General features: G+C 73.4%; 50 protein-coding genes (2 of these 50 cut by a window edge). 20 read left to right on the top strand and 30 right to left on the bottom strand.

Annotated elements, in window-relative coordinates; all coding sequences use genetic code 11:
* Positions 1–478, bottom strand: the beginning of a protein-coding gene (locus ACZ7J0_RS09360) for a LacI family DNA-binding transcriptional regulator (RefSeq protein ID WP_470885530.1). Its footprint begins 551 nt before the window's first position; the window shows 478 of its 1,029 coding nt (coding positions 1–478); its start codon is at positions 476–478; its stop codon lies beyond the left edge, outside the window.
* Positions 479–694: 216 nt separating this feature from the next.
* Here ACZ7J0_RS09360 and ACZ7J0_RS09365 point away from each other — a divergent pair, with 216 nt between their 5' ends.
* Positions 695–1,654, top strand: coding sequence for an ROK family protein (locus tag ACZ7J0_RS09365; protein ID WP_470885532.1), 960 nt, complete (start codon positions 695–697; stop codon positions 1,652–1,654).
* A 54-nt stretch (positions 1,655–1,708) separates the two neighbouring features.
* On the opposite strand, the gene ACZ7J0_RS09370 is transcribed toward ACZ7J0_RS09365, so the two are convergent.
* Positions 1,709–1,882, bottom strand: a complete 174-nt coding sequence (locus ACZ7J0_RS09370) for a hypothetical protein (RefSeq protein ID WP_468707647.1) — start codon at positions 1,880–1,882, stop codon at positions 1,709–1,711.
* Positions 1,883–2,113: 231 nt separating this feature from the next.
* On the opposite strand from ACZ7J0_RS09370, the gene ACZ7J0_RS09375 reads away from it, so the two are divergent.
* The gene (locus ACZ7J0_RS09375; RefSeq protein ID WP_470885534.1) at positions 2,114–3,145 is read left to right on the top strand and encodes an NUDIX domain-containing protein; all 1,032 of its coding nucleotides are present in this window, start codon (positions 2,114–2,116) and stop codon (positions 3,143–3,145) included.
* A 116-nt stretch (positions 3,146–3,261) separates the two neighbouring features.
* Here the strand turns inward: ACZ7J0_RS09375 and ACZ7J0_RS09380 are convergent, their stop codons facing one another.
* Together ACZ7J0_RS09380 and ACZ7J0_RS09385 are read right to left on the bottom strand one after the other, a co-directional pair.
* Positions 3,262–3,987 carry an MBL fold metallo-hydrolase gene (locus ACZ7J0_RS09380; protein ID WP_470885536.1) on the bottom strand — a complete coding sequence of 242 codons (726 nt, stop codon included), beginning with the start codon at positions 3,985–3,987 and terminating at the stop codon, positions 3,262–3,264.
* Between the two features lie 68 nt (positions 3,988–4,055).
* The gene (locus ACZ7J0_RS09385; protein ID WP_470885538.1) at positions 4,056–5,420 is read right to left on the bottom strand and encodes a M20/M25/M40 family metallo-hydrolase; all 1,365 of its coding nucleotides are present in this window, start codon (positions 5,418–5,420) and stop codon (positions 4,056–4,058) included.
* A gap of 147 nt (positions 5,421–5,567) precedes the next feature.
* On the opposite strand from ACZ7J0_RS09385, the gene ACZ7J0_RS09390 reads away from it, so the two are divergent.
* The gene (locus tag ACZ7J0_RS09390; protein WP_470886043.1) at positions 5,568–6,953 is read left to right on the top strand and encodes a geranylgeranyl reductase family protein; all 1,386 of its coding nucleotides are present in this window, start codon (positions 5,568–5,570) and stop codon (positions 6,951–6,953) included.
* Positions 6,954–7,019: 66 nt separating this feature from the next.
* On the opposite strand, the gene ACZ7J0_RS09395 is transcribed toward ACZ7J0_RS09390, so the two are convergent.
* Entirely contained in the window at positions 7,020–7,475 is a 456-nt protein-coding gene (locus tag ACZ7J0_RS09395) for a nitroreductase family deazaflavin-dependent oxidoreductase (protein WP_470885540.1), read from the bottom strand.
* 134 nt (positions 7,476–7,609) lie between these two features.
* Between ACZ7J0_RS09395 and ACZ7J0_RS09400 the strand changes: the two genes are divergently transcribed.
* From ACZ7J0_RS09400 to ACZ7J0_RS09410, 3 genes are all read left to right on the top strand, one after another.
* A complete protein-coding gene (locus ACZ7J0_RS09400) occupies positions 7,610–8,332 on the top strand; it encodes a TetR/AcrR family transcriptional regulator (RefSeq protein WP_470885542.1) in 723 nt (240 codons plus the stop codon).
* A 228-nt stretch (positions 8,333–8,560) separates the two neighbouring features.
* Positions 8,561–9,913 carry a sensor histidine kinase gene (locus tag ACZ7J0_RS09405; protein ID WP_470885544.1) on the top strand — a complete coding sequence of 451 codons (1,353 nt, stop codon included), beginning with the start codon at positions 8,561–8,563 and terminating at the stop codon, positions 9,911–9,913.
* Entirely contained in the window at positions 9,910–10,575 is a 666-nt protein-coding gene (locus ACZ7J0_RS09410; protein WP_470885546.1) for a response regulator, read from the top strand. Before ACZ7J0_RS09405 ends, ACZ7J0_RS09410 begins: the two co-directional genes overlap by 4 nt.
* A 1-nt stretch (position 10,576) precedes the next feature.
* Here ACZ7J0_RS09410 and ACZ7J0_RS09415 read toward each other — a convergent pair whose 3' ends face one another.
* Both ACZ7J0_RS09415 and ACZ7J0_RS09420 read right to left on the bottom strand, forming a co-directional pair.
* Positions 10,577–10,819, bottom strand: a complete 243-nt coding sequence (locus ACZ7J0_RS09415) for a DUF6332 family protein (protein WP_470885548.1) — start codon at positions 10,817–10,819, stop codon at positions 10,577–10,579.
* 95 nt (positions 10,820–10,914) lie between these two features.
* Positions 10,915–12,411 (bottom strand): MFS transporter, encoded by a 1,497-nt coding sequence (locus ACZ7J0_RS09420; RefSeq protein WP_470885550.1) that lies wholly within the window; start codon positions 12,409–12,411, stop codon positions 10,915–10,917.
* A gap of 86 nt (positions 12,412–12,497) precedes the next feature.
* On the opposite strand from ACZ7J0_RS09420, the gene ACZ7J0_RS09425 reads away from it, so the two are divergent.
* The gene (locus ACZ7J0_RS09425) at positions 12,498–12,899 is read left to right on the top strand and encodes a MarR family winged helix-turn-helix transcriptional regulator (protein ID WP_470885552.1); all 402 of its coding nucleotides are present in this window, start codon (positions 12,498–12,500) and stop codon (positions 12,897–12,899) included.
* 140 nt (positions 12,900–13,039) lie between these two features.
* On the opposite strand, the gene ACZ7J0_RS09430 is transcribed toward ACZ7J0_RS09425, so the two are convergent.
* Positions 13,040–13,783, bottom strand: a complete 744-nt coding sequence (locus ACZ7J0_RS09430) for a maleylpyruvate isomerase family mycothiol-dependent enzyme (protein ID WP_470885554.1) — start codon at positions 13,781–13,783, stop codon at positions 13,040–13,042.
* A gap of 229 nt (positions 13,784–14,012) precedes the next feature.
* On the bottom strand, positions 14,013–15,254 hold the full coding sequence (locus tag ACZ7J0_RS09435) for an MFS transporter (RefSeq protein ID WP_470885556.1): 1,242 nt from the start codon (positions 15,252–15,254) through the stop codon (positions 14,013–14,015).
* Between the two features lie 732 nt (positions 15,255–15,986).
* Here ACZ7J0_RS09435 and ACZ7J0_RS09440 point away from each other — a divergent pair.
* Both ACZ7J0_RS09440 and ACZ7J0_RS09445 read left to right on the top strand, forming a co-directional pair.
* On the top strand, positions 15,987–17,213 hold the full coding sequence (locus ACZ7J0_RS09440; protein ID WP_470885558.1) for an ROK family protein: 1,227 nt from the start codon (positions 15,987–15,989) through the stop codon (positions 17,211–17,213).
* Positions 17,214–17,368: 155 nt separating this feature from the next.
* Entirely contained in the window at positions 17,369–18,133 is a 765-nt protein-coding gene (locus ACZ7J0_RS09445; protein WP_470885559.1) for an SAM-dependent methyltransferase, read from the top strand.
* On the opposite strand, the gene ACZ7J0_RS09450 is transcribed toward ACZ7J0_RS09445, so the two are convergent.
* From ACZ7J0_RS09450 to ACZ7J0_RS09465, 4 genes are read right to left on the bottom strand one after another with little or no spacing between them, the layout of a single operon-like run.
* Positions 18,111–19,031 (bottom strand): phosphotriesterase family protein, encoded by a 921-nt coding sequence (locus ACZ7J0_RS09450; protein ID WP_470885560.1) that lies wholly within the window; start codon positions 19,029–19,031, stop codon positions 18,111–18,113. The genes ACZ7J0_RS09445 and ACZ7J0_RS09450 overlap by 23 nt on opposite strands.
* On the bottom strand, positions 19,025–19,654 hold the full coding sequence (locus ACZ7J0_RS09455; RefSeq protein ID WP_470885561.1) for a DUF4865 family protein: 630 nt from the start codon (positions 19,652–19,654) through the stop codon (positions 19,025–19,027). The genes ACZ7J0_RS09450 and ACZ7J0_RS09455 overlap by 7 nt, the downstream gene beginning before the upstream one ends.
* 10 nt (positions 19,655–19,664) lie before the next feature.
* Entirely contained in the window at positions 19,665–20,057 is a 393-nt protein-coding gene (locus ACZ7J0_RS09460) for a (R)-mandelonitrile lyase (protein WP_470885562.1), read from the bottom strand.
* Between the two features lie 17 nt (positions 20,058–20,074).
* Positions 20,075–20,650, bottom strand: a complete 576-nt coding sequence (locus tag ACZ7J0_RS09465; RefSeq protein WP_470885563.1) for a TetR/AcrR family transcriptional regulator — start codon at positions 20,648–20,650, stop codon at positions 20,075–20,077.
* A gap of 189 nt (positions 20,651–20,839) precedes the next feature.
* Between ACZ7J0_RS09465 and ACZ7J0_RS09470 the strand changes: the two genes are divergently transcribed.
* Positions 20,840–21,118 carry an SHOCT domain-containing protein gene (locus ACZ7J0_RS09470; protein WP_470885564.1) on the top strand — a complete coding sequence of 93 codons (279 nt, stop codon included), beginning with the start codon at positions 20,840–20,842 and terminating at the stop codon, positions 21,116–21,118.
* A gap of 114 nt (positions 21,119–21,232) precedes the next feature.
* Here the strand turns inward: ACZ7J0_RS09470 and ACZ7J0_RS09475 are convergent, their stop codons facing one another.
* The gene (locus tag ACZ7J0_RS09475) at positions 21,233–21,802 is read right to left on the bottom strand and encodes an ATP-binding protein (RefSeq protein ID WP_470885565.1); all 570 of its coding nucleotides are present in this window, start codon (positions 21,800–21,802) and stop codon (positions 21,233–21,235) included.
* Between the two features lie 223 nt (positions 21,803–22,025).
* On the bottom strand, positions 22,026–22,361 hold the full coding sequence (locus ACZ7J0_RS09480) for a hypothetical protein (RefSeq protein ID WP_470885566.1): 336 nt from the start codon (positions 22,359–22,361) through the stop codon (positions 22,026–22,028).
* Between the two features lie 219 nt (positions 22,362–22,580).
* Here ACZ7J0_RS09480 and cds1 point away from each other — a divergent pair, with 219 nt between their 5' ends.
* Positions 22,581–23,723 (top strand): L-cysteine desulfhydrase Cds1, encoded by a 1,143-nt coding sequence (cds1, locus tag ACZ7J0_RS09485; RefSeq protein ID WP_470885568.1) that lies wholly within the window; start codon positions 22,581–22,583, stop codon positions 23,721–23,723.
* A 126-nt stretch (positions 23,724–23,849) separates the two neighbouring features.
* Here the strand turns inward: cds1 and ACZ7J0_RS09490 are convergent, their stop codons facing one another.
* The 3 genes from ACZ7J0_RS09490 to ACZ7J0_RS09500 form a co-directional block, all read right to left on the bottom strand.
* Positions 23,850–24,350, bottom strand: coding sequence for an SRPBCC family protein (locus ACZ7J0_RS09490; protein WP_470885570.1), 501 nt, complete (start codon positions 24,348–24,350; stop codon positions 23,850–23,852).
* Positions 24,351–24,407: 57 nt separating this feature from the next.
* Positions 24,408–24,860: an SRPBCC family protein gene (locus ACZ7J0_RS09495; protein WP_470885572.1), complete on the bottom strand. Its 453-nt coding sequence runs from the start codon at positions 24,858–24,860 to the stop codon at positions 24,408–24,410.
* A gap of 127 nt (positions 24,861–24,987) precedes the next feature.
* On the bottom strand, positions 24,988–25,812 hold the full coding sequence (locus tag ACZ7J0_RS09500) for a DeoR/GlpR family DNA-binding transcription regulator (protein ID WP_470885574.1): 825 nt from the start codon (positions 25,810–25,812) through the stop codon (positions 24,988–24,990).
* A gap of 138 nt (positions 25,813–25,950) precedes the next feature.
* On the opposite strand from ACZ7J0_RS09500, the gene ACZ7J0_RS09505 reads away from it, so the two are divergent.
* Entirely contained in the window at positions 25,951–28,368 is a 2,418-nt protein-coding gene (locus ACZ7J0_RS09505) for a hypothetical protein (protein WP_470885576.1), read from the top strand.
* On the opposite strand, the gene ACZ7J0_RS09510 is transcribed toward ACZ7J0_RS09505, so the two are convergent.
* The 4 genes from ACZ7J0_RS09510 to ACZ7J0_RS09525 form a co-directional block, all read right to left on the bottom strand.
* Positions 28,338–30,743 (bottom strand): right-handed parallel beta-helix repeat-containing protein, encoded by a 2,406-nt coding sequence (locus ACZ7J0_RS09510; protein WP_470885578.1) that lies wholly within the window; start codon positions 30,741–30,743, stop codon positions 28,338–28,340. The genes ACZ7J0_RS09505 and ACZ7J0_RS09510 overlap by 31 nt on opposite strands.
* Positions 30,744–30,831: 88 nt before the next feature.
* Positions 30,832–31,440: an Rv1733c family protein gene (locus ACZ7J0_RS09515; protein ID WP_470885580.1), complete on the bottom strand. Its 609-nt coding sequence runs from the start codon at positions 31,438–31,440 to the stop codon at positions 30,832–30,834.
* A 122-nt stretch (positions 31,441–31,562) separates the two neighbouring features.
* Positions 31,563–32,387 (bottom strand): MOSC domain-containing protein, encoded by an 825-nt coding sequence (locus ACZ7J0_RS09520; protein ID WP_470885582.1) that lies wholly within the window; start codon positions 32,385–32,387, stop codon positions 31,563–31,565.
* A gap of 37 nt (positions 32,388–32,424) precedes the next feature.
* A complete protein-coding gene (locus ACZ7J0_RS09525) occupies positions 32,425–32,889 on the bottom strand; it encodes a DUF6643 family protein (protein WP_470885584.1) in 465 nt (154 codons plus the stop codon).
* Between the two features lie 237 nt (positions 32,890–33,126).
* Between ACZ7J0_RS09525 and ACZ7J0_RS09530 the strand changes: the two genes are divergently transcribed.
* Positions 33,127–34,416, top strand: a complete 1,290-nt coding sequence (locus ACZ7J0_RS09530; RefSeq protein ID WP_470885586.1) for a TerD family protein — start codon at positions 33,127–33,129, stop codon at positions 34,414–34,416.
* A gap of 53 nt (positions 34,417–34,469) precedes the next feature.
* Here ACZ7J0_RS09530 and ACZ7J0_RS09535 read toward each other — a convergent pair whose 3' ends face one another.
* Positions 34,470–35,645, bottom strand: a complete 1,176-nt coding sequence (locus tag ACZ7J0_RS09535; protein WP_470885588.1) for a glycosyltransferase — start codon at positions 35,643–35,645, stop codon at positions 34,470–34,472.
* Between the two features lie 58 nt (positions 35,646–35,703).
* On the opposite strand from ACZ7J0_RS09535, the gene ACZ7J0_RS09540 reads away from it, so the two are divergent.
* Entirely contained in the window at positions 35,704–36,489 is a 786-nt protein-coding gene (locus tag ACZ7J0_RS09540; RefSeq protein ID WP_470885590.1) for a glutamate racemase, read from the top strand.
* Positions 36,490–36,534: 45 nt separating this feature from the next.
* A complete protein-coding gene (locus ACZ7J0_RS09545; RefSeq protein WP_470885592.1) occupies positions 36,535–37,098 on the top strand; it encodes a hypothetical protein in 564 nt (187 codons plus the stop codon).
* Between the two features lie 46 nt (positions 37,099–37,144).
* Here the strand turns inward: ACZ7J0_RS09545 and ACZ7J0_RS09550 are convergent, their stop codons facing one another.
* Positions 37,145–38,281 carry an O-antigen ligase family protein gene (locus ACZ7J0_RS09550; RefSeq protein WP_470885594.1) on the bottom strand — a complete coding sequence of 379 codons (1,137 nt, stop codon included), beginning with the start codon at positions 38,279–38,281 and terminating at the stop codon, positions 37,145–37,147.
* Positions 38,282–38,496: 215 nt separating this feature from the next.
* On the opposite strand from ACZ7J0_RS09550, the gene lnt reads away from it, so the two are divergent.
* The 4 genes from lnt to ACZ7J0_RS09570 all read left to right on the top strand — a co-directional run bounded on the left by lnt (position 38,497) and on the right by ACZ7J0_RS09570 (position 43,522).
* Positions 38,497–40,107, top strand: coding sequence for an apolipoprotein N-acyltransferase (lnt, locus tag ACZ7J0_RS09555; protein WP_470885596.1), 1,611 nt, complete (start codon positions 38,497–38,499; stop codon positions 40,105–40,107).
* Positions 40,108–40,214: 107 nt separating this feature from the next.
* Positions 40,215–40,697: an NUDIX hydrolase gene (locus tag ACZ7J0_RS09560; protein ID WP_470885598.1), complete on the top strand. Its 483-nt coding sequence runs from the start codon at positions 40,215–40,217 to the stop codon at positions 40,695–40,697.
* A 55-nt stretch (positions 40,698–40,752) separates the two neighbouring features.
* On the top strand, positions 40,753–41,562 hold the full coding sequence (locus ACZ7J0_RS09565; protein ID WP_470885600.1) for a 3-hydroxybutyrate dehydrogenase: 810 nt from the start codon (positions 40,753–40,755) through the stop codon (positions 41,560–41,562).
* A 61-nt stretch (positions 41,563–41,623) separates the two neighbouring features.
* The gene (locus ACZ7J0_RS09570) at positions 41,624–43,522 is read left to right on the top strand and encodes a helix-turn-helix domain-containing protein (RefSeq protein WP_470885602.1); all 1,899 of its coding nucleotides are present in this window, start codon (positions 41,624–41,626) and stop codon (positions 43,520–43,522) included.
* Positions 43,523–43,580: 58 nt separating this feature from the next.
* Here ACZ7J0_RS09570 and ACZ7J0_RS09575 read toward each other — a convergent pair whose 3' ends face one another.
* The 5 genes from ACZ7J0_RS09575 to ACZ7J0_RS09595 all read right to left on the bottom strand — a co-directional run bounded on the left by ACZ7J0_RS09575 (position 43,581) and on the right by ACZ7J0_RS09595 (position 54,670).
* The gene (locus ACZ7J0_RS09575) at positions 43,581–44,966 is read right to left on the bottom strand and encodes an MFS transporter (protein WP_470885604.1); all 1,386 of its coding nucleotides are present in this window, start codon (positions 44,964–44,966) and stop codon (positions 43,581–43,583) included.
* Positions 44,967–45,181: 215 nt separating this feature from the next.
* Entirely contained in the window at positions 45,182–50,299 is a 5,118-nt protein-coding gene (locus ACZ7J0_RS09580; RefSeq protein ID WP_470885606.1) for a tetratricopeptide repeat protein, read from the bottom strand.
* Complete coding sequence (locus tag ACZ7J0_RS09585) at positions 50,296–50,802, bottom strand: hypothetical protein (protein ID WP_470885608.1); 507 nt, start codon at positions 50,800–50,802, stop codon at positions 50,296–50,298. Before ACZ7J0_RS09585 ends, ACZ7J0_RS09580 begins: the two co-directional genes overlap by 4 nt.
* A gap of 200 nt (positions 50,803–51,002) precedes the next feature.
* Complete coding sequence (locus tag ACZ7J0_RS09590) at positions 51,003–52,565, bottom strand: DUF4139 domain-containing protein (protein WP_470885610.1); 1,563 nt, start codon at positions 52,563–52,565, stop codon at positions 51,003–51,005.
* An 8-nt stretch (positions 52,566–52,573) separates the two neighbouring features.
* Positions 52,574–54,670: a DUF4139 domain-containing protein gene (locus ACZ7J0_RS09595; protein WP_470885612.1), complete on the bottom strand. Its 2,097-nt coding sequence runs from the start codon at positions 54,668–54,670 to the stop codon at positions 52,574–52,576.
* Between the two features lie 104 nt (positions 54,671–54,774).
* Here ACZ7J0_RS09595 and ACZ7J0_RS09600 point away from each other — a divergent pair, with 104 nt between their 5' ends.
* A complete protein-coding gene (locus ACZ7J0_RS09600; protein ID WP_470885613.1) occupies positions 54,775–55,128 on the top strand; it encodes an MmcQ/YjbR family DNA-binding protein in 354 nt (117 codons plus the stop codon).
* Positions 55,129–55,237: 109 nt separating this feature from the next.
* Here the strand turns inward: ACZ7J0_RS09600 and ACZ7J0_RS09605 are convergent, their stop codons facing one another.
* On the bottom strand, positions 55,238–56,386 hold the 3' portion of the coding sequence (locus tag ACZ7J0_RS09605; protein WP_470885615.1) for an ATP-binding SpoIIE family protein phosphatase. The gene runs 1,107 nt beyond the window's last position; the window shows 1,149 of its 2,256 coding nt (coding positions 1,108–2,256); its start codon lies beyond the right edge, outside the window; the stop codon is at positions 55,238–55,240.

Here is a 56,386-nt window from a genome sequence, read left to right on the forward strand (position 1 = left end):
GGTCCACGAAGACGGTGGCGATGCCGGCCTTGATCTCGGGCTCCAGATAGCGGTGGTCGGTGCCCGCCGGGATCACGATCAGGCCGTCGACGCGACGGGCGCACAGGGCGAGCACCAGCTCCTGTTCCCGGTCCGGGTCCTCGGCGCTGGAACCGTTGATGAGCAGCGCGCCATGGGCACGGGCGACTTCCTCCACGGCGCGGCTGAGCGGCCCGTAGAACGGATCGGCCAGGTCCTCCAGGACGAGTCCCACGGAGGCGGTACGACCCTTGCGCAGGACACGGGCGCTGTCATTGCGGCGGAAACCGAGCGCCTCGATGGCCTCCGTGACCCGGCGCTCGGTGTCGGGCGTGACGCCGGGTTCGCCGTTGACCACCCGGGAGACCGTCTTGAGGCCGACTCCGGCCCGGGCGGCGACGTCCTTCATCGTCGGCCGGATGCCGTAGCGGTTCTCGGTGCGGCGGGCGGTGTCGGCCACAGTGCGCTGTCCTGTTCGTCTCGTCCGGCGTCAGGTCCGGGGCTGTCGGGTGACTGTTCGGGGTCTGTCCGAAGTCCGTCCGGATGTCGGTCCGGTGCCGGTTCGGCCTGTGGGAGGCTGTGGCGTCGAGCATAGGCCCTGGACAACGTTGTCAGGGGAATGGAGACTGTTCATCGAATCCACTGGTCCGACCGCCCACCTGGAGATACCGCGCCCATGCATACCGACCTCGTCGCAGCGCTCGACATCGGCGGCACCAAGATCGCCGGCGCGTTGGTGGACGCTCGCGGGAGGATTCACGTACGGGCGCAGCGGCCCACCCCGGCGCGTGAGGACGGCGAGACGGTGATGGGCGCGGTCGAGGCGGTCCTCGCCGAGCTCTCCACCTCCCCCCGCTGGGACGCGGCCGGCGCGGTGGGCATCGGCAGCGCGGGCCCGGTCGACGCGTCGGCGGGCACGGTCAGCCCGGTCAATGTGCCCGGCTGGCGGGACTACCCGCTGGTCGAGCGGGTACGGCGGGCCACCGGAGGCCGTCCCGTCACCCTGGTGGGCGACGGCGTCGCCATGACCGCCGCGGAGCACTGGCAGGGCGCCGCCCGCGGCTACGACAACGCCCTGTGCATGGTCGTCTCCACCGGCGTCGGCGGTGGCCTGGTGCTGGGAGGCAAGCTCCACCCCGGCCCCACCGGCAACGCCGGTCACATCGGGCACATCAGCGTGGATCTCGACGGCGATCCGTGCCCGTGCGGGGCGCGCGGATGTGTGGAGCGGCTCGCCAGTGGCCCCAACATCGCCCGCAGGGCGCTGGAGAACGGCTGGCTGCCCGGCCCCGACGGCGACACCACGGCGGCGGCCGTGGCCGCCGCCGCCCGGGCGGGGGACCCGGTGGCGGTGGCGTCGTTCGAGCGCGCTGCCCAGGCCCTCGCGGCCGGTATCGCGGCGACCGCGACCCTGGTCGAGATCGAGATCGCCGTCATCGGCGGGGGAGTGGCGGGCGCGGGCGACGTCCTGTTCGCACCCTTGCGGCGCGCCCTGCGCGACTACGCCACGCTGTCCTTCGTCCAGCGGCTGACGGTCGCTCCGGCGATGACGGGGACGGACGCCGGACTGCTGGGGGCGGCCGCGGCCGCCTCGCCGCGCAGGACGACCGGGACGGCGGCGACGCTCAGCGGCTGAGACGGGCCGTGCGGGAACCCCGCGGACATGGCGGGCGCGAGCCGGCCCGCCCGGTCAGTGGGGCGAGTCCGTTCTCTGTTCCACGATCACCAGGAACGCGTCCGATTCCAGGTCCATGACCACCTCCGCGGCCTGTCCCTCGTCCCGCAGCGTGCGTGCGAGCTCCTCGGCGGGCCAACTCCCGCGAGGACCGCCCGCGGGAAACTTCTCCAGCACTGTACGGCGCATTCCGTACCCCCTCGTCATCGCCGGATCCAACGACGTTCCGTCCTGAAGTGTTACGGCTCCATGGACACGTCAGTTCGTGAAGTGGGACGTCTCACATGTGCCCCGTGGTGGCGCCGGCAGCGCAACAGCCCGGCCACAGTTGTGTACGGGACGCCGCGCCGGTTCCGGACGCGGGTTTCCGTGGCAGGGTGTTGCGGGCAAGCCACAGGGGGCTACGGCAGAGGGGGAACCGTGATTGTCTGGATCAACGGTGCGATCAGTGCGGGCAAGACCAGCGCCGCGCGCGAACTGATCGATCTGATCCCGCACAGCACCTTGTACGACCCCGAACTCACCGGCGCCGCGCTGCGCGACCTGCTGCCGCAGAAGCGTCTCGCCGAGGTGAACGACCTCCAGGACCTGCCGGTCTGGCGCCGGATGGTCGTCGACACGGCCGCGGCGCTGCTCGCCGACGTGGGTGGAGTGCTGGTGGTGCCCATGACGCTGCTGCGCCAGGAGTACCGGGACGAGATCTTCGGTGGCCTCGCCTCCCGGCGCATTCAGGTGCGCCATGTGCTCCTCGCCCCGGACGAAACGATCCTGCGCGAGCGGATGGAGAGGCACGAGGAGTACGTGGCCGACGGAGCGGACGAGCACGTACGCCCCTGGCCCTACGACCCTCTGGAGCCCTACCGCACCGCCCTCGGCTGGCTCTCCGCCGACGCCCACGTCGTCGACAACTCCGCCCTGAGCCCTGCCGAGGCCGCCCGGGCCATCGCCGAAGCCGTGCGCACCGGCGAGGCCCGCTCCTGCGGGATCGTGCAGACCCCGGAGCCCACCGGCGAGACCCTCGCCGCCGGGGTGCTGCTCTTCGACGAACAGGACCGCGTGCTCCTCGTCGACCCCACCTACAAACCCGGGTGGGAGTTTCCCGGCGGCGTGGTCGAGTCCGGTGAGCCGCCCGCCCGCGCCGGAATGCGTGAGGTCGCCGAGGAGATAGGCCTGCGGCTCGACACCGTGCCACGGCTGCTGGTCGTCGACTGGGAAGCGCCCAGGCCCCCCGCGTACGGCGGTCTCCGGCTGCTCTTCGACGGCGGACGTCTCGCCGCCGACGTGGCCGAGCGCCTGCTGCTGCCCGGGGCCGAGCTGCGGGGCTGGCGCTTCGTCACCGAGGAGGAGGCGGCGGACCTGCTGCCTCCGGTCCGCTACCAGCGGCTGCGCTGGGCGCTGCGGGCCCGGGAACGCTCCACCGTGCTCAACCTGGAGGCGGGCGTGCCGGTGTAGGCCATGTCCGTGCCCGGCGGGCGGCGGCCCTGTCCGATGAGCGGCGCTTCGGGGCCGCGTCCCATCCGGGGGGGCGTCCCCGTTCGGTCAGCGGCCCGGCCAGGGAGCGGCGGCGTCTACTCCGTGGCGTCCGAGGACGCGGCGTCGCGGGCCGCCGCCGCGCTCAGGGTCGCCGCCGCGTCGACGGTCAGCGGTTCACCGTGCCCGAAGCAGACCGTCGTCGGCGCGAGCCCGGCCAGCCGGCGCATCGACGCCTTGGCCGCCTCCCGGTCCACATGGAACACACCCAGCGTCACCCCCTGTACGGCGGCCACCGTGTCACCCGTGAACAGCACACCGTGTGCGGGCAGATGGACCGCGAGCGAACCGTCCGTGTGCCCGGGGGTGTGCACCACCCGGGCCCCGTCGCCGAACCCGAGTTCGTCACCGTCCTCCAGCTCCCGGTCCACCCGGGTCGGCGGCGCCTCGGGGACGGTGAGCCCGTGCTCGTACAGCGGGACCTCCCAGTCCAGCAGTACGGGATCGGGGACCGGCGCCTCGCCGCGGATCACCGGCGCGTCCAGGCGGTGGGCCAGCACCTCGGCGCCGTACCGGTCCGCGAGTTCACCGGCCGCGCCCACGTGGTCGCGATGACAGTGCGTCAGCACGACGCGCCGGATGTCCTCGGGCCGCAGGCCCGCCTTCCGTATCGCCTGCTCGACCTCGTCGGCGGCGTCGACCCAGCCGGCGTCGACGAGCGTCAGCTCGTCCGAGTCACCGGCGCGGTCGCGCCACAGATAGGCCTGTCCGATGGAGAAGCGCAGCATGTGCAGTCGGTGAGGGAGTACCTCGATGAAGTCCATGCGGCGAACGTACGTGCCGCGCACGCCCGCCGCCCGGAACTACGCTGACCGCGATCTTCGCCGAAAGCTCAATCGCGCTTGGACCGCGCGTAGTTCAGCAGGAAGTGCGCCTCGGCCACCGAGAGCTGTTCCAGCTCCCTCGGCGAGACCGACTCGTTCACGGCGTGGATCTGCGCCTCCGGGTCGCTCAGCCCGATCAGCAGGATCTCCGCCTCGGGGTAGAGAGCGGCCAGCGTGTTGCACAGCGGGATCGAGCCGCCCATCCCCGACGCCTGCATCTCCTCGCCCGGGTAGGCGATCCGCATGGCCTCGGCCATCGACGTGTACGCCGGGCTGCCGATGTCCGCGCGGAACGCCTGGCCCTGGCCGACCTGTTCGAAGGAGACCCGCGCGTTCCACGGCACCCGCTTGGCGATGTGCGCGTACAGCAGCTCGGTCGCCTCGGCGGCGTCCTGGCCGGGCGGCACACGCAGGCTGATCTGCGCGCGGGCCGTGGAGGGGATCGACGGGGTGGCGCCGGCGACCGGGTGGCAGTCGATGCCGATGACCGTCACCGCCGGACGCGCCCAGATCCGGTCGGCGACCGTACCGCTGCCGGGCAGGTCGACGCCGTCGAGGACCCTCGCGTCCTTGCGGAAGTCCTCCTCCGGGTACTGCAGGCCGTCCCACGAGGCGTCCGACGCGAGCCCGTCGATGACCGTCGAGCCGTCCTCGGCCCGCAGCGTGTCCAGTACGCGGATCAGCGCGGCCAGCGCGTCGGGAGCGGCGCCACCGAACTGGCCGGAATGCAGGTTGCCTTCGAGGGTGTCGATCCGCACCCGGATCATCGTCATCCCGCGCAGGGTCGCCGTGACCGTCGGCAGACCGACCCGGAAGTTCCCGGTGTCGCCGATGACGATCGCGTCGGCGGTGAGCAGGTCGGGGTGCGCCTCGGCGTACCGCTCCAGACCGCCGGTGCCCTGCTCCTCCGACCCCTCGACGATCACCTTCACCGTGACCGGGACGCCGCCGTTCGCCTTGAGGGCGCGCAGCGCGAGGAGATGCATGATGAAGCCGCCCTTGCAGTCGGCCGCGCCGCGGCCGTACCACCGGCCGTCCCGCTCGGTGAGCTCGAACGGCGGAGTCACCCACGCCGACTCGTCGAGCTTCGGCTGGACGTCGTAGTGCGCGTACAAGAGGACGGTCGGCGCGCCCTCCGGCCCGGGCAGGACGCCGTACACCGACTGCGAGCCGTCGGGGGTGTCGAGGAGCGCCACCTCCTGGAAGTCCTCCGCGCGCAGCGCGTCGGCGACCCAGTGGGCGGCCGCCTCGCACTCGCTCTTCGGCGCCACCGCCTCGTCCGCCACCGACTCGAAGGCCACCAGTTCCGCGAGCTCCGCCTTTGCGCGGGGCAGCAGGGATGCGACGGTCTCGGCGATCGGATTCACGGTCATGGGCACGCTCCTCGTGGGTGCGACGTTATGAGTACGTAGGAAGTGACGTAAGGAGTGTCGCCGTACGTGAGGTCTGTACAGCGAACACCCGGGCGATCCTCCCACAGCGGGCCGTCGGGGCCCGCGCCGTAGGATGCCGTGAAGAGCATGGACCACTGGTCGGATCAGGAGCAGAAGCACATCGTGAGCAGCGAGAACGCAGACGCCGGAAGCCAGCAGCCCGAGTCGGTCTGGGACGTCGTGGTGGTCGGGGCGGGGCCCGCGGGTGCCTCGGCCGCGCATGCGGCGGCCACGGCCGGCCGCCGGGTGCTGTTGCTGGAGAAGGCGGAGCTGCCCCGCTACAAGACGTGCGGCGGGGGCATCATCGGGCCCTCGCGTGACGCGCTGCCGCCCGGCTTCGAACTGCCGCTGCGGGACCGGGTGCACGCCGTCACCTTCTCGATGAACGGCAGGTTCGCCCGTACCCGCCGCTCGAAGCGGATGCTCTTCGGGCTCATCAACCGGCCCGAGTTCGACGCCGGTCTGGTCGAGCACGCGCAGAAGGCGGGCGCCGAACTGCGCACCGGCGTGGCCGTGTCGCGGGTCGAGCAGCACGGTGCGGCCGTGCCGGACCGGCGGACGGTGGCGATCGTCCTCGCGGACGGGGACACGATCCTCGCGCGGGCGGTCGTGGGCGCCGACGGCAGCGCCGGGCGCATAGGAGCACATGTCGGGGTGAAGCTCGACCAGGTGGACCTCGGCCTGGAGGCGGAGATTCCCGTGCCGCCGACGGTCGCGGAGGACTGGGCGGGGCGGGTCCTCATCGACTGGGGACCCATGCCGGGCAGTTACGGCTGGGTCTTCCCCAAGGGGGACACGCTCACCGTGGGCGTGATTTCGGCGCGCGGCGAGGGAGCGGCCACCAAGCGGTATCTGGAGGACTTCATCGCCCGGCTGGGGCTGGCGGGATTCGAGCCGGAGATCTCCTCGGGCCATCTGACGCGGTGCCGCAGCGACGATTCGCCGCTGTCCCGGGGCCGGGTGCTGGTCTGCGGTGACGCGGCCGGTCTGCTGGAGCCGTGGACCCGGGAGGGGATCTCCTTCGCCCTGCGGTCGGGGCGGCTGGCGGGTGAGTGGGCGGTGCGGATCGCGGAGGCGAACGACGCCGTGGACGCCCGGCGGCAGGCCCTCAACTACGCGTTCGCCATCAGGGCCGGCCTCGGCGTGGAAATGGCGGTCGGACGCCGGATGCTGGCGCTCTTCGAGCGGCAGCCGGGGCTGCTGCACGCGGCGATCACGGGCCTGCGGCCCGTGTGGAGGGCGTTCGCGGACATCACGCGCGGCGCGACGACCCTGGCGGGTCTGGTGCGCTCCCACTCGTTCATCCGGAAGGCCCTGGACGTACTGGACCGGCGGATGGGGGACACGGCGCTGACCGGCGCCGGGATGGAGCGGAGCACGGCGGGCGCCGAAGGCGCCGCCGACGGCGAAGCTGCCGGAGGCCCCGAGACGGCGGCCCGCTCGGGCGAGCGGGGCGCGAACGACGGGGTGTGAGGGAGGCTCTGGCGAGCGGGGCGTGAACGACGCGGTGTGAGGGAGGCTCGGGCGAGCGGGGCGGCGTCAGGGCGTCGTGCTGATGCGGAACACCGGGTGCTTCGGGGCGATCGCCCGCAGTTCCTCGTCGGACGAGTCGGGGCCGACGCCCCCGAAGAACACACCGACCTCCGCCTTCCACCGCTTCAGGTAGGCGCGCAGCAGGACCGGCTTCTCGTCGTCGGACAGCTCGACGGCCGTGAAGGGCTGCGCCTGCTTGCCCAGATGCAGCTCGCCGCCGCCCGCCGCCCGCATGTTGTGCGTCCACTGGACGTGGCCGCGAGGGGCCACCAGATACCGCTCCCCGTCCACCGTCAACAGGTTGACCGGCGTACGGCGCCACTCGCCGCTCTTGCGGCCGCGGACGGCGAGGATGCGCGAGCCCCAGACACTGATGCCGCGACGCGTCATCCAGGTGACGGCACGGTTGAGGACGTTGATGGTGAACCAGCCGGGCTTCATGACGTGTGCGGCGGCGCTCATGGTGTTCCTCCGGGGAGCGATCCAAACCGAGAGCACTGCTCTCGCTTGAGAACAGTGTGCATGGATCGGCGTTCCGAAGCAAGAGCAGTGCTCTCTATTCAGTGCACTGCTCCAATCAATGGCAGACTGCCCCCATGACACGCGTTCAGGGAGCCAGGGCCCGCGCCCGCGTCGAGATCACCACCGCCATCAAGGACGAGGCCCGCGTCCAGCTCGCGGCCGAAGGCGCCGCCAAGCTCTCGCTGCGAGCCGTCGCCCGGGAGCTCGGCATGGTGTCGTCCGCGCTCTACCGCTACTTCCCGAGCCGCGACGACCTGCTCACCGCCTTGATCGTCGACGCGTACGACGCCGTCGGCGCCGCCGCCGAGCGCGCCCTCGCCGCGGCCGACGCTGCCGACCCCCCGGCACGCTGGACCGCCGTCTGCACCGCGGTCCGGGCCTGGGCTCTCGCCCACCCCCACGAGTACGCCCTCATCTACGGCTCCCCGGTGCCCGGCTACACGGCCCCGAGGGACACCGTCGGGCCCGCCTCCCGCGTAGGCCTCGCCCTCATCTCCCTCGCGCGCGACGCCCACCGGTCCGACGGCGTCGCGCTCCCGCCGCTCGCCGAGGAGCTCCGCCCCGAGGCCCACCGGCTGACCGCCGACATCGCCCCCGACCTCCCCCCGGCGCTGGTCGTCTCCCTGGTCGCGGCCTGGTCCCAGCTGTTCGGGATGGTGTCCTTCGAGGTGTTCGGCCAGTTCAACCGGGTCGTCGAGGACCGCGACGCCTTCTTCGCCGCCGCCGCCGACCGCCTCGCCCGGGAGGTCGGCCTGCTCCGACCCGGGCGCCCCGCCCCGCCCGCGAGGCCGTCCTGAACCACCCGCACCCGGCCCTCGCGCGGACCGTGGGACGGCGGCTCGGCCGGCGCTCGTGCGGCGCACCGGAGCGGCACCGCCCTGGAGGGAGCCCCGGCTCGTGCGTTCCACCGGAGCGGCACACGCCCTGGAGGGCGCCCGGAAGGCCGATGTACTCCCCCGGGAGTAGGGGTGACCACCCCGCCCGGCCGACGCCGCGCGGCACCCGCCACGGTTAGCGTGGCGGACATGGACGAGCAGCGGACATATGGCGGCGGAGGCCCGCCCTGGGCACGCGGCCCGGCAAGGCGCGCCGGGGGAGGGCCTCCGTGGCCGAGGCACTGGCCCGCGGGCGGGCCCGACAGCGGACTGCCATGGCGGTCCACCCTCCTGCTCGCCGTGTTCGTCCTCATCGGCTCCGGCTTCGCGGCGAGGAGCCAGCCCGACCGGGAGTCACTGGACGCCCTCGGCCGGGCGCTGCTGCTCGCCGGATCGGCACTGCTCCTGCTCCGGCACCGGTACCCCGTGGCCGTCGTCCTCTCCGTCGCGTCGGTCACGCTGGTCTACTTCGGCGCCGGATATCCGTACGGTCCCGTCTTCCTCACCGTGGCCGTCGCCTGCTTCGCCGCGGTCGTCCACGGCCACCGCCGGGCGGCCTGGTGGGCGCTGGGCCTGCTCTGGGCGGGTCATCTGCTGATCGCGCACTGGCTCTACGCCCATCTGCCGCCCGGCGACGACGGCCCCGGCCCGTGGGGCGAGGAAATCCCCGTCGCCGCCTTCGTGGTCGCCATCCTCGCCGCCGCCGAGCTGGCACGTGTCCGCCGGGAGCAGTGGGCACAGCAGCGGGCCGAGCGGGCCGCCGCCGAGAAGCGGCGCGCCGACGAGGAGCGGCTGCGCATCGCCCGGGAGCTGCACGACGTACTCGCCCACTCCATCTCGGTCATCAACGTCCAGGCCGGTGTGGGACTCGCGCTGCTCGACACCGACCCCGAGCAGGCGCGGGCCGCCCTCACCACGATCAAGGCGGCCAGCAAGGAGGCGCTGGGAGAGGTGCGTCAGGTCCTCCACGCCCTGCGCGCCCCCGGCGAGGCCCCGCGCGCCCCGGCCCCGGGCCTCGACCGGCTTCCGGAGCTCGTCGAACAGGCCGCGAGCGCCGGTCTGACGGTCGACATGGAGACCGTGGGGGCGCGCGCCGAGCTGCCGCCCGGTACCGATCTCGCCGCCTTCCGGATCGTCCAGGAGGCGCTCACGAACGTGGTGCGCCACTCCGGTTCGCGTACCGCGCGCGTACGGATCGCCTACGCGCCGGACCATATGGAGCTGCGGATCGACGACGACGGGCCCGCCACCGGCACGGACGCCGGAGGCAGCGGCAACGGCCTCGCGGGCATGCGTGAGCGGGCGGCCGCGCTCGGTGGCACGATCGAGGCGGGCACGCGCCCTGACGGCGGGTTCCGGGTCCGCGCGACGCTTCCCCCGCGTCCGCCGAACACCGCGGACGACACCCCGAACACGGCCCCGACCGCTCCGGCCCCGGCCGGGACGAGCGGTCGCGGGGATCCACGGGATCCGATGGACGAGATGGATGAGGAGACGCCGTGATCCGTGTGCTGCTCGCGGACGACCAACTGCTGGTCCGGGCCGGCTTCCGGGCGCTGCTCGACGCCCAGCCGGACATCGAGGTCGTCGGAGAGGCGGCCGACGGCGAGGAGGCGGTCGCCCTGGTCCGTGAACTGCGGCCGGACGTCGTCCTGATGGACATCAGGATGCCCGTGGTCGACGGCCTCGTGGCGACCCGCCGGATCACCGGCGACGAGAGCCTCGCGGGAGTGAAGGTGGTGATGCTGACCACCTTCGAGATGGACGAGTACGTCTTCGATGCGATCCGCTCCGGCGCCTCCGGCTTCCTGGTCAAGGACACCGAACCGGAGGAACTGCTGCGCGCGGTACGGGCCGTGGTGGAGGGGGACGCGCTGCTCTCGCCGGGCGTGACGCGCCGCCTCATCGCCGAGTTCGCGGCCCGCTCCAAGGCCCCCGCCGACGCGCGGGGCCTCGCCGAACTCACTGAGAGGGAACGGGAGGTGATGGCCCTCGTCGGCATCGGTCTGTCCAACGCGGAGATCGCCCGCCGTCTGGTGGTCAGCCCCCTCACGGCGAAGACCCACGTCAGCCGCACCATGGTGAAACTGGGCGCCCGCGACCGGGCCCAACTGGTCGTGTTCGCCTACGAGTCCGGGCTCGTACGGCCCGGCTGGCTGGGCTGACTCAGTCGCCGGAGCGGCGGGGGAAGCGCCACAGCACGCGGACCACCCGCGCCACGAAGGCGACTCCCGCGAGAGCCACCCCCGCGACCGGCATCGCCCGCCGGGCGGCGTCCGGCAGACCGGGCAGCAGCAGGGGGGCGCAGACGAGCGCCAGTACCGCCGCCGCGGCGAAGACCGCCGTCACCACCGCGTATCCGATCTCGACCGTGATCGCGTCCCGCTGCGCCTGACTGCGTGTCCCCATGAACGGCAGTCTCACAAGCGCGCGGCCGGTGGGCAAGCAAGCCACCGGCCGCGCGTCCCCGGGCCCTGGGTCCCCGGGTCCCGTTCTGTTCGCGTTCAGTCCCGTACGGGCACGGGCTCGGAGGTCTCGGCCGCCTGCCTGGGTGCCGAGGTGGCCACCACCAGCGACGGCTGCGGACGGTCGGCGCGGCGCCGGAGTCCCGGCAGCGTGACCAGCAGGCCGGCCAGCGCGATCACGGTGACGACGGCCAGGCCGGGCCGGTAGTGGTCGAGGACCACCTGCGGGGAGCCGCCCGCCTCGCCGCCGCCCGCCGTGATCACAGCGGTCACGACGGCCAGGAAGATCGCGCCCCCGACCTGGATCGAGGTGTTCAGCAGACCCGACACCATGCCCTGCTCGTCGTCGTCCACTCCACTGGTGGCCTGGATGTTCAGGGAGGGGAAGACCAGCGCGCAGGCCGCGCCCAGCAGCAGCATCGACGGCAGGATCACGGCCGCGTACTGGGGAGTGAGGCTGACCCGGAGGAAGAGCGCGTAGCCGATGACCAGCAGGGTGAAGCCGGTCGCGATGACCTTCGGCGTGCCGAACCGGTCCACCACATCACCGATCTTCGTGGAGGAGAGCGCCACCAGGACGCCGGCGGGCAGGAACGCCAGCGCGGTCTGGAGCGCCGACCAGCCGAGCAGCGACTGCATGTACTGGGTCACGATGAACTGGAAGGCGACGTACGAGCCGAAGAAGGCCATGGCCCCCAGCTGCGCCCGTATCTGCGAGCCGGAGCGGAGTACTCCGAGGCGGATCAGAGGATGTGCGCTGCGCCGCTCGATGGTGACGAACGCGGCGAGCAGCGCGGCCGCCACGAGGAACGACAGCAGGGTCCGGGCGGACGCCCAGCCGGCCTCCGGGGCCTGGACCACGGTGAAGACGAGGAGCAGCATCGCGGCCGTGCCGGTGACGGCGCCCGGCAGGTCGTAGCCGCGCCGGGTGGTGTCGCGCTCGCTGTGCGGGATGAGCTTCATGCCGGCGAGCAGCGCGAGCAGGGCGACGGGGGCGGGCAGCAGCATGGTCCAGCGCCAGCTCAGTTCGGTGAGCAGTCCGGAGAGGACCAGGCCCATGGAGAAGCCGGTGGCGGCGCAGGTCGTGTAGATCGACAGGGCCCGGTTGCGCTGCGGCCCCTCCTTGAACGTCGTGGTGATGATCGAGAGACCGGCGGGCGCGGTGAACGCGGCGCTCAGGCCCTTGATGAAGCGGCTCGCGATCAGCAGCGGGCCGGAGTCGACGAGGCCGCCGAGCAGGGACGCGACGGCGAAGACCGCGAGGGCGATCAGGAAGACGCGGCGGCGGCCGAGGAGATCGGCCGCGCGGCCGCCGAGGAGGAGCAGTCCCCCGTAGCCGAGGATGTAGCCGCTGACGATCCACTGCAGGGTCGAGGTGGTGAGATCGAGGTCCGCGGCGATGGACGGCAGGGCGACGCCGACCATGGAGACGTCGAGAGCATCCAGGAACATCGCGGCGCAGAGCACCAGCAGGGTGCCCCAGAGCCGCGCGCTCCAGCGCTCTTGGGGGGCGGGGGCGTTGAGCGGAGAGGTCATGCGGAGCACAGTACATGCACATGCATTGAATGCAAGTGCATTTAATTCCGATGCAACAAAGCCGCTTTCTCTGCTACCGTGCGGACATGGCGACGAAGAAGTCCGAGCGTGCGCTCGTACAGGAGTGGCGGGACGTCCTCGCGCTGCACGCCCGTACGATGTGCGAGCTCGACCGGGAGCTCCATCGCCATGGGCTCGGCGCCAGCGACTTCGAGGTCCTCGACGTGTTGGCCGAGGCGTCGCCGGAGGACGGCGGCTGTTCGTACCGCGTACAGGAGTTGGCGTCCCGGGTGCACCTGAGTCAGAGCGCGCTGTCGCGCCTCGTGGGCCGGCTGGAGAAGAGCGGTCTTGTGGTGCGCGGTATGTGCGGCGAGGACCGGCGCGGAGTGCGCGTCGCGCTCACGGACGCGGGCAAGGAGCGGCACGCCGAGGTCAAGCCGGTCCAGCGGGCCGTACTGACACGGATGCTGGACGAGCGGTCCGCCTGAGCGCGGGGGCTCGACGGGCGTGCGGCCCGCGAGGCCGACACACCGTCAGCAGGCAGTCCCACGCCCGGTGGACCACCCCGCCATTCGGACGCTCGGACGGCCGGCCAGGTGGTCGATGGGGTGGCCGGTCAGGGCATCGGTCAGGTGATCGCCGACGTCTCCTGCCACAGTCGAGCGAGTGACGGGTCACCGGCCACCGTGACCTCGCCCCCGCCGGGCGAGCGGCGGTTCCACAGAGTGAGGTAGAGCGCTCCGGCCGGGCCGCTCAGCTCGCAGTCGGCTGGTCCCTCGTCCGTGCGTGTGGCCCGCGGCGCGTCCGGCGACAGCCGCACCGTCCATACGTCACCGGTGTCCGTCGCCCGTACGCGCAGCGTCCGCGGCCCCGGTGTGCGCACCCGGCTGTTCGAGCGGGAATGGAAGGCGCACAGCAACTCGTCGATCCCGTCCGCCCCCAGGACCGGCTCGACCGGGCCGGGACCCGTGCCGAGGGCCGATTCGGCGTCCACGCGGTGGACCGCCGTCTCGTGCGCCTGCCGCCGCGCCCAGAAGGCAAGCGCCGAGGGCGCGGGCAGGAACGTCCAGCACTCCAGCGTCTCCGGGGCCGCGTGCAGCGCGGCGACCAACAGGGCGTGGCCCTCACGGAACCACTCGACCAGCGCGTCGCCGTCGAGATCGGGCTCATCGGCCCCGGGCTCGTAGGAGTGGATGCCGTCCGTGACGAAACGGGCCGCCCATCGGTGCACCGTTCCCGTGTGGCGCAGGAGGTCCCGCACCTGCCATTCCGGACAGGTCGGTACGGGCGCGAGCGGGCCCCCCTTCGCCGCGGCGTCGGCCAGTGACCTGCCCTCCCTGTCGAGAGAGGCGATGTGCTCAGAGATCTTCACGCAGTGGATTCTGCCAGCGCGGGCCGGGCCGCAGGGGGTCATTCTCGTGACGCCCGCGCGCACCGCGGACGAGTCGCCTCAGGCAGCCGATGACGAACGCCTGGAAGACGTACGGCACCGTGAACAGCGCGGGGACGAACCCGTCGCTCTCCGCCCAGTCGCCGAGCCCCTGCTGCGGGGTGAACAGCGCCGCGCTGGTCGGGGCGGACAGCAGGGGGCCCGGGGACGGCTACTCGGCAGGCCTGGGTGCCGACGCGTTGCGGGCCGCGTACCCGATCAGCGCCGCGCCCGCCGCCAGGACCGCCACGGTCGTCAGCGCGACGGGCAGCGAGAACCAGTCGGCGAGAAACCCGATCGCGGGCGGACCGAGGAGCATGCCGCCGTAGCCCAACGTGGAGGCCGCGGCCACCCCTCCGGGGCCGGCCAGGGCGCCTGCCCGGGCGACTGCCACGGGGAAGATGTTGGCGAGGCCGAGACCGGTCACCGCGAAACCGAGCAGTGCGAGCCACACCGTGGGCGCAAGGGCGCCGAGCAGCATGCCGACCGCCGCGGTCGCGCCGCCCGCGACGAGGGTCCGGGTCTGGCCGAGCCGCTCCAGCAGCGCCGTACCGGACAGCCGGCCGGCGGTCATGGCCAGGGCGAACAGCGAGTAACCGGCGGCCGCGAGACCCGAATGCGCCCGCAGGTCCTGTTCCAGGTGCAGTGCGCCCCAGTCGGCCAGCGCGCCTTCGCCGTACGCCGTGCACAGCGCGATCACCCCGAACACCGCGACGAGACGGCGGGACCGCGCGGTCGGCCGCTGCGCCGCTCCGGGGTTCCGGGCCGTGTCGCGGGGCGCGGCCCGGGTCGGGGCGGGGGGCGGCTCGCGCAGGAGTACGGGACCGGCGACGGCGGTCATCAGCAGCCCCGCCCCGGTGAGTCCGAGCAGATGCGCGGCGGGGGAGAGGCCCCCGGCGACGAGCCCCCCGGCCCCTGCTCCGACCATGCCGCCGAGGCTGAACGCCGCGTGGAAGGTGGGCATCACGGGCCTGCGGAGGGCGGCGACCAGATCGACGGCGGCGCTGTTCATGGCCACGTTGATGCCGCCGTACGCGGCGCCGAAGACCAGCAGGACGATCCCCAGGGCGAGCGCCGAGTGCGTCAGGGCGGGCAGCGCGATGCTCAAGGACATCAGGACGGCGGCGACGACGGTCACGACGTGGCTGCCGAAGCGCCGGCACAGCCGTCCGGTCAGCGTCATGGTGATCACCGCTCCGGCGGAGACGCCGAGCAGCGCCAGCCCGAGATCACTGGCCGAGGAGCCGGTCTGCTGCTTGATGGCCGGGATGCGGACCACCCAGCCGGCGAACAGGAATCCGTCGAGGGCGAAGAAGAGGGTCAGGGCGGTGCGGAGGCGCGACAGAGAGGCGACGGCGGTGTCTCCGCCTTGGCCCCCCGGAACGGCCGTCCGTAGTTTGTTTAGAAGCGGCACAAAGTCAGAGTAGGGGGGTGGGGCGGGTGAACACAAGGCGAGGGGGCGGCCTGGCGGGGGCCGGGCGCGGACGGTGAGACCCCCGGGGGCGGCCGGTTGCCGTGGTCCGTGGCCGAGGCGACTGCGGGCCGGCGGCTTGGCGCGCAGTCCCGCGCGGCCGGTCACGGGACGTGGTGGCGAGCCCGCGCCGGCCTGGTCGACCCACGCTCGGGCGGATGGCCGGGACTTCCCCGCACCGGCTTGTTGGGAGCCGGGGGAGCCGGGGGAGCCGGGCGCTTGGCGCTGGCTTCGGCCGTGGCCCGGCGGCCGGCGGCCCGGCGGTGCACCGCGTACTGCGTACCGCGTACGGCGCCTGGGCGAGGGCGGGGAGCGGCGTGCGTGGCCCGGCGGCCCGGCCCGGTGCACCGCCTACCGCCTACGGCGTACGGCTGACCGCGTACGGCGCCCGGGCGAGGGCGGGGAGCGGCGCCAGTGTGCGGCGGTGCCTGACGGCGGTGCTGGTGCGCGGCGCCTGACGGCGGCGCCTGGGCGAGGGGGGAGCGGCGCCAGTGTGCGGCGGTGCCTGACGGCGGTGCCTGACGGCGGCGCTACTGCGCGGCGGCGGTGCGGGCAGGGCGCGCGGGCTTGGGACGCCCCGGGCCGAGGCCGTGGCGGCGTGGGCTGCGGGCCCGGGCGGCGTCCTCGTCGGGGCGGGCGGGGTCCGGGGACGGGGATCATGGGAGACTCGCACCCATGAACGGCAAGGCGACGACTACCCGGACACGTCTGGACAGAGGGCGCGGCGCACTCGGCCCCGCGCTCGAACTGGTTCACACGGGCCGGGCGCCCACCCGTGCCGTACTCACCGCCGAACTCGGCGTCACCCGCGCCACCGCCGGCGCCGTCGCCGCCGAGCTCGAAGCCCTCGGTCTGATCCGGGTCGACTCCAGGCCCGGCGCCGCCGCCGGCTCCCAGGGGCGCCCCTCGCACCGCCTCGCCGTCGACGACAAGGGCCCGGTCGTGCTGGCCGCCCAGGTCCACGCCGACGGCTTCCGCGCCGCGCTCGTCGGCCTCGGCGGCCGGATCGTGGCGACCGCTCCGGGCTGCGTGACGGTCTCCGCGGACCCGGCGCAGGTACTCGGCGCGGTCGTGGACGCGGGTGCCGCGCTCCTGCGCGAAAGCGGGCGCCGGTGCGTCGGGGCCGGTCTCGCCGCGCCCTCCGCCGTCGCCGAGCCCGAAGGCACGGCCCTCAATCCGCTCCACCTCGCCTGGCCCGCGGGCGCGCCGGTGCGCCAGATCTTCGCCGACTGCGTGCGGGCCGCCGGCATCGAGGGCCCGGCGTTCACCGGCAACGACGTGAACCTCGCCGCCCTCGCCGAGCACCGCCACGGCGCCGGCCGGGGCGCCCAGCACCTGCTTTGCGTCGCCACCGGACACCGCGGTGTCGGCGGGGCCCTCGTGCTCGACGGCCGCCTGCACACCGGCAGTTCGGGCCTCGCTCTCGAAGTCGGCCATCTCACGGTCAACCCGGAGGGGCGGCCCTGCTACTGCGGCAGCCGCGGCTGCCTCGACGTCGAGGCCGACCCGCTCGCCTTCCTCACCGCGGCGGGCCGCGACCCCGGCCCCGAGGTCTCCCTGCTCCAGCAGTCCCGCGTCCTGCTCCGGACCCGGCTGGACGATCCGGCGGTACGGGCAGCGGCCGAGGAACTCATCGACCGGCTCGGCCTCGGTCTCGCCGGGCTCGTGAACATCCTCAACCCGGACCGGATCATCCTGGGTGGCCTCCACCGCGAACTCCTCGACGCCGATCCGGGACGGCTGCGCGCGGTCGTCGCCGACCGCAGCCTGTGGGGCCGCAGCGGCGGGGTGCCGATCCTGCCGTGCACCCTCGATCACAACAGCCTGGTGGGAGCGGCGGAGTTGGCCTGGCAGCCGGTCCTCGACGACCCGCTCGCCGCGCTCGGCCCCGCGGTCGTCTGAACGTACGGTCCGGGCAGCGGGCGACGGCCCGAGGGCCAACCGGGCCGGGCGCCCGGTGTCTCGGCCGCCACCGCCCACCGCCCCGCCCAGGAGCCCTCCACCAGGCGGCGAAAATCCCTGTTCACCCACCTCACCCCGGGCTACCGTTCCGCCCCATGACCGCCAATGATCTTCCTCCGCGCCTCACCCACCTCACCTTCCACGGACCGCTGTCCGAAGCCCGTGTCGAGCGGATGATCGGGCGGCTCGCGGACACGGACCCCGAAAGGGTCCTCGACATCGGCAGCGGCTGGGGCGAGTTGCTCCTGCGCGTTCTGGAGGCCGCGCCCGGCGCGCGCGGGATCGGGATCGACATCAACGCCAACGACCTGGCCAGGGGCAAGGACCTGGCCAAGGAGCGGGGGCTCGCCGAACGGGTCGAGTTCGTCGAGGAGTCCGCTCTCGGCACGGACCGCGGCCCGGCCGACGTCGTGCTGTGCCTCGGGTCGAGCCAGGCCCTCTGCGACCCCGACGGACCCCACGACCCCGCCGCCGCGCTCAAGGAGCTGCGCCGGCTCGTCCGCCCCGGCGGGCGGGTCGTACTCGGCGAGGGCTTCTGGCAGCGCGTCCCCACCGACGAGGAACTCGCGGGGATGTGGCCGGGCGCCCACACCGGCGATCATCTGCTCCTCGGCCCGCTCGTCGACCTGGCGATCGAGGCCGGCTTCAGGCCCGCGCGGATCGAGACCGCGAGCGTCGACGAGTGGGAGGAGTTCGAGTCGGCCTATCGCGAGGGCGTCGAGGTCTGGCTCGCGGAGCACCCGGACCACCCGCTGGCCGCCGAGACGCGCGAACGGGTCGACCGCCAGCGCTCGAACTGGCTGAACGGCTACCGCCAGGTCCTCGGCATGGTCTACCTCACGCTGATTCCGGTGGGATGACCCCCTCCGAGCCGCCGAAGGCGAACGCCCGCGCCGGATTCTCCCCGAGGATCAGCTCCACCACCTCGTGGTCCAGGGTGAGTTCGAGGCGCGGGCGCAGACCGCCGAGCAGAAACGGCATCCCCGGTGTCCCCGGCATCGTGGTGTCCCCGCCGAGGAGCAGCCGGTCCACGAAACCCGCCTCCACCAGCGCCGCCAACTCGTGGGGCAACTGCCAGTCGGTGGCGTGATGGGCACGCGAGGGGCCGTCGAACGCCAGATACGCCCCCGCCCGCGCCGCCTCCCGCTGCACGACCCGGTCGGGGGAACGGCCCAGGTGCCCCAGGATCACCTTCTCCGGCGGGACCTCCTCCTCTCCGCACAGCAGATCCAGTACGGCACGCGCGCCGGTCCCCAGTTCCAGGTGGACGGCGACGGGCGCGCCCGTACGGTGGTGGGCGCGGGCAGCCGCCGACAGGGTGCGGCGCGCATGGGCGCCGACGCCGTGGAAGTCGCCCGCCACCTTGACCAGTCCGGCCCGTACGCCCGTGCCCGCGATGCCCTCGGTCAGTTCGGCCGTGAAGAGATCGGCCAGATCCTCCGGGAGCGAGTCCAGGAGCTCCGGGGCATAGTGCTGAGCCTGGTGCAGCCCCGTCGCGGCGACCACATGCACGCCGTGCGCCCGGGAGAGCGCGGCCAGGTCCGCCACCCGGCGGCCCATGCCGTACGGAGTCCACTGCACCACCGTCCGCCCCCCGAGAGCCGCGAAGTCACGAAGCCGGAGCCCCGCCTCGGCGACGTCGTCGAGTTCCTCGCCGGGCAGCCGCGGCGTCCGCAGGAAGAGGTGGTCGTGGGCGTCGCAGAGACCCAGCTCCGAAGCGGGTACGTCACCGAGGACCGTACGGACCCGGCTCACCACTGCCGGCCCCGGGGAAGTTTCGATCTGTCCGGTGTGCAGAGGCGCAGCACCCGGAAGCGCTCGCCGCCGCCCCCGGGCGTCGGCTCGAGCGTGTGCCCTGGCGCGTCCTCGATCGCCTCCGCGGGTGCCTCCCCGGCCCAGAGCGTGAAGTGCAGCAGCTCCCAGCGCCGGGGATCGACGGCCACGGCCGCCGCGACCACGCCCGGTGCCGCCGCGGCCGGCCGGTGCTCCGCCAGGGCCCGCCGAACCGCGTCCGCCGGCGTCTCGTGCTCCAGGAGGCGCTCCCGGCGGCGGGTCGCGAGCGTTGCCACGGACCCGGCCGCCGGGCCGTCCTCGTAGCCGAGTCCCGTCCAGTGCTGCACCTGAGGGCGTCCGAAGTCGTTGACGATTCCCTGGAAACCGGGACCCCACAGGAAGGAGCTCATGCCCTCCTGCGTGGCCCAGAGATAGAACGGCGCGTACTGGTTCACCGGCGATCCGTCCGCGCGTTCACGGATGAGATATGCCTTGATGCCGAGGCCGGGGAAGTCGTCGAGCAGGTGCCCCTTCGTCGCCACCCGGTCGTGGATGATCCTCATGTCGTAGTCGGCGGGCAGGGTGATCTCGTACTGCATGGCGTGCACGAGGGGCTCCTCAGGCGGGGTACGCGTCGGTGACGTGGGCGTCCCAGTCGGTCGTGGTGCCGTCGGCGGCGGCCTCGACCACCGCGAGGTGGGTCATGAAGGTGCGCGGTGCGGCGCCGTGCCAGTGCCACTCGCCCGGCTCGATCCAGACCGTGTCGCCCGCCCGGACGGGCTCGACCGGGCCGCCCCTGCGCTGTACCAGCCCCTCGCCCTCGGTGACATGGAGGACCTGGCCGTGCGGGTGGCGGTGCCAGGCCGTGTGGGCGCCGGGCGTGAAGTGGACGCTGAACATCCGCAGTCTGGAGGGAGATCGCGGCGACGCTATCTCGTCGAGCCACACCGAGCCGGTGAAGTGCTCGGCCGGTCCCGGCAGGCTCTCGGGGCGGGTGCGGGTGATGTGCATGCGGGCGGACTCCCTTGTCAGGTACGGGGTGCGAGCAGGGCGAGCAGTCCCCTGACGGCGGTGTCGAAAGGGACCGTCGAGCCGGAGGCGCGGGCGAGGACGTACCCGCCCTGCACGGTCGCCACGATCGCGGCCGCCGTCTCCGCGGGGACGAGTGGCGTGGTGAACTCGCCCGCGTCCAGGCCCTCCTGGACGATTCCGGCGAGCCGTCCCCGCAGCCAGTCGAGCGTCTCGTCCACCGGTGCGCGCAGTTCGTCGCTCGCGATGATGTCCGGGTCCATGGTCAGACGGCCGACCGGGCAGCCGCGCAGCACGTCGCGCTCGCGCAGCAGATAGGCGCGGATGCGGTCGTGGGCCGACCCCTCGCCGCCGAGGACCGCTTCGGCCGCCGCGCGCATCTCCTCGGCCGTGCGCCGGATCGCCGCCAGCGCCAGGTCGGGCTTGCCGGCGAAGTGGTGGTACATGCTGCCCTGCCCCGCGCCGGCCTGCTGCTGGATCGCCTTGGGGCTGGTGCCCACGTAGCCGCGCTCCCACAGAAGCTCGCGGGTCGCCTCGATCAGTCGCTCCGGAGTGCTCATGAGCGCACTGTACATACTAGTAGGTACAGAAGTCGAGTGGCGCCGAGGGTTGCCGGGGGAGGAGCCCCGCGGGATCCGTGTACTTCTCCCGTGGTAGGCGAACAGCCGCCGGCCGTACGACGACTCCGACCCCCTGCGCGCGCGAGTCTCGGAGGAGCGAAACGCCACCAGGGCCACCATCACCACCGGAGGAGCTGAACCGAGATGAACACCCTCGCCCACGAAGGACCCGGACCGTGGGTCCTGTTCTTCCCGCTGATCTGGGCGGCCGTCATCTTCACCGTCGTCACCGTGCTGCGCCGCGCCGGCCTGCGCGGGCGCAGGGGGCCCCGGCCCGTCGTCGACGACCAGTCGCCCATCGCCCTGCTCGGCCACCGCTTCGCGGCGGGCGAGATCGACGAGGACGAGTACTGGCGCCGGCTGTCGGTGCTGGACGAGCAGTTCGGCCGGCACGCCACGGGCAAGGGAGGTGCTTCGGCATGACGGGACCGGCCGGTTCCACGGGCGGCCCGCCCGGCTGAATGCCGGCCTCCCGGCCGGTGCGACCGGGCGGGAGGAGGGCGCCGGACCGTCCCGGGCGATCAAGCCGCCCGGGGGTCAGCCCGCGACGGCGGACCGGGCGGCAGTCGGGGTCGGGGCCGCGTCGTCCACCGCGCCGAACGGCACACCGCCGATCTCCAGGAAGTGTCCCTGCCCCGCGAACGGCCCGTCGGTCGTCGCACCGGGGACAGCGTGCGGGCGCGGGGCCACGGCCACGAGGTGCGGAGGGGCGGGGAGGGTGAACCAGACGACCTTTCCGCCGTCGCCCTCCGGCCGTACGCCCCAGCTCTCGCTGACCGCCTCGATGAGCGCGAGTCCTCGCCCCGAGGTCGAGGAGGTCGACAGGGTCCTGGCGTCGTTGAGCGACGGGAGGCGGGGGTCGTGGTCGTGGACGGAGACGGTCAGGCGGTCGAGCAGCAGCTCGAGCTCCACGATGCACGTCTTGTCGGGCTGGGCATGCCGGTGGACGTTGGTCAGCAGTTCGGTGACGCCGAGCGCCGCCTGGTCTATCAAGGCATCGAGATGCCAGTAGCGCAGGTGCGCAGAAACGATTCTGCGGACCTGACCGATCCGCGACGGCAGGGCTTGCAGCTCCACCGTGCAGTGTCTGCTTGGTTCGCTGATCACGGCTGCGACTCCCCGAATAGGTCCGGAAGAAGACGAAGGATCGGATCCTGCAGTTGGCTGACTGCTGTCGTGCGCCGACGGGCGTTGAAGCGCTGGGGCGCAGCGTAACCGCCGGCAAACCCTGAGTGACGTGTGTGTACAGCGTGAACCAGTCGTTACGGTCACGCAACTCGCGGGGACCGGACGACCGTCACATCGGGGCGCTGTCCAGGGTGCTGTCGACTCACTTCTCGGCGCTCGTCGCGCGCCGCACCGCCTCGAGGAAACGGCCCGCCCGGACCGCCGCCTCCGGCTCGTCGCCGCTGTCGGCGCTCTCCTCGTGCCGGCCCATGGTCAGCCGATAACGCTTGCCGTTCACCGTCGCGACGGTCGCGTCCTTGCCCGCGAACCAGGGGCGGCCCGCCTTCACCGCCTGTACCGGCGCGCTGTCGATCTCGCTGCCGTAGCTGGTCAACAGCTCCAGCCTGCCGTCCTTGATCACGACCTCGCCCGCCCTGGTCAGTGAACGCGGCCACCGCTCGATCTGCACGCCCGTGGCGCTGAACTCGGGCTCCGACATGCCTTTCCGCCCCCTTCGCACCGGTCTCTTCTCGCCAGTCTGCCCATCAACGCCCCGGTGCACCAGGGTGCGTACCCGACCTGTCCGGTATCCGACCCATCCCCGGCCGACCGGGCCCCCAAGACCCTCCTATGGACCCCCAAAGGGAACGTTTGTGCAGGTGAGGGGGCTATTGTCGGCAGTGGGGGCCGTAGTGGGAACAGACGAGGAGGCGGGCGGATGAGCACCGCTGAAAAGGCCGGAAGCATCACGCCGGGCGAGGCCATGGCGACCATCGACGTGGACCGGAGCGACGCCGCCTACCGGGCATGGCTGAAGGAGGCCGTGCGCAAGGTCCAGGCCGACGCGAACCGCTCCGCCGACACTCATCTGCTGCGCTTCCCGCTCCCCGAGCAGTGGGGGATCGATCTCTATCTGAAGGACGAGTCCACCCACCCCACCGGCAGCCTCAAGCACCGCCTGGCCCGCTCGCTCTTCCTCTACGGGCTGTGCAACGGCTGGATCCGGCCGGGCAAGCCCGTCATCGAGGCGTCCAGCGGCTCGACCGCCGTCTCCGAGGCGTACTTCGCCAAGCTGATCGGCGTGCCGTTCATCGCCGTCATGCCGCGCACCACCAGCGCGGAGAAGTGCCGCCTCATCGAATTCCATGGCGGCCAGTGCCATTTCGTCGACGACTCGCGCAAGATCTACGAGGAGTCCGCCGCCCTGGCCGAGCGGACCGGCGGCCACTACATGGACCAGTTCACCTACGCCGAGCGGGCGACCGACTGGCGCGGCAACAACAACATCGCCGAATCGATGTACCAGCAGCTCAGGTTGGAGCGCTACCCGGAGCCGGCCTGGATCGTCGCCACGGCCGGGACCGGCGGCACCTCGGCGACCATCGCCCGCTATGTGCACTACATGCAGCACGACACCCGCATCTGTGTGGCCGACCCGGAGAACTCGTGCTTCTTCGACGGCTGGACCCGCAACGACCCGCTCGCCAGTAGCGATTGCGGCTCGCGTATCGAGGGGATCGGCCGCCCCCGCATGGAGCCGAGCTTCGTCCCGGGCGCCATCGACCGGATGATGAAGGTGCCGGACGCGGCGAGCGTGGCCGCCGTCCGCGCGCTCGAGGCCGCCATCGGCCGCAAGGCCGGCGGCTCGACGGGGACCGGACTGTGGAGCGCGCTGAAGATCGTCGCCGAGATGGTCGCGGAGGGCCGCACGGGCAGTGTGGTCACCCTGCTCTGCGACCCGGGCGACCGCTACCTGGACAAGTACTACTCCGACGCCTGGCTCGCGGAACAGGGCCTGGACATCGCTCCGTACGCCGCCGCCATCGAGCGATTCCTGGCCACCGGCGCCTGGCCGCGGTGACCCGCGCGGCCGCCGGTGCGTGGCGCATGCGCCCGGCAGCGGGTGACCTGCGACGCCCCGACGGCGAGCCGGGCGCCCGCCGGTGGGATCCATGTGCCCGACCGTGAACGGCGCCCCCGGGCGGAACTACGCGGCGGACGGAGGCTTCTGCGCGGCCTCGGCCGTGAGGCGCCGTTCGAGGCCCCGCACCGCGCCCCGGAAGGAGCGCCCGACCCCCGGGCGCGCCAGTCGCATCGTGAGCCGGAACAGTGCGCCGCCGTCCGCCGCCATCGTCCAGCGCACCCGGGTGCCCCCGGCTGTCGGCGTCAGCCTCCAGTCCTCCACCATGGCCCGCACGCCGGGGGCGTTGGTCTCGTCCACGCGATAGGCGTAACGCCCACCGGACTCCCGGGCCATGATCGTCTCCTGGAAGCGGGTGCCGCCCTTGAGGAGGACCTCGCGGCCCGCACCCCCGTCCGTGGGCCGGGCCCTCGTGACGGCCGCGAACCAGGCGGGCCAGCTCTCGACGTCATCGGCCAGCGCGCGGTAGACGGCCTCGTGCGGAGCGGCCACCTCCGCGGTGAACGCCAGTCGCAACGGTGCCGTCTCGACGAAGTCGAGCTCCACGGGCCTCAGTCGGCGTGCCATGGGACAGTTCCTCCGGGGCAGGGGGTCACGGGCCCGCACACCATAACTGTCGATCCGTCAGATGTCTGTGCCGGGCGGCGACTTCAGCAAGCCGTCCAGGGCCCGGCCGAACATCACCCGCCCGGCACGCGCCAGTACGGGATCGAACCACCGGGGCAGCCCGCGTACGCGCAGCTCCTCCACCCACACCACCCGGGCACCCCGCCCCGTCCCGTGCACCTCGATCTCGGCCCACCCGAGCACCCACCGGCCGTACTTCTCCAGACGGCAGCGCCCGGGAGCGCTACCGGACGGAGGCTCCCAGCGGACGACCTCCATCGGATCGTCGACGGTCAGCCGCCCCACACCGGTCCGCGCGACGAAGCTGGTTCCGGGGCCCGTCGTCCCCGAGGTCAGCACACGGGACCTGGTCAGCGGGACCTGCGCGCCATGAGCGGGCCAGTCCGTGACCCGGCGCCAGGCCTCGCCGACGGGCAGAGCCGTGTCACGTTCGATTCGCAGGACGCTCATCGCGCGATCGTAGGGCCGACGCCCGGCGCGGCGACGCACCGAGCGGCGCGACACCCTCGTGGACACCGCTCGACGCGCTCCGCCGCCTGCCCGGCCCCGAGGGCTCCCGCGACCAGCCACCGTCCGCTCAGGCGTCCTCGCCCGCGATCAGCAGCCCCGGCAGATGCTCCGCCATCTCCGCCCGGGTCTCGTCCGACAACCCCGCATCCGTCACCAGGGTGTCCACGTCCTCCAGCCGGGCGAAGGAACTCAGGCCCACGGTCCCCCACTTGGTGTGGTCGGCGACCACCACGACCCGTCGCGCCGAGTGCACCAGACGCCGGTTCGTCTCCGCCTCCGCCAGGTTCGGCGTCGAGAGACCCGCCTCGACGGAGACCCCGTGCACGCCGAGGAAGAGCACGTCGAAGTGGAGCGAGCCGATCGCCTGATCGGCCACCGGGCCGACCAGCGCGTCCGACGGGGTGCGCACGCCGCCGGTGAGGACCACCGTCGCCGCCCCCGGCCGCTGACCGCCCGAAGGCCCGTGTCCCTGAGCGGCGTGGAAGACGTCCGCGACCCGCACGGAGTTGGTCACCACCGTCAGGTCGGGCACCTCCAGCAGATGGTGGGCCAGCGCGTAGGTGGTGGTTCCCCCGGACAGGGCGATGGCGCTGCCCGGCACCGCCATCGCCGCGGCAGCTCGCGCGATGTCCTCCTTCGCGGTCGGCTCCAGCGACGACTTCGCCTCGAATCCGGGCTCGTGCGTCCGCGGTTCGACCACCGGCACGGCGCCACCGTGCACCTTCTCGACGACGCCCTGACGGGCCAGCGCGTCCAGGTCCCGGCGCACCGTCATGTCCGAGACGCTGAGCCGGCGGGTCAGCTCATTGACCCGCACGCCGCCGCGCCGCCGCACCTCGTCGAGGATCAGGGCACGCCGCTGCTCCGCGAGGAGGTTCTGATTGTCACTCACCGCCGTGGCCGGTCCTTCCAGATCGTCGTCGCCGCCGTCACCGCAGGCCGCGGGGGCTCATCCTCGCACGGCGCGTCGGTGGTGAACGGGCGGGGCAGATTCCGTGAGAGACCCTGCGGACACGCACGGTGATCCGCGATGGTTGTTCCTGCCTTGACCCTCCCCGCACGAGAGCGAGTCACCGACGTGTCCCCTGCCCCACCGGCCCCGAGAAGTGGTGGCGCCGCGCTGGAACTGCTGGTCCACGGCGTCGGCGGAGCCACCCCTCAGGCCATGCTCGACGACCCCCGCACCGTGAGGGTCACCGGTGACGCCACCGCCGCCATGCACCGCCGCGCCGACGACCTGGACGCCGAGGGCCACCCCGAGCGGTACGAGGAACGCCCGGTGCCGGAGGCGTACTGCTGGTCCAACCTCACCTCGGGCAACGGCGCGCGGGCCCTGTGGCTCCTCCTGCTGCCGTTCATGGTCGCCAATCTCGCGCACTGGATGCGCCCGCCGACCCGGGGCCGCAAGGGCCTGATCCGGCTGTACGGAGTGCTGGTGCGGCTGGTCGCCCTCACCCTCACCGTGCTGCTCACCGCCGCCGCCTGCGAGGTGGCCCTCGACCTGACCGCCTGGCAGTGCGCCGGCGTCACCGCCTGCGCGGACGAGCGGTCCTGGCTCGGGTTCCTCTCCGCGGGCCGGGGCGGCTGGTGGTCCCAGCCCGGCCGCCGCCTCGGGCTGGCCGCCGTCGTCCCGGCCGCCCTGGTGGGACTGCTCTGGTACCTCTCCAACCGGACCTGGAGCGCGTACGAGGCCCAGCGCCCGCCCACCGGCTACGACGAGGTGACGCCCGCCCCGGGCGCACCGCAGGACACCCCTGCCGAGGTCCGCCCGCCTCTCGGCCGCCCCGGTTTCTGGTACGGCCGCCGGCTCGTCGCCCGGCTGCGCGCCGCGCACACCGCCGCCGGTTTCCTCACCGTCGCCGCCGCCGTCTGCGGTGCGGCCGCCCGCCACGACCGCGCCGGCACCGGGACGAGCCTTCCCGAAGTCCTCGGCTGGCTCCTGGAGGCGACCATCGCCGCCCTCGTGGCCGTCGTCGTATGGGTCGTCTGCCGGCGCGGCCGCAGCGAACGCCGCCTCGACCGGTACGTCGAACGCGCCACCGTCTCCTGGCTGCCCTGCGCCGCCCTGACCGTGCTCATCCTCGCCGTCCTCTACGCGGGCTGGTCGCGCCCGGTCTGGCGCTCCGCCGGCACCCTGCCCGGTGACGTCACCTTCCGCGTACTGGCCCTCGCCCAGGGCGCCCTCGTGGTCGCCCTCGCCGTCGTCGCCCTGCTGCTGCACCGGCCTCACCGGGACCCGCGCACGGCGGTGTACGGACTCGGCGGTCCCGCCGTCGCCACGCTCGCCTGCGCCCTCGGCGGTGTGATGACCGGCGGCGTCGCCCAGCGCGTCGCCGACTGGCTCGACGGCCCCGCCACCCCCGGCATGGGCCAAGGCCCCATCATCGGCCCGCCCGTCCTGCTGAGCTGGCAGGCCTCCGTCATTCCTGTGCTGCTCCTGGTCCTGCTGCTGCCCGGGGCGTTCCTCGCCCTCCGGACCACCCGCGCCGCCCGCCGCCTCGCGGCCGCCGTCGAGACCGACTACGGCACCGAGGACCCGGACCCCGTCCGTACCCGCAAGATCGCCTCCACCCGGGCGCGCGCCGGGCTCACCGACTCGGCCCCGGCCATCATCGGCATCGTCTCCGGCGCCACGCTCCTGCTCGGCGCCGGAGCCGTCGCCGGGGCGTGGGTCAGCGAAAAGGTCCCCGGGCGGGCCTTCGAGGGGGCCCCGCCGGTCATCGCCTCGACGGCCGACACCGCCCAGGCCATCGGCTCCTGGATGGTCGGCTTCGGATTCCTGCTCTTCGTCACCTGGGGCCGGCGCGCCTACAAGGACGCCTCCGCGCGACGCACCATCGGCATCCTGTGGGACGTCGGCACCTTCTGGCCGCGCGCCGCGCACCCCTTCGCCCCGCCCTGCTACGCAGAGCGGGCCGTCCCCGACCTCACCTGGCGCATGCGCTCCTGGACCCGTCGCACCGGCGGCCGGTTGGTCATCTCCGGGCACTCCCAAGGCAGTGTGCTCGCGGCGGCCGCGGTCTGGCAGCTGCCCCCCGCCACGCGCAAGCGGGTCGCGCTGCTCACCTACGGCTCCCCGCTGGAGCGGCTCTACGGCCGCTGGTTCCCCGCCTACTTCGGACCCGAGGCCCTGCGCGGGCTGCACCGCACCGTGCACTGCTGGACCAACCTGTGGCGCGCCACCGACCCGATAGGCGGCCCCGTGCGAGTGCCCGCCGAGGGCGACAGGCCGGCCGTGGACTGCGACGTCCTGCTCGACCCCGTGGTCTACGGCCGCACCCATGAACACCCGCTGCCGGAACCGATCCTCGGCCACTCCGACTACCAGGCCGACCCGGTGTTCGCCACCGAACGCACCGGACTCCTGGACCGGCTGCCCCCGGCGCTGCCCCGTCAGCGCGCCGACGAGCAGACCGCTCAGGGCAGTTCGGGCACGTCCTCCGGATAGAGCAGGGTCAGGTCGTCCGTGCTCGCGTCCGCGAGCGCGGCGACCCGGCCGGCGTGCCGCTCCACCATCGACTCGAACGTCTGCCGCGCGGTACGGCCGTTGCCGAACGCCGGCCCCTTGGGCAGCTCGGTGAAGTACTTCAGGAGTGCTTCGGCCGCGCCCGTACCCAGCCGGTACTCGTGCTCCTCGGCCTGCTGCTCCACGATCCGCAGCAGCTCCTCGGGCACGTAGTCGCTGAAGGTGATGGTCCGTGAGAAGCGCGACGCCACCCCGGGGTTGACGGTCAGGAAGCGCTCCATCTCGGCCGTGTAGCCGGCGACGATCACCACCACCGCGTCCCGGTGGTCCTCCATCAGCTTCACCAGCGTGTCGATCGCCTCGCGGCCGAAGTCCCGACCCGAGTCCTCGGGCGACAGCGCGTACGCCTCGTCGACGAAGAGCACCCCGCCGCGCGCCCGGTCGAAGGCCTCCTGGGTGCGGATCGCCGTCGAGCCGATGTGTTCGCCGACCAGGTCGACCCGGGACACCTCGACCAGATGACCCCGCTCCAGCACGCCCAGCGACGCGAGGATCTCCCCGTAGAGCCGGGCGACGGTCGTCTTGCCGGTGCCGGGGGAGCCGGTGAAGACCAGATGGCGGCGGACCGACGCGGCCTTGAGCCCCGCCTCCTGCCGCTTCCTGCCGACCTCGATCATGTTGGTGAGGGTGCGGACCTCGTGCTTGACGCTGTCCAGGCCCACCAGGGCGTCGAGTTCGCCGAGCACGTCCTGGGAGGTGCGGGCCGGTTCCGTCACCACCTCGGCCACCGGCGCGGCCGGCTGCTGCACCGGCAGAGTGGAGAGCAGCCCCGCGGTCTGGGTCGCCGTCAGCACCGCGGGCCCCGGTCCCCGCGCCGGCGCGGCCCGCACCCCGCTCTCGTCGCTGGTGCAGTCCTCGGCCTGCGGACCGTCCTCCGGGAACTCGTACCCGCCGCGCGCACACCGCTCCGTACGGCAGGCGCGCAGCGTCGAACGGCACCCGTCCATCACATGGAAGCCGTAGCCGCCGCTGCCGGTCACCCGGCAGCCCTGGAACGATCCGCGGCCCTCCGCCGAGACATAGAAGCCGGCTTCGGCGGACGCGGTGACGGTGACCCGTTCGATGGACGGGTCGGCGCCCTTGGTGACGATCACACCGGTCTGGACGGAGTCGATCAGACAGTTCGCCAGCGTGCCCCCGCTGCCGTGGTCGCGGAACCACGCCCCCGTCGACGCCTCCCGGATCCGGCAGTCGTCGAGCTGCGCGGTCGCGCCGTCGCTCACCGACACGGCCGTGTTGCGCACCTGCGTCAGATCGCTGTCGACCACATCGACCCGGGAACCGCGGTCGAGGACGAACAGGGCGTCCGGCACGTCGTGCACCCGGCAGGCGTCGAGGACGGCGGTCGCGCCGTCGCTGACCCACACCGCCGGATAATCGCCCGTACTGTCATGGATCTCGCACTGGTTGGCGTCGACCCGGGTGCCCGGGTCCCAGACCGACAGACCGTTGCGGCCGAACCGTCGGACCGTCGAGCGGGTCAGCGTCAGCACCGAACGGGACCGCAGATCGACCGCGTTCTCCGGGATGTCGTGGATGTCGCAGTCGGAGAGCGTCAGTACGGCGTCGGTGTCCAGGGTGATCCCGTCCGCCGACGTGCGGTGCACGGACGAGTCGGTGAGATGCGCCGTGGCCCGCGAGGCGATCTGCACGCCCGTGCCCTTGATCTCGTACACCTCGCAGCCCACCGCCTCCAGGCCGCTGCCCTCGCCGGTCACCGACAGCCCGGCGCCGGAGGCGTGGTGCACCCGGCAGCGTTCCAGCCGGGGATGCGCGCCGCCCCGGACGGAGACGCCCGACTGGCCCGCCGCGACGACCTCGCAGTCCTCGAACACCCCACCGGCGCCGTCGAGTACGCCGATCCCCACCCCGGCCGGATTGTCGACGGTGCAGCGCCGGACGACCGGTCGCGCGGAGCCGCGTACTTCGAGACCGGCCGCCGAGCGGGTGACGATCCGCAGATCCAGCAGCTCGGGGGTGCCGTCCTCGACGAGCAGCGCGGGCGCCGACGAGTCCTGGCCCTCGACGTGCAGATCCTGGACGACGGCGGAGGCCCGTACGGTGAGCGGCACCCCGTCGGCAGGCGCGATCCGGACCGAACCGACCGTGCCCTCCGGTCCGCGCAGGGTGACGGCCCGCCGCAGGACGAGGTTCTCCCGATAGGTTCCGGGCGCGACGGTGAGGATGTCGCCGTCCGCGGCGGCCTCCAGGGCCGCGGCCAGGGAGGCGTACTCGCCCGTGCGGCGCCGCCACCTCGATGTGCCGGTGTGCGTCACCTGGACCGTGCCCTGTGCCATCGTGCTGCTCGTCCCCCACCTCGTGCGATCGACCGCCGGTGATCCGATCGCACCACCGTAGCGCGCGCGGGGCGCGCGAGTTGACCGGTCAGCTGCCCGTGCCGGCGCGGCCCCAGTCGGGACCGGCCTGGGCCCACGCACGGTCGAGACGCGCATACCGACGGCGTACCAGCCGCCATACGACCAGCCTCCGCGCCCCCTCGACGACTCCGCCCGCGGCGAGGGCGGCGGCGACCCCGCCGAGGACGGCGTGCGCACGGGCGGCCTCCGCGTCCATCGGAGCACCCACCACCCGCCCCCGGTCGTCCGTCCAGACCCGGAAGGTGTCCCCGGCATCGGCCAGTTCGGGCGTCGTCGCGACGGTACCCGTGCGAGCCGTGCCGTCGGGCGCGGTCCAGGTGGCCACCACGGACCGTCGCGCGTGCTGCGTGCGGGCCGACTCGGGATCCCGTACGGAATGGGCCGCGCGTTCGGCGGGACGCAGCACCCGGGCCGTGCCCGGATGCCGCTGCTCGTGCTGGGCCCGTACCGCGCGCCGCAGCGAGTCGTCGATCACCCCGCCGCAGACCCAGCCGACGGCGGGCGCGGCGCAGCACATCAGGAGGAGGGCGACGAGGGCCACCCACGCCTCGGCCAGATCCGTGGACCGGCGCAGCGGGTTGCGCCGCCAGCGCCAGAGTCCGGTGACAGCTCGCACGGTCCCGCACCCCCTTCCGTGACCGTGATAACCCGGTACGGCGCGCGGTACGCGCGGGACGCGTGAAGAGAGAGCAAGCTCACCCCGGCGGGGGGCCGTTCGCGCGGATGGCCGTCGAACCCCTACTCGATGATCTTGACGGCGTCGCCGACGCGCAGGGTGCCGCTGGTCTCGGGGACCAGGTTCTGTCCGAAGACCAGACGGCTGCCGAAACGCCGATGGCGCGAAAGGGTGCGCAGCGGCTCCTTGCCGCGTTCCGCGGTGCGCTGGTCGGTGGTGGTGACGACACAGCGGCCGCAGGGCTTGGCGACCCGGAAGGTGACCTCTCCGATCGCGAGCCGTGTCCAGCCGTCCTCCGCCCAGGGGGCGGTGCCCTCGATGACCGCGTTCGGCCGGAACCGGTTCATGGGAAGGGGCCCCTCGTCGGGGTGGTCGCCCTGGGCGATGAGCGAGTTGAGGGCGTCGAGCGAGGCGCTGGTGGTGACCAGCAGCGGATATCCGTCCGCGAAGGAGACGGTCTCACCGGGCAGGGCGTACTCGGGGTCGATGGGCCGGCGGCGCGCCGGGTCGTCCATGTGCACCAGCCGCACCTCCGCGCCGAGGTACTCGCTGAACCAGGCGTCCACCGGTCCGCCCACCGGCACCGCGTCGACCGCGGTCTCGAAGACCTCCACCGAGACCGTGGCCGCGGGATCGGGGACGGCGACCGTCATGGTCTCGCGCCCGGGCGCGGACAGCCGGATCCCGCCGTCCGCCAGCAACTCCGCCGAGGCCAACGCCATGAGCGGGTGCCGCCGTTGGGTCACCACCTTCGACGAGGCGTCGACCAGCGTCCAACGACGGTCTCCGGCGAGCCCCCACGGCTCCACATCCACCTCGGCAGGGGCGAATCCCCCGATCGCCTTCACCGGATGGACATGGACGGAGCGCAGTACAGGATTCGGCATACAACCATCCTGCCAGCCGCGAACGCGTCCTGACGGGTCAGTACCCTCCGCCCTGGTACGGGCGGTTGTACGGGTCCTCGTACGGCGAGGGAGCGGGGACGGGACGCGGCGCGGCGGGGCGCATCGCCTCGTACCCGGTGGCGACCGGACGCGGCTGCTGCATCGGCTGGGCGACGCCCGGGTACCCACGGGGACCGGCCGGCTGCTGCGGAATGTACGGCGCGGGCGCGTGCTGCAGCGGCATGGGCTGCTGCGCCTGCTGCGGATATCCGTACGAGCCGCCGTAGGAAGGGGTGGGATAGCTGGGACCCGCCGGCAGGGCGGGAAGAGCCGCGGGGAGCGCCGGCAGATAGCTGCCGGGGGTGTCGTACGCGGCCGGGACTCGGATCGGCGCGATCTGAGGCGTGCCCCGCTCCGCTACGAGCGAGTCGTAGATCGGGGTGTCGGGGAACGACGGCGCGGTGTAGTAACCGCCGCCGTAGGTGGCGCGGGGGGAGGTCATGGCACATAAGTTAAGCCCACGATGTGCTGGTTGGGGAGCCCGATAAGAGGGTTGTTTTACGGGGTCCCAGAGGCCGTGGATCCCCAATAGGAGCGAACATGGGAAAAACGGTCGCCAACCAGGGCTTCGATCTTGTAAAGGGCAAGCTCGGGAGGGGTTACCGGCGGGTCTCCCGAGGCAAGCCGGAACGCGCCGGGATTAGGTTGGCACTACACAAATCTCCGTGACGGAGTCGCGATGGGGGCGAGCATGTCCATGCTTAAAGGAGCCAATGTTCCGGTGGCCGCGCGGAGTGTCCGCGTGGAATTCGGATGGCGTTCAGGAGCCGGGATCCCGGACGTCGACGCCTCCGCGCTACTCCTCGTGTCGGGCAAAGTGCGCTCCGACGCGGACTTCGTGTTCTACAACCAGCCCGCGCACGCGTCGGGCGCGGTCCGGCACGAGGGAAAGCGCACGGCGGCCGACGCGGTGACCGACAGCCTCGCCGTGGACCTCACGGGAGTGGAGCCGTCCATCGAGCGGATCGTGCTGGCGGCTTCGGCGGACGGAGGCAGCTTCGGACGCGTGCCGGGACTGTACGTACGTGTGCTGGACGCGACGGAAGGCACAGAACTCGCGCGGTACGACAGCCAGGACGCCACCGTCGAGACGGCCTTCATCCTCGGCGAGCTCTATCGCCGCCAGGGCGCCTGGAAGTTCCGCGCCGTGGGCCAGGGATACAGCAGCGGGCTCGAAGGCCTGGCCACCGACTTCGGGATCACGGTCGACAAGCCGCAGCGGGCCACCCCGCCGCCCCCGCCCGCGCCGCCGGCCCCCGTCCCCGCCCCGACCGCCCCCGCACGGCCCGCGTCCTCGCCCGCTCCCGCGCGGGAACCCGCCGCCGCGCCCGTACGGCTCTCCAAGGTGACGCTCACCAAGGAAGCCCCGACCGTCTCCCTCGCCAAACAGGGCGGCACATCGGGCGCCCTGCGCGTCAACCTCAACTGGGAGGTGCGCAAGCAGTTCCAGGGCTGGGGCGCCAAACTCGGCCGGGCCGTCGCCCAGCACGCCGACCTCGACCTCGACCTGTGCGCCCTGTACGAACTCGCCGACGGCCGCAAGGGAGTCGTCCAGTCCCTCGGCAACGCCTTCGGTGCCCTGCACCAGCCGCCGTACATCCACCTCGACGGCGACGACCGCACCGGAGCCCTGGCCACCGGCGAGAACCTGACCGTCAACCTCGACCACAAGGACCGGCTCCGCCGCGTCCTCATCTTCGTCACCATCTACGAGGGCGCCCGCAGCTTCGCCGATCTGCACGCCACCGTCACCCTGCGCCCGCAGCACGGAGCGCCCGTCGACTTCTCCCTCGACGAGTGCACCGTCCCCTCGACGGTCTGCGCCCTCGCGCTGCTCACCGTGGAGGGCGGCGACCTCGTCGTGCGGCGCGAGGCCCGCTACCTGGTCCCCGCGCGCGGCGTCAGCCCGCAGCGCACCATCGACCAGGCCTACGGGTGGGGCATGAACTGGACGCCCGGCAGGAAGTAGCCTCCGCCCCGCACCCGTGCCGACCGCGCGGGTGCGGATGCGCGCCGGATCGCTCAGGGCGCCGCTTCGGGGCGGGCGTACGTACGCCCCTTCCACGCGGCGCCCCGGCCCCGGTAGTGCTGCACCGCCGAGTCCACCGTCATCAGCAGATAGAGCAGGGCCGTGAACGGCAGCAGCGGAGCGAGCCAGAGCGACTGCCGGTAGTAGCGCAGCATCGGGACGTACGTGCCGGCCATCACCGCCCACGCCGCCCCGCCCGCCCAGCCCGCGGCCGTGTCCCCCCGGAAAATCCCCGCGGCCACCGCCAGCGGCGGTGCCAGATACACCACCGCGAGTCCGGCCACGGTCCCCGTCAGCACCAGAGCGTTGTGCCGCAGCTGCGCGTACGCGCTCCGCGACACCATCCGCCACAGGTCGCCGAGGTGCGGATACGGCCGCACGCTGTCCACCCGCTCCGCGAGGCCCAGCCAGATCCGCCCGCCGCTGCGCCGCACCGCCCGTGCCAGCGACACGTCGTCGATCACGGCCTGCCGGATCGCCTCCGGCACACCGGCCCGGTCCGCCGCCGCGGTACGCAGCAGCACACAGCCGCCCGCGGCCGCCGCCGTCCGGGCGCCGTGCTTGTTGATCCAGCGAAAGGGATACAGCTGGGAGAAGAAGTAGACGAAGGCCGGCACGACGAGCCGCTCCCAGCCGCTCGCCACCCGCAGCCGCGCCATCTGCGACACGAGATCCAGATCGTTCGACACGGCCGCCGCCACGAGCTCCCGCAGACTGTCCGGCTCGTGCGCGATGTCGGCGTCCGTGAGCAGCAGGAACTCGGGCGCGTCCGGCCCGTCCTCCCGCGCCAGCCGGATCCCGTGCCGGAGCGCCCACAACTTCCCGGTCCAGCCCGGCTCCGGCTCACCGGGATGCGCCACCGTCAGCGCGAGGCCGCCGCACTCGTCGGACAGCGCCCGCGCGAGCGCGCCCGTACCGTCCGTACTGCCGTCGTCGACGAGCACGATCTCGGCCTCGCCCGGATAGTCCTGCGCCAGCAGCGACGGAAGACTCACCGGGAGCACCCGTGCCTCGTCCCGCGCCGGCACGACCACGGCGACCCTGGGCCACACCGCCGGGCGGGCACGCCGGGGCAGCCGCTGATCGGTGAGCCAGAAGAACCCCTGACCCAGCAACAGCCACCCCCAGGCGGCCAGCGAACCCACAGCGATCCAGGCAATGGCGCTCATTCGCCGCAGTCTGCCCCAGATCGGCGGGAGCGCAAGGCCCGTCGGCTAGGGTGACCGGGTGAAGATCGCGCTCATGGACTCCGGAATCGGCCTGCTCGCGGCCGCCGTCGCGGTACGCCGGCTGCGGCCTGACGCGGATCTCGTCCTGTCCTCGGACCCCGACGGCATGCCGTGGGGCCCCCGGACGGTGGAAGACCTCGCCACGCGCGCCCTCGCGGTGGCGCGAGCCGCGGCCGCCCACCGCCCCGACGCGCTGATCGTCGCCTGCAACACGGCGTCGGTGCACGCCCTGCCCGCGCTCCGGGCGGAGCTCGAGCCCGCCATCCCCGTCATCGGGACGGTCCCCGCGATCAAGCCGGCCGCGGCGAGCGGAGGCCCCGTCGCCATCTGGGCGACCCCGGCCACCACCGGCAGCCCGTACCAGCGCGGCCTGATCCGCGACTTCGCCGGCTCCGTCGAGGTCACCGAGGTGCCCTGCCCCGGCCTCGCCGACGCCGTCGAGCACGCCGACCAGGGCGCCATCGACGCCGCCATCGCGGCCGCGGCCGCCCTCACCCCGGACGATGTGCGGGCCGTGGTCCTCGGATGCACGCACTACGAACTGGTCGAGGACCGTATCCGCGCGGCCGTACAGCCGCCCGGCCTCCCGCCGGTGGTTTTCCACGGCTCGGCGGGGGCAGTCGCCGCACAGGCCCTGCGCCGTATCGGTGCCGAGCCCGCGCCCACCGCGGAACCGAGCACCGGCCTGACCGTGCTGCTCAGCGGGCGGGCGTCGGAAGTCCCGGCTGCCGCGCTGAGCTACGCGGAAGGCCGACTGCTCGGAGCGGTCGTCCCTGCCCGCTGACGCCGACCGGGTGCCCGTGAGCGGAACGTGAGTACGCTGTTACACATGAGGGACCATTCCCGTCACGCGCTCCACCCCGACGAGCCGCTGCCCGAGGTGTGGACCGGCCGTGCGACCAATCGCATGCAGTGGGTGCTCGCGGCGGGTGGCGCCGCCTGCATCGCCCTGGGCGTCGAGCTCGCGGTGGACTCCACGTGGAACTCTGGCATCGCGCCCCTCCTCATGTCCGTGATCGGCTGCGTGGCGGCGGGGCTGCTGATGCTCTTCGGCACCCTCGCCTTCGTCCATGTGGCGGTCACCGTCGACCACCACGCGATGGAGGTCCGCTGCGGCCACATAGGCGTGCCGCGCCGCCGGATCCTCCTCGACCATGTCGTGGGCGCCGAATTCGACCCCAAGGTCACCCCACGGCAGTGGGGCGGCTGGGGCTACCGCTGGCGGCCGGAGCGGGGCACGGCGGTGATCGTGCGCCGGGGCGAGGGCGTGGTCCTGACACTGTGGGACGGCCGCAGCTTCACGGTGACCGTCGACGACGCCGAGGCGGCGGTACGGATCATCCGCGAGCGCCTGGCCACACCGCGGCCCCCGAGCGCGCCCGCGCAGGCCTGAGCCACCTCTTCCTCCCGCTTCCCGCTATCGCGGGATCGTCCGCGAGTCATCTCCGGGAATCGCGGGGGCCTCCGGCCGTATCGGGCGTCCGCGGCGCCTCTGTCCGTTCGGGCACGCGGTCCGGGGCCGGTCGGCGGGCCGTCGCGAGACCCGCCAGCAGGCCCGCGCCCGCGGTCACCGGGGTGAAACTCAGGGCGTTTCCGACAGCCGCCAGGAGCGCCAGCGCCGTGAGGGTGACGGCCGCCGCCAGAACCACCGCCGTGGAGCGGGCCGACCGCCGCAGGCCATGGAGCAGCCAGCAGAAGGCCGCCCCGAGCAGTACGACCCCCACCACACCCTGCTCGGCGGCCTGCTGCAGCGGCGCCGAGTGCGGCGTCCCGTCGGAGACCGGCGCCGCCTGCGCGGTGGGGCTCACCGCGCCGAACCGGTCGGGGCCGACGCCGACCAGGGGGTTCTCCTCGGCGAGCGCGATCGCGTCGTGCCAGAGCAGGACGCGATCATGGGTCAGGCGGGCCTCCAGGGCGGTGGACATGCGGCTCGGCAGAGCCTCGGCGGCGACCGCCCAGCAGGCACCCACGACGAGAGCGGTGATCAGGGCGAGCCCCACCACAGCCGGCAGCCGGCGTCGCGTCCGGGCGGCCGCGAGCGAGCAGACCAGGACTCCGAGGGCGCCCACGCTCCCCGTCACCGAGCCGAGCGCCGTCGCCGTGCCCGCCACGGCGAGAGCCAGCAACCACAGGGCCCGCCGGCCGGCGGGCGGGGCCGCCGCCGCGGCGGCACAGCAGGCGGCCCCCGCCGCCAGCACCAACAGCGCCGCGCAGGCGCCGCTGTGTCCGGACGGCATCGACGACGTGGCGCCCGGCACGCCCTGCCGGGAGGCCAGGGCCAGCGCGACAGCCGCGAGGGACATGACCGTGGCGGCGGCCACCGGCAGCAGGCTCCCGGAGATACGGCCACAGGCGTACCCGGCGGCAAGGGCGAGCACCGCGAGCAGTACGCCTTCCGGGCGCGCGTCCCGGCCGGCGGCGCTGACCAGCGACCACATCGCACAGGCGCCGAGGACGACGACCCCGGTGACATCGGTGCCGCGACCGGGCTCGTGCGAGGTCCCGTCGGCGTCCACCGGCCCCGCGTCCTGCCCGGCCTCTCGTCCGGTGGAACGGTCCACCGCGGCAGCAGCCATCCCGCCGACCCCCCGACCCGTGACGGACCCCGACCGCCGCGGCCCGGCGGACCCGGCGGCGAGGCCGGCGGACACCGTAACGGCAAGGGTGAGACTTTGTGGAGAGATTGCGCAGAAACGATGCGGCAGGAGGTTGCGGAGCGATGTCTTCCGACGGCGAGCGGGGGACGGGCCGACCTGCCCCCGGCGCAGCGGCTCACCGTAGACTCCGCCACGTGAGCACCACCATCACCCCCGTCGACGCGTCCGACGCCTCCGAGCCCGCCGCCGCCCCGGGACGCACCCGGCTCCTCCGGCGCCTCGCACGCCCGGGCGGAGCCGCGCTGAGCGGGGTGCTCCTCTATCTGAGCTTCCCGCCCCGGCCCCTGTGGTGGCTCGCGCTGCCGGCCTTCGCGCTCCTCGGCTGGACCCTCAGGGGCCGTCGGCCCAGGGGCGCCTTCGGGCTCGGCTATCTCGCCGGGCTCGCGTTCCTGATGCCGCTCCTCGTCTGGACCGGCTCCGCCGTCGGCCCGGTGCCGTGGCTGGCCCTGGTCGCCGCCGAGGCGCTCTTCGTCGGCGCGACGGGGCTCGGCGTCGCCGCCGTCTCCCGACTGCCCGCCTGGCCGCTCTGGGCCGCGGCCGTGTGGATCGCGGGCGAGGCCGCCCGCGCGCGGGTTCCCTTCGGCGGCTTCCCTTGGGGCAAGATCGCCTTCGGCCAGGCGGACGGCGTCTTCCTGCCACTTGCCGCGGTCGGCGGGACGCCCGTACTCGGCTTCGCGGTGGCCCTGTGCGGCTTCGGGCTCTACGAAGCCGTGCGCCGCGTGCGCGCGTACCGGGCGACCGGCGAGCTGCCGCGCGGACCCCTCGCGGCAGCCGCGCTCGCGGTCCTCGCCCCGGTCGCGGGGGCGTTCGCCGCGCTGCCCCTCGTCGACGACTCGGCGCAGGACGGCACCGCGACCGTCGCCGCGATCCAGGGCAACGTGCCACGTCTCGGCCTCGACTTCAACGCCCAGCGTCGCGCGGTCCTCGACAACCACGCCCGGCGCACCGAACAGCTCGCGGCCGACGTCGCGGCGGGCAAGGAACCCAGGCCCGACTTCGTTCTGTGGCCGGAGAACTCCTCCGACATCGATCCCTACGCCAACGACGACGCGCGGCTCGTCATCGACCGGGCGGTCAAGGCGATCGGGGCGCCGACGGTGATCGGCGCCGTCGTCGCGCCCGCGACCGGGAACCTGCGCAACACGCTCATCGACTGGGAGCCCGGGCGAGGTCCCGTCGCCACCTACGACAAGCGGCATGTGCAGCCGTTCGGTGAGTACATCCCCATGCGCGCGGTGGTACGGCTCTTCAACAAGGACGTCGACCGTGTCAGCCGGGACTTCGGGCCGGGCAACGAGGTGGGTGTGTTCGACCTCGCCGGTACCAGGGTCGGCCTCGCCACCTGCTACGAGGCGGCGTTCGACTGGGCGGTCCGGGACACCGTGACCCATGGGGCCCAGCTCATCACCGTCCCCAGTAACAACGCCACCTTCGGGCGCAGCGAGATGACCTACCAGCAGCTCGCGATGTCGCGGGTCCGGGCGGTCGAGCACAGCCGGTCCGTCGTCGTCCCGGTGACCAGCGGCGTCAGCGCGATCATCGAACCGGACGGCCGGATCGTCGACCAGAGCGCCATGTTCACTCCGGACGCACTGGTCGCCGAGGTGCCCCTGCGCTCCTCGCGGACGCCCGCGACCCGGTGGGGGACGCTGCCCGAGGCCGCGCTGGTGGCCCTCGCCCTGTTCGGCATCGGCTGGTCGGCCACCCGCGGCGTACGGGTCCGCCGGAGCGCGGGCGACGCCTGAGGCACGGGCACAGTTCTTCGCGCACGGCGCCTGAGCCTCCACCCGGGCCACTTCGCGCACGGCGCCCGGACCCGGAGGGGCCCGTCGCCCGCGGCTATCGTCGGGGGATGGGCACTCCTGACTTCATCCGCGCCATCCGGGCCACCGCCGGCCACCAGTTGCTGTTCCTGCCGGGCGTCAGCGCCGTCGTCTTCGACGACGAGGGTCGGGTCCTGCTCGGGCGGCGCAGTGACACCGGCAACTGGTCGATCATCGGCGGGATCGTGGAGCCGGGGGAGCAGCCCGCCGCGGCGGCCCTGCGTGAGGTGTATGAGGAGACCGCCGTGCGCTGCGAGATCGAGCGGGTCGTCCTCGTCCAGACCCTGGGCGCACCCATCACCTATCCCAACGGCGACCAGTGCCAGTTCATGGACATCACGTTCCGGTGCCGGGCCGTCGGAGGGGTGGCGCGGGTGAACGACGACGAGTCCACAGAGGTGGGCTGGTTTCCGGTCGACGCGCTCCCCGAGCTCCTGGAGTTCTCCCGCTTCCGGATCAAGCAGGCGCTCACCGATGAACCCACATGGTTCGACACCACCCCCCTGGGCTGAAGTATGGGTTCGGAGCACATCGGTTGCCGCCGATGTGCTCCATAGGGTGCGGAGCATGACCGCCCTCACCCCTTCTGGTCCTGCCTCCGAGCCCCACTCCGTCACCGTCGACCTGGGCGGGCGCGTCGCGCTCGTCACCGGCGCCGCCGGAGGGATCGGCCGCGCCTGTGCGCTGCGGCTCGCCGCCGCCGGAGCCACGGTGCGCGCCGTGGACCGGGCGGCCGACGGCCTGGAGGCGCTGGTCGAGCAGGCCGCCGGGCTCGCGGGCACCATCGAGGCGCAGCCGCTCGACCTCACCGATCTCGACGCCGCGGAGGCGGCCGCCGCGGGCACGGACATCCTCGTGAACAACGCCGGCCTCCAGATGGTCCGGCCCATCGAGGACTTCCCCCCGGAGGTCTTCCACACGGTCCTGACCGTGATGCTGGAGGCCCCGTTCCGGCTGATCAGGGGCGCGCTGCCGCACATGTACGGCCAGCGCTGGGGTCGTATCGTCAACCTCTCCTCCGTACACGGGCTGCGCGCCTCCGCGTACAAGTCCGCCTATGTGGCGGCCAAACACGGTCTGGAGGGGCTCTCCAAGACCGCGGCCCTCGAAGGCGCCCCGCACGGGGTCACGTCCAACTGCGTCAACCCCGGTTATGTGCGCACCCCCCTGGTCGAGCGGCAGATCGAGGACCAGGCGGCGGCGCACTCCATCCCCCGTGAGCGCGTCCTGACCGATGTCCTGCTCAAGGACTCCGCCGTCAAGCGGCTCATCGAACCGGGGGAGGTCGCCGAGGCCGTCCTCTACCTCTGCACCCCACAGGCATCGTTCATCACCGGCACGTCACTGGCCCTCGACGGCGGCTGGACCGCGCACTGACGGTCCGCGAGTTGTCCACAGGGCTGGTGCGCACACCCGTACGGCAGGTATCCCTGTGACCATGTCCCACGAACAGGCCTCCTACCTGGAACTCCTCGCACGCCGAGCGCCGGCGGAGGCATACGACAGGCCCGTACTGCTCGCCAGGGCGAGCGGCGCGGGCCCGGACGAGCTCGCCGAACTGGAGCGCGCCAAGCAGCTCGCGCTGCGCGTGCGCGCCGATCTCGAAGGCCGCCGCCGTCGCGAGGCGGAGCTGTCCGCCCTGTTCGCCACCGCCCACGACCTCGCGGGCCTGCGCGACCTGGACGCCGTCCTGAGGGCGATCGTCCAGCGGGCCCGCTCGCTGCTCGATACCGAGGTCGCCTACCTCAGCCTCAACGACCCCGCCGCCGGTGACACCTATATGCGGGTCACCGAAGGGTCCGTCTCGGCGCGCTTCCAGCAGTTGCGGCTCGGCATGGGCGAGGGACTCGGCGGGCTCGTCGCCCAGACCGCCCGCCCCTACGTCACCGACAGCTACTTCGACGACGCCCGCTTCCAGCACACCCACGCCATCGACTCGGGAGTCCGCGACGAGGGCCTCGTCGCGATCCTCGGCGTCCCCCTGATGCTGGGCAGCCAGGTCATCGGCGTGCTCTTCGCCGCCGACCGCCGTGCCAGGGTCTTCGCCCGCGAACAGGTCGCGCTGCTCGGCTCGTTCGCCGCCCATGCGGCCGTCGCCATCGACACCGCCAATCTCCTGGCCGAGACGCGCTCGGCGCTCGCCGAACTGGAGCGCGCGAACGAGATCATCCGCGACCACAGCGGAGTCATCGAGCGGGCCTCCGAGGTCCACGACCGTCTCAGCGAACTCGTCCTGCGCGGCGGCGGCGTCCACGACGTGGCCGGCGCCCTGTCCGAAGTGCTGGACGGCACGGTCGAGTTCACCGACGCCGAGCCGCCGCACCCGCACCCGCAGCCGCACGCGGACGGCCGTGCCGTGCGGCGGGGCGAGGACTGGGTCGCGGCCGTCTCGGCGGGCGGTGAGGTCTTCGGCGCGCTCGTCCTGCGCGGCCACCCGGACCTGGACCCCGTCGACCAGCGCACCCTGGAGCGCGCCGCCCTGGTGACCTCGCTGCTCCTGCTCGCCCGCCGATCCGCCGGCGAGGCCGAGCAGCGCGTACGGGGAGAGCTCCTCGACGACCTCCTCGACGCCCCGGACCGCGACCCACGGCTGCTGCGGGAGCGCGCGGCCCGGCTGCGGACCGACGTCGACGCGCCGCATGTGGTGCTCGCCGCCCGGATCGACCGGCCGGCCTCCGGCACGGAGACCGCCGTCGACGGGCGCGAGAGCGCGGACCGGCAGCGCCTGTGGTCCGCGGCCTCGCACCTGGCGGCCACCCGGCACGGCTTGGCCTCGGCGCGGGACGGGGGCACCGTCCTGCTGCTGCCGCTCGGTCCCGGAGACTCCGCCGCCGACCTCGCCCGCCAGACCGCCAAACACCTGGGCGGCGCCCTGCGCGAACCCGTGACCGTCGGAGCGTCCGCGCCCGTCGAGGCGCCCGCCGCCCGGCCCGGAGCCATCGCCACGGCCTACGACGAAGCCCGCCGCTGCCTCGCCGCGCTGCGGCTGCTGAACCGCTCCGGTGAGGGCGCTGCCGCGCAGGACCTGGGCTTCCTCGGGCTGTTGCTGGCCGACACGCGGGACATCGAGGGGTTCGTCGGGCGGACGATCGGCGTGGTCGTCGCCTACGACGAGCGGCGCGGCACGGACCTGGTGCGCACGATGGACGCCTACTTCGCGAGCGGCATGAGCCCGGCCCGTACGAAGGACGCGCTGCACGTCCATGTGAACACGGTCGCCCAGCGCGTCGAACGCGTCGGCCGGCTGCTCGGCCCGGACTGGCAGGAGCCGGCGCGGGCACTGGAGATCCAGCTGGCGCTGCGGCTGCACGCGATGTCGGCGGCGGTGGCGCGCTGACAAGCCGGAACGCCGAGGGGGCGGGCCGCATGGCCCGCCCCCTCGGCGTACGCGTGCCTCAGACGGTACGGGCGTCCGCCGTCCCCGCCGCCGGCTCACGCGGCCCGGAGACCGGCTCGGCGTCGACGGCCTCCAGGTCCTGGTCGCGGGTCTCCCGGGCACAGGCGATGGCGACGACCGTGAGCGCCGCGGCCGCGATCACGTACAGCGCGATGGGCGTCGACGAGCCGTAGTCGGCGAGCAGCGCGGTCGCGATGAGCGGCGCCGGAGCCCCGGCCGCAACCGAGGAGAACTGCGCGCCGATCGACGCCCCCGAGTAGCGCATCCGGGTCGCGAACATCTCCGAGAAGAAGGCCGCCTGCGGCGCGTACATCGCCCCGTGCAGGACGAGCCCCACGGTCACCGCGAGCAGCAGACTCCCGAAGCTCTTGGAGTCGATCAGCGCGAAGAAGGGGAACATCCAGGCGCCGACGCCGACGGCCCCGATCAGATACACCGGCCGGCGGCCGATACGGTCCGAGAGGGCGCCCCAGGCGGGGATGACCGCGAAGTGCACCGCGGACGCGATCAGTACGGCGTTCAGAGCGGTCTGCTTGCTCAGGCCGGTCGACGTCGTGGCGTAGACGAGGATGAACGCGGTGATCACGTAGTAGCTGATGTTCTCGGCCATCCGCGCGCCCATGGCCACCAGGACATCGCGCCAGTGATGGCGCAACACGGCCACGAGCGGCGTCTTCTCGGCCTGCCCGGCGGCCCTGCGTGCCTCGGACTGCGCCAACGCCGCCTTGAACACGGGCGATTCATCGACAGAGAGACGAATCCACAGTCCGACGATCACGAGCACTCCGGAGAGCAGGAACGGAATCCGCCACCCCCACGACGTGAACGCCGCGTCCGACAGCAGCGCGGTGAGCGCCGAGAGGACCCCGGTGGCCAGCAACTGCCCGGCCGGCGCTCCCGTCTGCGGCCATGACGCCCAGAATCCGCGACGTCCGGCGTCCCCGTGCTCCGACACCAGCAGGACGGCCCCGCCCCACTCACCGCCGAGCGCGAAGCCCTGGATCAGCCGCAGCGCGGTCAGCAGCACGGGGGCGGCGGTCCCGACGGTGGCATGGGTGGGAAGCAGCCCGATGGCGAACGTGGCCCCGCCCATCAGCAGCAGGCTGAGGACCAGCAGCTTCTTGCGCCCGAGCCGGTCCCCGTAGTGCCCGAACACCAGCGCCCCGAGCGGACGCGCGGCGAACCCGACGGCGTAGGTCAGGAACGACAGCAGCGTGCCGACGAGCGGATCGGAGCCGGGGAAGAACAGCTTGTTGAAGACCAGCGCGGCGGCCGACCCGTAGAGGAAGAAGTCGTACCACTCGATGGTGGTGCCGATGAGGCTCGCGGCGACGATGCGCCTGAGGTTGGAGGCGGGCGGGGGAGCGGTAGCGGGGGCGGCCATGAACACCACTTCCGGGCAGTTGGCGGGGACGTTTGCGTGTCGCCACACCGTAGGAAGGGGCAGGTCAGCGGCGTATGTGGTGGGACACCATAGTTCTGGGGGCCGGAGTGCGCGTGCCCACCATGCCGGGCCGGAACGACGTGGCGCGAGAGGTCCCTCACGGACCGGCGTCCGACGTCCTCCTCGGGGCCCCGGCGGGACGGGGAGCCGCCGGTCTACCCGTCGCGCCCCAGAGCGCGGAGTGCCTTTCGCCGGTGGCTCAGGGCGAGGTTCACCGCGTCGGGGCTGCCGGAGGCGCGCAAGTGGTCGGCTGCCTGCTGGTTGACGGCGACGGCCTCCTCGTACCGCCCCACGTCCACCAGGAGGCCGCCGAGGAGGAGCAGGGCCATGCCTTCTCCTTTACGGTCCGAGATCTCCCGGCAGATCACCAGATACCGTTCGAACGCGGGGACGGAGTCCTCGTACTGGCGGAGTTCCACGGTCACGACGCCGAGCCGGAACAGCGCCTGACCTTCGTTGACGCGGTCATGCCTGGCGTTGAAGAGATCCGCAGCGCGTCTGTAGGCGGCGACGGCGTCCGCGGCCCGGCCCGTCTTCTCCAGCAACTGGGCGAGGTGGAAGTGGACCTGCGACTCCCTCTCGCGGTCGTCCGTTCGGGAGTAGACGGTGGCAGCCCGCGGGTAGACGGTGACGGCTTCCTCGTTCCGGCCCAGTGCCCGCAGGGCGCGGCACAGGTTGAGGAGCGCGGACCCCTCCAGGTCGGGGAGGTCGAGCTCCTCGAAGAGCGCGGCAGTCCGCTGGTAGGTGGCGACGGCCTTCTCGAACCGGCCCTCCTCCATGTAGCCCTCGCCCAGGCGATAGAGGGCCAGGCCCTCGCCGCGCTGGTCGCCCGACTCCCGCGAACGGACGGCGGCCTGTTCCACGACGGCGACGGACTCCGCCTCCCGGCCCGCAGCGGAGAGGGCGCTGCCGAGATGGCGCAGCGCTTCGGCCTCGCCGCGGCCGTCGCCGGTCCCGCGGAAGAGCTCGACGGCCTCCGTGCAGAGGGCGATGGCCTTCTTCGGCTTTCCCCGCCCCTTCAGGCCGCGGCCGATGACGGTGAGCGCGTGCGCCTCCCGGTTGCGGTCGCCGGACCGCCGGTGGACCTCGGCGGCGCGTCGGCCGGCGGCGATGGCTTCCGCGTGCCGCCCCAACCGGACCAAACATTCACCCAGTTCGCCGTACGCCGTTCCTTCGCCCTGTACGTCACCCGCGGCACGGAATGCCGTGACGGCCCGCTCGCGGGCCGCGACGGATTCCTCGAGGCGCCCCAACTCCATCAGCACGGACCCGAGCCGGTCGAGCGATTCGCCCTCGCGGCCCCGGTCGCCGGCCTCGCGGTAGCCGGAAGCCGCCTGCTCGCAGACAGGTATGGCCTCGGCGTACCGGCCCTCGTACACGAGAACGAGGGAGAGACTGTGCAACGCCGCCCGCTCACCGCCGCGGTCACCGATCTCCTGACAGACCCGGAGCTCCTGCTGGTACGCGGTGATCGCCTCGGCGGACCGGTGCGCCTGGAAGAGATGGGTGCCGAGGCTGTGCAGCATCACGCGCTCACGTTCGCGGTTGCCCGCCGTGCGGTAACCGGCGGCGGCCTGTTCGCAGGCGGTGACGGCCTCCTCGTACCGCCCCGCTCTGGCGAGGGCCTCGCTGCGGTTGGCCAGAGCGTGGGCCTCGCGCTCGTGGTCGCCGGTCTCCCGCAGCAGGGCGGCGGCCTTTCCGCAGGCGGTGGCGGCCTCCGCGTAGCGGTTCGTCTCCGTACAGGCGTTGCCGAGGTTGATCAGCGCCGAGGCCTCACCGGTGCGGTCGCCGAGCTCGCGGAAGAGTGCGGCCGCCTGTTGTGTGGCGGTGACCGCCTCGTCGTAGCGCCGCGTACGCAGCAGGGTGGTGCCGAGCCGGCTGCGGACCCGGGCTTCCTTGCCAGGGTCATCGGTCTGGTGGAAGAGCGCGGCCGAACGCTGGTAGGCGGTGATCGCCTCGTCGAGCCGGGCCGTCTCGTACAGGGCGTCGGCGAGGTTGCTGAGGGAATCCGCTTCGCGGTGGTGGCTGCCCTTCGCGCGGTAGATGGCCGCGGCCTGCCGCGTGGGCTCGATGGACTCCTCGTACCGCCCCTGGCTGAGGAGGGCGTTGCCGAGGTTGTGCAGCGGTGGGCCCTCGCCGCCGCCGTCGCCGATCTCGTCGGAGAGAGCGGCGGCGCGGCGGCTGACCTCGGCGGCTTCGGCGAACCGCTGCGCGGACGTGAGCGCATTGCTCAGATTGCTGAGCGTCGCGACCTCGAGCAGCCTCTCGCCGGCACCCCGGAAGGCGGCCGCGGCCCGCTCGCAGGCGGCGATGGCCTCGCCGGAGCGGCCCTCGTCGGCCAGGGCGGTGCCGAGGTTGGTCAGCGCGGCGCCTTCCAGGCTGAGGTCACCGGTCCGGCGGAAATGGCCGGCCGCCCGCTCGAAGAGGGTGGCCGCGTCCTTGGTGCGCCGCATGCCCATCAGGGCGTGACCTGATTCGAGGAGCAGCTCGGCCGCGCGCCGGCGGTCACCGGTCTCGACGTGGACGTCCGCGGCCCGCTCCGCGGCGGTGACGGCTTCCTCGAAACGCCCGAGCCGGGCCAGGGTCTGGCCGGCCTTCCCCAACGACGCCGCCAGATTGGCGAGTTCGACACCGGAGGACGTCTCGTCCAGCTGCCGGTACAGCTCGGTCGCCTCACGCGTGGCGGCCAGGGCCTCTTCCCGGACGCGGCTCGGGGCCTGTGCCAGCCGGTGGCGTACGTACGCGTGTTCGGGGAGGTCGACCGTGGGGTGGGCGAGCGCCAGCCGCCGGTACAGGTCGTCGGCCTCCCGCGTGACCGCGAGGGCCCGCTCCTCATGGCCCAGAGCGAGGAGCCGGGTGCCGAGGTTGTTCAGGACCTTGGCCAGGTCGAGGCAGTGGGCGGCGAAGTCGGTGTCGGCCAACCGCCGTTGGATGACCACGGCCTCCTCGACCGGGCCAAGGGCCTCCTCCCCGCGACCCAGGTCCGCGAGGAAGGCCCCGAGGTTGGTCAGCGCGGTCGTCAGGTCGGGCTGGTGGGCGGCCGGGTTGGCGTCCGCCAGTTGGCGGTACAGGTCGGTGGCCACCTCCGTGATCTCAAGACCCTCCTCGGAGCGGCCCGAAGCACGCAGCGCGACCCCGAGGTTGGCGAGCGCCATGGCGAAGTGGTGCCGCTCGGCCTCGGGGTCGGCGTCGGACAGGCGCCGGTACAGCTCGACCGCCTCTTCAGCGGTGGCCAGACCCTCCTCGGTGCGGCCCGCGTCGACCAGGCGCAGACCCAGGTTGTTGAGCAGCCCGGCCAGATCGGGCCGGTACACGGGGTCGGCGTCGGCGAGGCGCCGGTACAGCTCGGCCGCCTCCTGGGTGACGGCCAGGGCCTCCTCGGCCCGGCCGTGCCGGGCGAGCCGGTTGCCGAGCCCCGTCAGCGAGTCCGCCAGACGGTCCTGATGGGCGGCGCGGTCGGAGTCGGCCAGACGGCGGCTGATCGCCACGGATTCCTCGGCGAAGAACAGCGCCTCCTCCCAGCGGCCCGCGGCGGACAGCCGGTCGCCGAGTGCGCTGAGGGAGTTCGCCAGATGAGGAAGGTGGGCGGGGTCGCTCGCCGCGAGCCGACGATGCAGGCGCACGGCCTCCTCGGCGGGGGCAACCGCCTGCTCCCGGCGGCCGGCGTTGGCCCGGCGCCACGCCAATGTGCCGTACAGCCACGCGCGTTGGCCCAGATCCGTGGTCGTGGCCAGACGGTGTGCGATCAGCGTCTCGACGACCGCGAGGATTCCGCTGTCCAGGTCCGCGTGGCGGCCCGAGGGCAGCTGCGCTTCGACGGCCTCCAGGACCGCGAGGAGGGAGGGGCCGACGTGCTTCCCGGCCGCGCCGTCCGTGTCGGCGAGGGCGGCGAGCGCGGTCAGGGCGGGACTGCCGGCGGCGATCGCGAGGCCGGGTTCGGCGCGCAGCAGGGGGTAGAGCACCCGCTCACCGATGTGTGCCCAGCGGTCGGCGGCGGACGCCAGGAACGTCACGGCCCGCGGGGCCACGGTCTGCCCCAGTTCGCCGTCCAGCAGCGTGGCCGGGACACCACTCGCCCATGGATCCGGGTCGTACGCGCTGATGTCGTGCCCGGGGGTGAGCAGGCCGAGGAAGTCCTCGGCGAGCCGGTCGGGGTAGAGCGGCTCCAGGACCAGCTCGCGGTCGGAGGGCGGGTAGCAGAACCGGTGGTCGAGGAGGAGGTCCTGCGGGTGGCCGGGAAGGTCGAGGGCGCGCAGCGCCCGCGTCCCGGCGTCGTGGCTCACCGCACCGGTGAGGGCGGCGGTGAACACCGTCTTGGCCATGACCGCGGGGCGGGTGCGGTAGTCCTGCCCGTGACCACCGGCGTCGAACAGCCGCTGCCACGCGCGGAATTCGCGGTCCAGGAGGTACGCCGACAGCTCGTGCGGCTCCGCGAGGGACAGTCGTTCACCGCGCGCGTGGGCGTCGACGGAGACCAGGGCGGCCATGTGCAGGTTCAGCGTCAGGCCGAAGTCACGGCGGTCCAGGGAAGCGGGCGGTTCGACGTCTTCCGTGTCCGGCAGGTCGTACAAGTCGCTTGCGCCGTAGCGGTCCCTGGCGGCGGTGAACATCCGCGGACGGTCCGCGTCCAGGGAGGGAAGCAGCAGGTCGCCGACGGCGGCGCGGCGGTCGGCGAGCTCGCCGCGAAGGGCGGCGAACCAGCGGACGGTGCGGCCGATCAGGAGGACACGCGTGGGCCGCTGCTGGTGCAGGACGGGTTCGGACAGCAGGCGTTCCAGCTCGCTGTACGCCCAGCGGTCGGCGTAGTCGACGACGAGCAGCACGCCGGCCCCCTCCTCGGGCGAGGCAGCCGCGTGGTCCCGGGGCGAGGCCCCGCCCCGGAAACCCGCTTGCAGGACCTGCCAGCGCTGGGCCGCCGGCAGGTCCGGGGTCCGGGACCGTTCGGCGAACTCCGTGGCGAGCCGTGTCTTGCCCTGCCCGCCGGGGCCGTGGAGCAGCAGCACCGAAAGCCGCGCGTCCCGCGCGTCCCGCCACTGCCGCAGCAACTCCAGCTCGGTCGTCCGGCCGATGAAGGGGACGACGTGGCTGCGCGCGTCGAGGAGGCGGCTGGGCTGGGCCATCAGCCACGCGGTGTCCGGGGCGGCCGGGCCGGGTAACGCGTCGATCGTGGGCTGCCGCGTGCCGTAGTAGTGGTTGACGGTCGCGGTCGCGTTGGGGCCCTGTGCCGCCACCGCGCCTGCGGCGAGGTGTTGTTCGTAGCGCGGCTCGGTCAAGACTCACCGCTGGGCGCCTGGGCCGGCGAACCACCGGGCCCGTAATGGTGGTTGTTGATGGTCACGCTGGCTCCCTGGCCCTGCGCGCCCGCGCCACCACTGTGGATCACCTGGCTGTAGACGCCGCCGGTTCCTGGCCCGCGCAGCGCCTCCCGGAGGGCTCGGATCTCGCCGTCGGCGCCGGGCTGCCCGGCGATCAGTTCGCGCAGCAGCCGCTCGTACTCGGCCGAGCGGTCGGCGTTCGCCTCCAGGGCCGCCCCGAGCCTGACCGCCCACTCGTCGTGCGCCGCGCCCAGGGCCGACTCGTCGCCCCGCTCGTAGGCGGCGAGAACGGTCTCCCGGGCCTGTTCCAACTCCGCCTCGGCCCCGGCGCCTTCGTCGGCCCGGCCAAGCCCGAGCAGGCGGGTGAAGCCCCGCTTGGTGTGCCCCCACGCGTCCGTCGTCATCGCGGTGACGAGCGTGGTCGCGGCGGTGGCGGCGACAGCCGCGACAGCAGGATCCAAGACGATCTCCCCCTCCAGAGGCATTCAGCCGCTCCGAGAGCACAAGTGTGCCATCGGGCGCACCGCTCATGGCTTCGTTCACCGCAAGCGGTGGGGCTCAAGTGCCGTGGCGCGGAAGCAACCCGCGACGACTGCACACGGCAACTGTCACCTTGCGAGTCATCCGCTAGTTGTTCAAGGCAGCCCGCGGCCCGGGGAGCTCACAGCCCGGCGACCTTGGAGCTTGCCGACAGTTCGTAGACCAGGGTGACCGTACGGCGGCTGCCGGGTGGGAGGCTGATGTCCCAGCGGGCGATGCCTTCGGCGTCGAGCCTGTCGGGCGCCGGGGAGCAGGCTTCCTCGCGCAGCCGTACCTCCACCGCGGAGACCTCGGAGACCGGAATCCGCTCCCGGAGGGCGACCACCCGTTCGCCGTGCTCGCCGGGAGCGGAGAACCGGGACAGGTGCAGCCGGACCGTGCGAGTGACCACGGTCCGCTGGGTGATTCCGGTGGTCTCGCGGGACTCCTCGGCATGCCGGACCACCCGATGGTCGTCGCAGCTGCCGAAGGCGAGCTCGACGGGCGCGCCGGGGGCGGCGAAGTCCAGCGTGCCGCTGCCGCTGAAACCACCGCCGCGCACCAGGTCCACGGGCCCGGCGAGCAGCGCGTGCCCGGACAGGTTGTCGAACCGCGTCACCTGGGTGACCAGCGGGGACAGCTCGGGTGAGCAGGCGTACTCGCTGCTCGCGGCCGTGGTGAAGGCGGAGAGCGGCACCCGGTGGGCTCGGCCGTCCCCGGGCACCGAGACCGGCCCGGGGGAGTGCAGCACCCGCGCCTCGCCGCCGTCGTCCACTCCCGGCAGGCCGAGCACCGGGACCGGGCCGAGGTCCCCGATCTCCTCCTCGCGCAGCTCGACGTCGACCGTGCGGCGCTCCGCGGCGGAGCGGTCCTTGAGCGTCAGCCGGTCCTCAACCAACCGCGGAGGATCGCCGGCCAGCGCCGACCGGGCCGTCGACAACGTCAGCCGTACGTCCGACCAGTCCTCGCCGGTGCGCTGCCAGACCATCGCGTCGGTCTCCAGCGTCAGGGAGTCCCCGTCGAGCTCGGCCCGGTAGGCGGGCCGCCACAGCGCACACGGGGTGAGGTGGCTGAGGCGCAGCCCGACCGGGCCGGCGATCGCGGACTCCACGGTCAGCTCGATGTGGCCGATCAGCTCGGTGGGCTCCCCCTCGGAGAGGTCCATGGCCCGCTGGGTCTCCCCGAGTTCGGCGGCGAGGCCGGTCAGCCGGGCCTCCACGACGCGGAGTCGCTCGCCGTACGCGTCGCGCTCGCCGTCCACGCGGTCCAGTTCGCGGGCCCAGCGCGGGCCTTCGGCCTCCCCGGAGCCGGCGCCTTCGCCGATCTCCCGCAGCAGATCGGCGGCGAGGCGGCCGAGCAGGTCGAGGCGGGCACGCAGCCGGTCGCGCTGCCGCCCAAGGGCGAGCCGCTCCTCCTCGAGGGTGTGCACGCGGTGGCGCAGGGCGGAGTCGTCGTCGGCGCGCGGGAGCGGCCCGCGCGGCGTCCAGCTGCGCACGATCCGCACGTCGAGCACGGTCGCGGGGTGATCGGCGGTCAGCTCGGCATGGAGGGTACGGTCGACGGCCAGCGCACTGACCGGCCCGAGGCGCAGCCGCTGGATCCCGGCTTCCAGGTCGAGCACGATGGCGCGCTCGACGTGGGCGCGATCCTCCAGGCAGGTGACGGCGGTGACGGGGAGAGCGATCGGATGCGAGGCCGTGGACATGGCGTGTGTCAGCTCCTGCGGTTGCCGTCGACCAGGGCCTTGCCGGCCGGGATGCGGATCTCGTAGCCGCCGTCGAGGGCGGCGGTGCCGCCGGCGGGCAGGTCCACCCGCCAGACGCGCGTGCCCGGGGCATGGTGCTCGGGCCCCGCGCCGTCCTCGGGTGTCGTCCAGTCGGCCCGTTCCTCGATCCGGACGTCCGGTTCGGAGGTGACCGGGACCCGCTCGCGGACCTCGACGGTGACGGGCTTCGCGAGACGGTTGGCCAGCTCCACGTGGACGCGGTGGTCGAGCACGGTGGTGCTGTTGCGCAGGCCCGAGGTCGACTCCCGCAGGTTCGTACGGCGGGTGACCCGGATGCCCTCGGCCGGCCCGAGCCCCACCCGGCGGACGCCGCCGGGGGCGAGCGTGGGCAGTGCGGCGGTCAGCAGGAAGTCGTCGTCGACGGTGACTTCCACCGCGCCGGCCAGCAGCGCCTGGTCGGTGGCGTTGGAGAGGACCAGCGTCGCGTACACCGTCTGCTCCACGGACGGCACGCAGAGGTACTCGGTGCGCAGACCGACCGGGATCTCGCCGACGGTGACGGTGTGCCAGGTGCCGTCCGACGGGATGTCGGCGCGGGCGGTGGCGTCGAAGCGGTGGTCGAAGGAACCCGCCGACTCGCGGGGGCGCACGGCGTGCCCGGGCAGCGGCAGCGCGGCCACCGCTTCGGCGCGGCGGCGGTACTCGTCCGCCACCGGGTCGAAGGGAGAGTCCGGAAACAGTCGGCCTCTGCGACCGCCCTGCTCGTCGGGGCCGCACAGGACGAGGGCGGCGTAGTCGAGCTCGGCGCCGCTCGGCCGCGGCGGACCGGACACCGGTGCCGGGGGCGGTTGGGGTGGCGGCGCAGCCCGGCCGGGAGCCGCGGGTGCCATGGCCGCGGGGGCCGCGACGGGCCTGCCGCCGGTACGCGGCCTGCCGCTGCCGGGGGGCGACGGGGCCGGCTGCCGGAGGTCGGTCGTCCCGCCGCCGAAGGCCGGGAAGGCGCCGTCCGTCCCGCCGGGCACGGGGAGCGGGGCTGGCGGCCCGCCGTAGCCCTGTGTTGCCGGCGGAAGTGGCGGCGGCGGCAGTGGAACGGGACCGGAGGGTGCGGCCCCGGGCGCGGAACCGAACCCGACGGCCGCGGGTGCGGCGCCTGTGGCAGGGCGGGGCCCCGCGGCGTCGTACCCGGCGAACAGGTCGGCGAGCCCCGCAGGGGGCTCGCGCCAGCCGGAAGGCGCGGGGGCGGGCTGACGGCGTCCGATCCGGATCGAGCGGAGCTTCGGCAGGTCGGTGCGGCGCCGCAGGTCGGCCGTGGCCAGGGCGATGCGCACGCCCGTCCAGTCCTCGCCGGTGCGCTGGGCGACCGAGGCGCGCAGCATCAGACGGCCGCTGTCGTCGCCCTGACGGTGGGTGAGACGGTAGGCCGGCACCCAGACGGCGCCCGGCACCCCGTACTCCAGCTCCAGCTCGACCTCCGCGCCGCCGGGGCCGTCGAGGGTCAGCATCGCGGACACCGTGATCTCCACGTGCGCTGACGGTGCGTCGCTGGAGGCGCGGGCGAGCCTGTCCTCGGCGACGGTGTACTCGTGCTCGGCGCGGCGCAGCGCCTCCTCCAGTTCGACGAGGCGGGTGTGCAGTCCCGTCAGCCGCTCGTCGACGAAGTCGGCGAGCTCCAGCCACGCGTCGACCGGCGTGCGGCGGTGCGGGTCCTCGCGCCTGCGGGTCGGTGGAATCGGGTGCAGAGCCCTGACCTCCTCGATCAGGCTCAGCTGTCGGTCCCGGCGTCCCGCTGCCGCCGCGTACTCGTCGCGCAGCCGCTCGACCTCGCGCCGCAACTCGTCGGGCGCGCCCGTGCCGTGCGGTTCGGCCTCGACCCGCACGCGTGCCTCGGTGACGCGCACCCCGGGGGCGCGCAGGACACGGGCCCGCAGTGAGCCCGGGTCCAGCGAGCGGGGCAGCCCGGTCACCCGTACCCGGCCGTCCGGCGGCACGTCACCCCGGACCAGTCGGCGGCAGATCGCTCCTTGCGCGTACACCACGACCGAGTCGAGGGTCGACTCCCACCTCTGTGCTGTGCCAGCCGTCATGTGCTCCGCCCCCCGCAGCGTCCGTGCTGAGCGAAGCCTACGCGCGAGGAGTCCGCGCGCACACGTCGATCACCGATGTCAGTGGCCTGTCGTACGGTCGCGGGGTGTGCACTTCCGACGAAGTCCGTGAACTCGCCCTCGCCCTGCCGGAGACGGCCGAGAAGGAGGCCTGGTCCATGCCCACTTTCCGCGTCCGCGGGAAGATGTTCCTGACGCTGCCCGACGAGGAGACGTCGATGGCCGTGCGCTGCCCGAAGGAGGAGCGCGACGAACTGGTCCTCGCCGAGCCCGAGAAGTTCTGGGTCGCGGACCACGAGGCCGCCTTCGCCTGGGTGCGGGTGCGTCTGGCCGCCCTCGACGACGCGGACGAGCTCCGTGCGATCGTCGTCGACTCATGGCGCCAGGCGGCTCCGCCCGGACTGCTGCAGGCCCACCCCGAACTGACGCCCCCGGCGTAGAGGGGTCTCCGCCGTGTGGCGGCCGACGCCTCGGAGTCCGGATGTCCGGCCGCCGGGGGAGCGGCGTCGAGATCCGCCACGGCGCAGGACGGGTCATCGGGGAGCGGGGCTACGGCTCCATGGGGTCCCCTGCCGGGGACTCGGCGGATTGGTTCAACTCGGCCCAGACCGTCTTGCCGTGTCGGGCGTGGCGCGTTCCCCAGCGCTCGGAGAGCTGGGCGACCAGGAGCAGGCCGCGGCCGCCCTCGTCGTAGACGCGGGCCCGGCGCAGGTGGGGGGTGGTGCTGCTGGTGTCGGAGACCTCGCACATGAGGGTGCGGTCACGGATGAGGCGCAGGCGGATGGGGGGTCGGCCATAGCGGATGGCATTGGTGACCAGTTCGCTGACCACCAGTTCGGCGGTGAAATCGATCTCCCGCAGCCCCCAGGTGCTGAGTTGCGCGGAAACGCTCGCCCGGGCCCGGGAGACGGCGGCGGGGTCGGCGTCCAGGTCCCAGGTGGCGACCTGGTCGGCGCCGAGGGCGTGGGTGCGGGCCAGGAGGAGGGCGACGTCGTCGTCCGGCCGGGCCGGCAGCAGAGCGGCGAGTACGGTGTCGCAGGCGGCTTCCAGGGAGGCGGCGGGCCGGGCCAGGGCCTCGCGCAACAGGGCGAGAGCGGCGTCGACGTCGTGTCCGCGGGCCGCGATCAGGCCGTCGGTGTAGAGGGCGAGGAGGCTGCCTTCGGGCAGGTCCACCTCCGCCGCTTCGAACGGCAGGCCGCCCAGGCCCAGCGGCGGGCCCGGGGGCAGGTCGAGGAGGTCCACCGTTCCGTTCCGGGTGGCCACGGCGGGTAGCACATGCCCCGCTCGGGCGAGGGCGCACCGGCGGGAGACGGGGTCGTAGACGGCGTACAGGCAGGTGGCACCGATGTTCCCGGCGGCATCCGGATCGGGGGCGGCGGAGGCTTCGGCGGACAGGCGGATGACGACGTCGTCGAGGTACGTGAGGAGTTCTTCGGGGGGCAGGTCGATGTCGGCGAGGGTGCGTACGGCGGTCCGCAGCCGGCCCATGGTGGCGGCGGCGTGGATGCCGTGGCCGACCACGTCTCCCACGACGAGGGCGACCCGGGCGCCGGACAGCGGGATGACGTCGTACCAGTCGCCGCCCACACCGGCCTCGCCGCCGGCGGGCAGATAACGGCAGGCGACCTCCACGGCCGACTGCTCCGCGGTGTGCTGGGGGAGCAGACTGCGTTGCAGGGTGAGGGCGGCGGCTCGTGC

This window comes from Streptomyces sp. NPDC038280, from assembly GCF_055600045.1.

Bases quoted from the DNA above. Each gene is read 5' to 3' on its own strand.
- ACZ7J0_RS09365 (WP_470885532.1), top strand. From the start codon at position 695: ATGCATACCGACCTCGTCGCAGCGCTCGACATCGGCGGCACCAAGATC.
- ACZ7J0_RS09370 (WP_468707647.1), bottom strand. From the start codon at position 1,882: ATGCGCCGTACAGTGCTGGAGAAGTTTCCCGCGGGCGGTCCTCGCGGG.
- ACZ7J0_RS09380 (WP_470885536.1), bottom strand. From the start codon at position 3,987: ATGGACTTCATCGAGGTACTCCCTCACCGACTGCACATGCTGCGCTTC.
- ACZ7J0_RS09385 (WP_470885538.1), bottom strand. From the start codon at position 5,420: ATGACCGTGAATCCGATCGCCGAGACCGTCGCATCCCTGCTGCCCCGC.
- ACZ7J0_RS09390 (WP_470886043.1), top strand. From the start codon at position 5,568: ATGGACCACTGGTCGGATCAGGAGCAGAAGCACATCGTGAGCAGCGAG.
- ACZ7J0_RS09395 (WP_470885540.1), bottom strand. From the start codon at position 7,475: ATGAGCGCCGCCGCACACGTCATGAAGCCCGGCTGGTTCACCATCAAC.
- ACZ7J0_RS09400 (WP_470885542.1), top strand. From the start codon at position 7,610: ATGACACGCGTTCAGGGAGCCAGGGCCCGCGCCCGCGTCGAGATCACC.
- ACZ7J0_RS09405 (WP_470885544.1), top strand. From the start codon at position 8,561: ATGGACGAGCAGCGGACATATGGCGGCGGAGGCCCGCCCTGGGCACGC.
- ACZ7J0_RS09415 (WP_470885548.1), bottom strand. From the start codon at position 10,819: ATGGGGACACGCAGTCAGGCGCAGCGGGACGCGATCACGGTCGAGATC.
- ACZ7J0_RS09420 (WP_470885550.1), bottom strand. From the start codon at position 12,411: ATGACCTCTCCGCTCAACGCCCCCGCCCCCCAAGAGCGCTGGAGCGCG.
- ACZ7J0_RS09425 (WP_470885552.1), top strand. From the start codon at position 12,498: ATGGCGACGAAGAAGTCCGAGCGTGCGCTCGTACAGGAGTGGCGGGAC.
- ACZ7J0_RS09440 (WP_470885558.1), top strand. From the start codon at position 15,987: ATGAACGGCAAGGCGACGACTACCCGGACACGTCTGGACAGAGGGCGC.
- ACZ7J0_RS09445 (WP_470885559.1), top strand. From the start codon at position 17,369: ATGACCGCCAATGATCTTCCTCCGCGCCTCACCCACCTCACCTTCCAC.
- ACZ7J0_RS09460 (WP_470885562.1), bottom strand. From the start codon at position 20,057: ATGCACATCACCCGCACCCGCCCCGAGAGCCTGCCGGGACCGGCCGAG.
- ACZ7J0_RS09465 (WP_470885563.1), bottom strand. From the start codon at position 20,650: ATGTACAGTGCGCTCATGAGCACTCCGGAGCGACTGATCGAGGCGACC.
- ACZ7J0_RS09470 (WP_470885564.1), top strand. From the start codon at position 20,840: ATGAACACCCTCGCCCACGAAGGACCCGGACCGTGGGTCCTGTTCTTC.
- ACZ7J0_RS09480 (WP_470885566.1), bottom strand. From the start codon at position 22,361: ATGTCGGAGCCCGAGTTCAGCGCCACGGGCGTGCAGATCGAGCGGTGG.
- cds1 (WP_470885568.1), top strand. From the start codon at position 22,581: ATGAGCACCGCTGAAAAGGCCGGAAGCATCACGCCGGGCGAGGCCATG.
- ACZ7J0_RS09490 (WP_470885570.1), bottom strand. From the start codon at position 24,350: ATGGCACGCCGACTGAGGCCCGTGGAGCTCGACTTCGTCGAGACGGCA.
- ACZ7J0_RS09495 (WP_470885572.1), bottom strand. From the start codon at position 24,860: ATGAGCGTCCTGCGAATCGAACGTGACACGGCTCTGCCCGTCGGCGAG.
- ACZ7J0_RS09505 (WP_470885576.1), top strand. From the start codon at position 25,951: ATGGTTGTTCCTGCCTTGACCCTCCCCGCACGAGAGCGAGTCACCGAC.
- ACZ7J0_RS09510 (WP_470885578.1), bottom strand. From the start codon at position 30,743: ATGGCACAGGGCACGGTCCAGGTGACGCACACCGGCACATCGAGGTGG.
- ACZ7J0_RS09520 (WP_470885582.1), bottom strand. From the start codon at position 32,387: ATGCCGAATCCTGTACTGCGCTCCGTCCATGTCCATCCGGTGAAGGCG.
- ACZ7J0_RS09525 (WP_470885584.1), bottom strand. From the start codon at position 32,889: ATGACCTCCCCCCGCGCCACCTACGGCGGCGGTTACTACACCGCGCCG.
- ACZ7J0_RS09530 (WP_470885586.1), top strand. From the start codon at position 33,127: ATGGGGGCGAGCATGTCCATGCTTAAAGGAGCCAATGTTCCGGTGGCC.
- ACZ7J0_RS09535 (WP_470885588.1), bottom strand. From the start codon at position 35,645: ATGAGCGCCATTGCCTGGATCGCTGTGGGTTCGCTGGCCGCCTGGGGG.
- ACZ7J0_RS09545 (WP_470885592.1), top strand. From the start codon at position 36,535: ATGAGGGACCATTCCCGTCACGCGCTCCACCCCGACGAGCCGCTGCCC.
- ACZ7J0_RS09550 (WP_470885594.1), bottom strand. From the start codon at position 38,281: ATGGCTGCTGCCGCGGTGGACCGTTCCACCGGACGAGAGGCCGGGCAG.
- ACZ7J0_RS09560 (WP_470885598.1), top strand. From the start codon at position 40,215: ATGGGCACTCCTGACTTCATCCGCGCCATCCGGGCCACCGCCGGCCAC.
- ACZ7J0_RS09565 (WP_470885600.1), top strand. From the start codon at position 40,753: ATGACCGCCCTCACCCCTTCTGGTCCTGCCTCCGAGCCCCACTCCGTC.
- ACZ7J0_RS09570 (WP_470885602.1), top strand. From the start codon at position 41,624: ATGTCCCACGAACAGGCCTCCTACCTGGAACTCCTCGCACGCCGAGCG.
- ACZ7J0_RS09575 (WP_470885604.1), bottom strand. From the start codon at position 44,966: ATGGCCGCCCCCGCTACCGCTCCCCCGCCCGCCTCCAACCTCAGGCGC.
- ACZ7J0_RS09590 (WP_470885610.1), bottom strand. From the start codon at position 52,565: ATGTCCACGGCCTCGCATCCGATCGCTCTCCCCGTCACCGCCGTCACC.
- ACZ7J0_RS09595 (WP_470885612.1), bottom strand. From the start codon at position 54,670: ATGACGGCTGGCACAGCACAGAGGTGGGAGTCGACCCTCGACTCGGTC.